Source organism: Campylobacter sp. 10_1_50 (genome assembly GCF_000238755.1).
In the GTDB taxonomy this organism is placed as follows: Bacteria; Campylobacterota; Campylobacteria; order Campylobacterales; family Campylobacteraceae; genus Campylobacter_A; species Campylobacter_A concisus_R.
The window spans coordinates 79,542-129,015 of record NZ_JH414888.1; the positions used below are offsets into that span (position 1 = coordinate 79,542).

Below are 49,474 nucleotides of genomic sequence, written 5' to 3' on the forward strand. Positions count from 1 at the left end.
ACTTGCTATACTTACCATCATCTATACAAGTCTTTTTGTAAAGTCTTGGTTTTTATAAGTGTTAAGTAGATCAAGTACATCTTTGCCATTACTTGAGATTGCATTTTTAAGAGCAAGTTGTAGATCTTTAAATGTGCTTTTTAGTTGATTTAGAGCTGGGTTATTAGTATCTGCTTCTAGGCTTGCTTCATAGTTGCCATCTTTTATCTCATTTACAAAGGTGTTGGCTTTTTGGATGAAAGCATTTTCATTTTCTTTAGCTGTTCTAATCTTTTCAATATTTTCATCTATCAAAGCTGCCATTTGAGAAATTTCATCTTTACCTTTAATATTTAAAAGATGCGCACTATTTGTCTTATTATTTAAAAAGTCAAAGAAATCTTTTAATGAATTTTTAGTTAAGTCAATGCCTCTTATTATATTTTTGCCAACAAATATGGACACTAATAGCATAAGCAAAATACAAACTACAATTACAAAAGAGCGTACAATAAGTTGAGTATTTGCCTCATCCTTAATATGCATTGCATCTTTTTGCATATTATCAAGCAATTTAAGCTCGAACTCCCTCATTGCATCTATTGAAATACTTATCTTAGAAAACCAACTCGCTGCATCATAAGACGTATTTTCAGTAGCAACTACATTTTTAATAATATTTATAGCATCTATAAAATCTGCCTTCTTTCTAGTAATAGCATCAAATTCTTCACTAAATTCTTTTGGATTGTATTCATCAAAATCTTGCATAAATTTGTTTATAACGCTATTTAGTGCAACTACTTTATTATAGTCCTCTTTACTTATGCTCTTTTTAGTAAAGATACCATTTAGTGTAGCACGCAAAATACCAAAAGACTCTTTTATCTCGCCAACAACAATAATACGTTTTAAATCATCCACTAAGTTAGACTCAAGCTTATTGCTATATCCATTTATAGCAATAACCTCTTTTCTTAAAATCTTCGTTATTTGCCCAATTGCGCTATTGCTATTTTTTTGATCTATATTAGAGCGAATGCTAGATAATTCTGGAATTATTTCATTCTTTTCATCTAACTTTTCAAGCATTGCATCTACATTTTTGCGTTGTTCTATAAGCTTTACATTATCTCCCCCAGATAACACACCTGAACTTAAACCACGTTCCTTTTGCATTTCATGGATAAAATCATTTTGTTTTATTATTACATTTACTATTTTCTCACTATATTCAGCTTCTGAACGTTTTTTCACAATACTACTTAACGTATATATACTTGTTATACTGAGTCCAATAAGACCAACAATAACTATGATCATAATTTTAAATTTAATACCTATATTACTCATTTTATATCCTTATTTATTATTTTTATAAATTTAATTTAAAATACAACTACAAACGAATAGCCTACAATATTTTAATTTTATGCGAAACTAAGTTATAAAACAAACCTCACTAACACAAACTAAGATAACGACCCTTATCACAAGTAATGTTCTTGTAATGGGTGATTTCATTGTATTTCCCTTAAATAAACTAATTGCATTGGGTCTTATTTAAACATACATAAACTTTAAAAATTTGAGTAAATGCTTATTTTTTAAGGTCGTATTTAGCGAGCATTTTGTCAAATTCGCCAGATTTTTGAAGCTCTTCGATCGCAACATCTATCTTTTTGATAAGATCAGTATGTTTGCCCTTGTCAAATGCCATCGCAAAGCCCTCTGTGCCGTCAGGAAGTCTCAAAAACTCCTCTAAGTCTGGATTTTGCTTTAAAAACTCAACACCTATTGGGCTATCAGTAAGCACAACATCGATCTTGCCAGCATTTAGTGACATTATAGCTGCCGCTACGTTTTCAGCTGGGATTGACTGAGTTGTGATCTTTTTAGCTGCCTCTTCTTGAAGTGTGCCAACTTGAGCTGAAATTTTCTTATCTTTAAGGTTGTCTTTATTTACATCTGAGCCTTTTTTGCGGATAAATAAATTCTCTGAAAAATAATATGGCTTAGTAAAATCAACAGACTTTCTTCTCTCGTCAGTCGCACTCATGCCGCTTATCGCGATATCGATCTTGCCTGTTTTTAAAGCTGGTATTAGCCCATCAAAACTCATATTTGCCACGTCAAATTTGATCCCAGTTTTTTTAGTGATCTCATTTAGAAGATCGATCTCAAAGCCAACGATTTGATTTTTATCATCAAGATACTCAAACGGAGGATAATCAGCGCTTGATCCTACCTTATAAACTACCTCTTTGCTAGCTTCTGGCGCATTTGCAGCGGTTTTTTTGCCACTATCATTGCCACAACCTATAAAAAACAGAGCTAAACCTAACGCTAGAAATTTTAATAAATTTTTCATTTTACTCCTTATTAGTGATTTAAAATTTTGCCTAAAAACTCTCGCAGACGCTCGTGCTGCGGATTTGTAAAGACATTTTTTGGCGTGTCATCGACTGCTATCTTGCCTTTGTCCATAAAGAAAATTCTATTTGCCACGTTTCTTGCAAAACCCATTTCGTGAGTTACAACAAGCATCGTTATGCCCTTTGCTGCGACATCTTTCATGATATCAAGCACCTCGCCGATCATCTCAGGATCTAGCGCGCTCGTTGGCTCGTCAAATAGTATCACCTCCGGCTCCATAGCTAGGCTTCTAGCGATGGCGATACGCTGCTTTTGACCGCCTGAGAGCTTGTGCGGATAGGCAAATTTCTTATCGCTTAGCCCAACGCTCTTTAGCAGCTCATCAGCCCTCCTCTCAGCACTCTCTTTATCTAATATCCCAGCTTTTATCGGAGCTAGGGTTAAATTTTGCAAGACGTTTTTGTTTGCAAAAAGGTTAAAGTGCTGAAACACCATGCTCACTTTTTGGCGAATTTTATTTATGTCTGATTTTTTATTGAGGATATCTTCGCCGTTTATCTTGATATGCCCACTATCTGGCTCTTCAAGGCGGTTTATGCAGCGCAAAAATGTACTTTTGCCGCCACCACTTGGACCAATTATCGCTATGACTTCGCCTTTTTTGATATCAACGCTAATGTCATTTAAAACACGCAAATCGCCATAGCTTTTGTTTAAATTTTTAATCTCAATCATGGCGATTTAGTCTCCTCTCAAGTAGTTTCACCAAAAGGGTGAAAAATTTAACACTCACGTAATATACAATGCCCGTAAAAATAACTGGCTCTGGGCTGTAAAAGACCGCTTGAAGGCTCTTGCTTTGCATCGTAATATCAACGACGCTTATGTAGCCAACGACTGAGGTCTCTTTAAAAAGCGATATAAACTCATTAGCAAGCGCTGGCAAGATATTTTTAGTAGCTTGTGGAAAGACTATCTCACGCATCGAAACGTAGTAGTTTAGCCCCATCGCCCTAGCTGCCTCCATCTGACCTTTATCGACGCTATTTATGCCACTTCTTACGATCTCAGCGACGTATGCTGAGCTATTTAGTCCAAGTGCGATCACAGCGACGTAGAAGTTGTCGCTCCAAGTGGCAAAAATCACCACTGAAAATATAAGAAGTTGAAGTATTACAGGCGTTCCACGCAAGATGTCGATATACTCATCTATGACGAAATTTAAAACCTTGATATCTAAAAATTTAATAAAAGCTAAAATAAATCCAAGTGTGATGCCTATAGTGATACCGCCTATCGTAAGACCAAGTGTTACTCCGTAACTTTTAATATATGCGATCTCTTGCGCCTCGCTAAGATCTCTTGGATAGAAAAAATATGTTCCAAGTGAGACAATTATTATAAAAAATAGAAATTTGGCTAAATTTTGAGCGTTCAACTTCATCCTTTCTTTAAAATGTAGCCTTAAATGATACGAAAAAAAATATATCATTTTGCTTAAAATTTTTTAAGGAATAAGCCCGCTCATTGAAATTTAAATGATTTTATAATAACATAAGCGTTTTATTTTATTTGAAAGGAATTTTATGAGCTTTGGGTCTTATTTAGCCATCGCCATCTATTTTGGTTTCTTGCTCTTTATCGGACGATATTTCTACGATAAAAACGCAAGTATGAACGAGTATCTACTGGATAACCGCCAAATGGGTCCAGTCGTCACCGCACTTAGCGCTGGCGCTTCTGATATGAGTGGTTGGATGCTACTTGGCGTGCCCGGGGCCTTATACGCAACTGGCGTTGCAAATGTCTGGATGATAGCTGGTCTTATCGTGGGAGCTTACTGCAACTACTTATTTCTAGCAAAAAGGCTTAGGGTCTATACCGAGGTTGCAAGCGACAGCATCACGATACCTGATTTTTTAGAAAACCGCTTTAAGGATAGGACGAAAATTTTAAGGATCATCTCAGGTCTTATCATATTGATATTTTTCACACTTTACGTAAGTAGTGGCATCATCGCTGGTGGCAAGACATTTGAGAGCTTTTTTGGCTTAAAATTTGCATACGGAGCGGTCTTTACGCTCATAATCGTAGTCTTTTATACATTTTTTGGTGGATTTAAGGCTGTTAGCATAACTGACGCATTTCAGGGTCTTTTGATGTTTTGTGTCCTAGTCTCGATCCCAGTCGTGGCATATCTAAATTTAGACCTGCCAAGCGATACAAATTTGATAAAAGAGATAAGCAGGCTTGATGCAAATCACCTAAACCCATTTAGAGACCAGACTTTCTGGGGCATTTTGGGCCTTCTAGCTTGGGGGTTTGGCTACTTTGGGCAGCCACATATAATCGTTAGATTTATGGCGATACGCGACTCAAAAGAGCTTGCAAAGGCAAGAAGGATCGGCATCGGCTGGATGACGATCGGCCTATTTGGTGCAATTATGAGCGGACTTATTGGCTTTGTCTATTTTAGCCAAAGAGGCGGACTAAGCGATCCTGAGACAGTATTTTTAAAGCTTGGCGAGCTACTTTTTCCGCCATTTTTTATAGGTATCATCATCTCAGCCGTGCTTTCAGCGATCATGAGTACCATCTCAAGCCAGCTCTTAGTCACTTCAAGCTCGGTCACAAAGGACTTCATCTTCGCCTTTTATAAAAAAGAAGTTAGCCAAAGCACGCAAACAGCGATCAGCCGCTATGCGGTCGTGGTCGTAGCGCTAATTGCCACAGTGCTTGCCTTTATCTCTACAGATAACGTTCTAAACGTCGTTGGCAACGCTTGGGCTGGATTTGGCGCGAGCTTTGGTCCGGTACTGCTTTTTAGCCTTTACTGGAAACGTATGAGCGCACTTGGAGCGCTTGCTGGCATGATAGCTGGCGGTGTGACCGTGATATTTTGGATAACATCAGGGCTAAATGCCTATGTTTATGAAATTTTACCAGGCATTTTAACCTCAAGCCTAGCCATCATCATGGTCAGTATCTGGGGCGACGCGATAAATAAAATGACTAGCGAGCCACACGAGCAAGTGATAAAAGATGAATTTGAAAAAATGAAGACAAGGCTTTAAATTTAAGCAAGGTGGCTAGCTTTAGCCACCATCAAATTTACTCTAATTTCAAATTTCTTAAAACTAACCCTTGGATTTATAGTTAGCTTATCATGTGAGATAAACTCTTTTTTTAGAAATTTCTCACGTCCAGTTCTTGCTATCATCAGCGCGTTATCAGAGCAAAACGCAAGTGGAGCTAGCAAAAGCTCGCACTCATTTTTTTGGCAAAGCGCTTCAAGCCTTTTGCGTAAATTTAAATTTGCGCTCGCTACGCTAAGGCACTTGAAATTTCCATAAAATCAAACTTGCTAAATTTATACCTTTAGTCCTTTTTTCAGTTTTCTTATCAAAAACCTAGCGGGATGAAGCTCAAAAAATAGCGATCTTTCTATGCAAAGTGGGCAAGCAAGCACAAGATCGGTTATCAAATTTGCTCCAAGTATCGCCGTACCAAGGCCACGTGAGCCGTGAGCAAAATTTAAAAAGAGATTTTTTTCGTAGCTTGCTTTTGGATTGTTGTCTTTATTTTTACTCCAAAATAGCCCTTTGTAGTTTTGCTTATAAAACTCCTCATCGTGTAAGGCGCCGATTATCGGAAACCTATCTCCGCTATAACTTCTATATCCCACACGTGAGCCGATAATGGTGGCTTTTGTGGCGTCAAAAAACTCACTCACTAACCTCAAACAATACAAATTTGACTAAGAAATTTTATAAAGGTATAGTTTGCTAAAATGAAATTTTTATGAAGATTTTTTAAGAGATTAAAATTTATAAATTTGAAAGAGCAAAAGGTGGCAAACCACCTTTATTTTACTCCCACTCGATAGTTGCAGGTGGCTTGCTTGAGATGTCGTAAACTACGCGGTTTATGCCGTTTACCTCATTTATGATACGGCGGCTTACGTTTTCAAGCAGGTCATAAGGAAGCCTTGAAAAGCTTGCAGTCATGCCATCACTTGCATCGACCACGCGCACACAAACAGCGTTTTCGTAGGTACGATTATCGCCCATAACGCCAACAGAATTTACATTTAAAAGTACGCAAAATGCCTGCCAAGTTTTGTTATACCAGCCACTACTTTTTAGCTCATCGCGCAAGATCACGTCAGCTTTACGAAGTAGCTCAAGGCTTGGTTTATTTACCTCGCCCATGATGCGGATAGCAAGGCCAGGTCCTGGGAAAGGGTGGCGGAAGACTAGCTCACGGCTTAGTCCAAGCTCAAGTCCTAGCTTTCTAACCTCGTCTTTAAAAATTTCTCTTAGCGGTTCTATCAGCTCAAATGTCATCCAATCAGGCAAGCCGCCAACGTTGTGGTGGCTCTTTATCGTCTTGCTTGAGCCAACGACTGAGCTTTCGATGATGTCAGTATAAAGAGTGCCTTGAGCTAGAAATTTCACATCGCCATGCTTTTTAGCCTCTTTTTCAAAAATTTCTATAAATGTCTCGCCTATGATCTTGCGTTTTTTCTCAGGATCAACGACGCCAGCTAAGCGACCAAGAAAGATCTCACTCGCATCTATACTAACTAGCTCAACACCAAGCTTTGTTCTAAATGTAGCTTCAACTTGCTCTTTTTCGTTTGTTCTAAGAAGTCCGTTATCGACAAAAACAAGGATCAAATTTTCAGGTACAGCAGCTGCCAAAAGCGCTGCAGTCACAGAGCTATCCACGCCGCCACTAACTGCGCAAAGCACCTTGTGAGTGCCAACTGTTTTTCTGATTTCTTCTATCTTGTTCTTAGCAAAGCTTCCCATGTTCCATGTGCTCTCGCAGCCACAGATATATTTAGCAAAATTCTTTAAAATTTGCGTGCCATACTCGCTGTGTTGCACCTCTGCGTGAAACTGGATCGCATAAAATTTACGCTTATCATCGCCAAAAGCGCAATAAGGCGAATTTTCGCTAATCGCAATCGCCTCAAAGCCCTTTGGCAAGTCTTTTACATAGTCGCTATGGCTCATCCATACGATTTGTTTTGAAGGTGTATCTTTAAAAAGATCGTGCTCTTTTACGACGCTAAGTTCAGCCTTGCCGTACTCTTTGTGATCAGCTGCCAAAACCTCAGCACCATGCGTGTGAGCAAGTAGCTGCATGCCGTAGCAAACGCCAAGTATAGGGATATTTAGCTCAAAGACGCCGTTATCGCAAAAGTAGGCATCTTTGGCATAAACGCTAGCTGGACCACCACTTAGAATGATACCTTTTGGATCTTTCGCCTTTATATCACTTAGTTTTGCATTAAATGGCAAAATTTCAGTATAAACTCCTTCTTCTCTTAGCCTTCTAGCTATTAGCTGAGTATACTGCGAACCAAAGTCCAAAACTATAATCGTATTGTTCATTTATAACCTTTTAAAAGTAGATGTGAAAAATTTCAAACTGCACATACCAAACAATGAGTGACACGATGTATCCTAAAACTACCATCCATGCATATTTCATATGCGCACCAAAGGTATAAATTCCTTTTAATTTACCCATTACTCCAACGCCAGCTGCTGAACCAAAGCTGATCATCGAACCGCCAATACCAGCTGTAAGTGTCACAAGTAGCCACTGACTCATAGCCTCGCCCGCATCAGCTCCCATAGCTGGATTTGCTTTTAGCACAGCTGACATAACAGGGACGTTATCAACGACTGCTGAGAGGAAGCCAACTCCGATATTTACAGGTGTTGAGCCAAATTTATCATAAAGTGACACAGCGTAATTTAAAAATCCAGCAAAGTGAAGAGCGCCAACTGCAGCTAAAATTCCAAAGAAGAAAAATAGCGTGTTGTTCTCGATCTTTGACATATAGTGAAAGACGTTCATAGGCTCTTCGTCTTTGTGAGCTTTTTTGAAATAGTAAGTGTAAAGGCTAAGCAGTGAGAAGCCAAACATCATGCCCCACATCGCTGGTAAGTGAAATAACTGGTGCATCATAACTGCACAAAAGATAGTAAATGCACCTATGAAGATAACCGCTTTACCGCCCTTTTTCATAACCACTTTTGGCTCATTTGCCACGTCAAAATGAGGCGCAGTATTTGGCACGATGCGTGAAAGTAAAAATGCTGTCACAAACCAGCCGATAAATGAAGCTGGGAAAAGTGCGAAAAAGTCTAAGAATGGTGACTTGCCAGCTGCCCAAACCATAAGTGTAGTGATATCGCCAAATGGGCTCCACGCTCCGCCTGCATTTGCTGCTACGACGATGTTTATCGCACCTGCGACTAGGAAATTTGTATTATTTCTATCTATCGTTAAAAGAACGGTTGATAGGATAAGCGCTGTTGTTAGGTTATCAGCCACTGGGCTAATGAAAAACGCCAAAATTCCAGTTAGCCAAAATAGCTTTCTGTAGGTGTAGCCTTTTGAAACTAGGTTGTATTTAAGCGCGTTAAATACATCTCTTTCAACAAGTGCTTCGATAAATGTCATAGCAACCATTAAGAAAAAGACGATCTGAGCTATCTCTAAGATCAGGTGATTTACCTCGTGCTCTAGCGAATGCACATCCATGCCATTTATAAGCATATAAACGCCGATTAGCAAAAACATAAAAGTGCCGATAAAGATGGCAGGTTTTGCCTTGTCGATGTGAAAATTCTCTTCTGCTGCTATGAAAAAGTATCCAACAACAAAAATGATAAGCGATAAAATTCCCGCCCATGTAGTAGTTAAGTCAATAGCCGCAGCTTCTCCGTCAGCACCAAAGGCTATAGCAAAAAACAAGCCTAGAAGTCCAAATAACCTCATATACTCTCCTTGTAAGATAAAAATTTGCGTATTTTACTTAAATGAGCCTAAAATTTAGGTTAGTTAAATTTATTAAGCTTGCATTACATTTTTATCTTACGCGAAATTTAAGATCAAATTTTATTGATCTTGTCAGTTTTTTTCTCTTTCACAGGCGCATCTCCATAAAATGGATCGTCCTTGTAGCCGCAACCACTAAGTGCAAAAAGAGCGAAAATTAAAATAAAAGATGATAAGATTGCCTTATGAAAAACGCCAAATTTATGATAGATGCTATCCACGAAAATCCTTTGTATAAAGAAAAATTAAGCATGGCAGACGAGTGCCAAGAGCTTCTTCGCCTCATGGGTAAAGCAAAGCGATTTTACATAGCTTTTTGCTATGTTAGAGAAGGCATTTTAACCTTCGTTCTCACTCATCCCTCAGGGCTTTTGGAGCTTAGACGTGATAGTAGTATAAATGATATAAAAGGGTTATTAAAAACCTTTTGCAAATTTAATAAAAATAGCATTTTTGCAAGCGTCATCGAGCCAAAACCTCTTAGCGAGATCAACTATATAAAAAACAAAAAAGAAGAAAATATAAGATTTATCGTGAGCAAATATCTAAAATTTTTCACGCCACAACCTACGCAAAGGTCAAATTTCATCGCGCCAGCAAGCAAGGGCGAGTTTAAAAATTTAGCCACAAATGAGCAAATTTATAAGAAATTTGAAGAGCTAAGAGAAATTTTGCTAAAGAAAAATGAGCAGGCAAGATGCTAATAGACGAGATAAGAACGCTTCCAAACGAGCCTGGCGTATATCAGTATTTTGACGCTCAAAACAGACTTTTATATGTCGGCAAGGCTAAAATTTTAAAAAACAGGGTCAAAAGCTACTTTAAATTTACTCCAAGCTTAGCACCAGCTGAAAAGCTAAGCCCAAGAATTTCAAAGATGATAAGCGAGGCGGTGCATCTTGAATACATCGTCACACCAAGCGAAGCAGACGCGCTCATACTTGAAAATTCATTCATCAAACAGCTTAAGCCAAAATACAACATCTTGCTTCGTGACGACAAGACCTATCCTTATATCTTTATAAATTTAAACGATGAATTTCCAAGATTTGAGATCACTAGAAAGGTAGTAAAAGGCTCAAACATTCGCTATTTTGGGCCATATTTTAGTGGAGCAGGAGAGCTTCTTGAAGCGCTTTATCTAAATTTCAACCTAGTTCAGAAAAAATCCTGCATCAAAGGCAAAAAAGCCTGCCTTTTTTACCAGCTAAAACGCTGCTACGCCCCATGTGAGGGCAAAATTTCAAAAGAAGACTACGCCAAAATAGTTGCTGACGCCACAGCCGCTTTGCAAAATCCAAATTTGTTAATCGCTCGCCTTGAAGAGCTCATGCTAAACTACGCTAAGGCCGAAGACTACGAGCAAGCAGCCGCGACTAGAGATAAGATACAAACGCTTAAAAATATGCAAACAAAGGTCGAGGTCGATCTAGCCAAGCTTGAGGACTTTGAGGCTTACTCAGTCTCTTGCGTGCATGATATGATCTGCGCGGTGAGATTTAGCGTGCAAAGTGGCAAGATAACAGGCGTAAAAACCGATATCACGCAAGCTAAAAACGCTCAAAAAGACGAGATAAACGAAGCTTATAAGCAAGCCATTTTAAAAAGCTTCATAGCTGGTCAGCCAATAATTAGCACCAAAATTTATGTACATGAGAGCTTTGAAGATAGTGAGCTGGTGGAGGAAATTTTAAACGAGAGATTTGGACGTAAATTTAGCATCACATGCCCAAAAATAGGCGATAAGCGTAAAATTTGTGAGATCGCTACCAAAAACGCTGAAGTTAGCATCGAAAAATATCTAAAAACGCACGATAACGAGCTGCTAAACGAGATAAAAGAGTACTTTGACCTAGCTCACACGCCTTACGTGGTCGAGGCTTACGACAACTCACACCTTTTTGGCGAGGCAAGTGTCGGAGCAATGGTGCGCTATGAGCATGGCGAGTGGGCAAAGCAAAACTACCGCCATATGCACCTAAGCTCTAAAAACGACTACGATCAGATGAAAGAGAGTCTGACAGCTAGAGCCCTTAGATTTGACAAGCTTAGCCCGCCTGATCTTTGGGTCATTGATGGTGGCGAGGCGCTTTTAAATTTAGCCTGCGAAATTTTAGCAAGTAGTGGGGCAAACGTCGATGTGATCGCTATCTCAAAAGAAAAAATAGACGCCAAAGCTCACCGTGCAAAGGGCGAGGCGAAAGATAAAATTTACACAAAAAATGGCAGCTTTAGCCTAAGTACGAGCGATAAAAAGCTGCAGTTTTTCCAAAAGATGCGCGATGAGAGTCATAGATTTGTCATCAGTTTTCACAGAAAAACAAGGCAGAAAAACGATATGCAAAGATCAGTGCTAAGACAAGCTGGCGTATCTGAGGGCAGTATCGCGAAATTAATCAGCTTTTACGGAAGTTTTGATAAAATCAGCGAAGCAAATTTAGACGAAGTAGCAAAAATAACAAACAAAAGCGTAGCAGCAAAGCTTTTAACGCTCAAAGAAGGAAATTTGAAGTGATAATATACGACAAAAACGGTCAAATTTTAGCGATGGGAGATATCTCTCTTGGTCTGCTTGAATTTAAAGATATAAGGGAGTTTTTAAGCGAGCATAAAGACATTGACGAGCTAGTTTTAGACTACAAAGAGTCTGGAGTTTTTATAGACTATCTAGCTAAAAGACCAAATTTAAGAGTAAATTTAAAGACCAAAAACGGCAAAATTTTAAATGCGACGCTTAAATTTTCAAAGATCTGCTCAGTAAAAAACGAAGAGTATTTTGAGCTTTTGATCCTTGATCAAACAGAAATTTACAGCCAAAACCAACAAGCTGCGATGAAAGCAAAGACCAAACTTCGCTTGCCAAATTTAAAGCTAGATGAAAAAGAGCTTTTAGACAAAGAAGAAGAGGTTTTAAACGAGAGCTGGTTTAGCGAGACGGCTAGCTTTTTAAATTTAAGCAAAAGCGAGTTTGCGACCTACCTTGGTATATTTTTAAGCAAGGCAAAAGATAAGATGATCTTTATCCAAAGTGCGGTGCAAGCGCGAGATACTAAATTTTTAGAAGAGAGCATAAAGATATTAAAAGAGCCAGCGCTAAATTTAAAGATCACTCCGCTTGTGGCAAATTTCGATGCGCTTCTTACTAGACCAAACAAAATGAAAAAGATCACTCTAATAAACAAAAGACTAAGCGAAATAAGCACGCTTTGCAATAAATTTTCAAAAAGGCTTGTCAATGAGGGTTAATAAATTTTTGGTTCTTTTGCCGATATTTTTGGCGGCTTTCGCTTGCTTTTATGGTGGCGTGCTCTTCTTTGATAAATTTAGGATCTCTTATAACATAAATAATGAGATAACAAGAGAAAATTTAATAAGAAGCGCCATAGATTATATCATCTCAGAAAGAAAAGCCTATGAGAGATATAGTCAAACTATGTTACCACAAGATGAAATAACACTAAGAAAGGCAAACACTGCTAAAAATTTGGCAGTAAAAAGCTTATCAAATAGCCTTTCTAACACACCAGATGACATAAGAATGAGAGATAGGCTAAATGAAGTTTTGAAAAATGCAAATGCAAGCTGGGAGAGCTTTAACCTCTCGTTTTATAGCTTTGTTGAGCTGGCAAATCCTACGATAACAAGTGGGCAAGTAGTATTTAAAGATTTAACCATAGATGCAGATATCAAGCGCTATATCATCTCTTTAATCAGAACCTATGAGCTACTTCAAAACGTAAATACTGTAAAAGATCACATCTTGGTCGTGCTTATGGGCAAAGAGAAAATCACCGAAAGTTCGTTAAAACAAACTATAAATGGCCTTAGATATAACGATATAAATGCAAATTTACTCCCAAATGGCGAGATAAAAGACAATATAACAAAAGAAATAGATAGGCTTGATAATATAGAGACCACGCAGGGATATGACGAGCTCCGCTTTAAGCTAAAGCTAAACAATGAGCTAACACGTGATGAAATTTTACAGATCAATAAATTTGAAAATAATAGAGCTGATCTTTTTCGTAAGATAGCAAATACCCTAACTAAAGAGCTAAAGAGGCTAAATGACAACTTTAGAATCAAGGCGCTTTCTCTAACGTTTTTGATGTTTTTACTATCGCTTTGGCTATTTTACGCTGGCTATAAAACATACATTTGGCTAAAAGATCTAGAAAATTTAAACCAAAAGATGAGACTTGTAAGAGACGAAATTTTAAAAGGAGGCGACAGAAATCCACAAAAATTAATAGAAAACTTCATCGCGCTATATAAAGAGCTACTTCAAAAATATGAGCAAGAAAGAAGCTTTGCAGCTATAAAAGATAGACTGCTTGTTAGGCTAAATAAGAAATTTTACCTCTCAAAAGAGCAAATTTTAAGCTCGGTCGCTACGCTAAAAAAAGATGAAAACATGGTAAAAAATGAGCTAGTTTTTGAAAATTTAGAAAAAAATAGCCAGATAATCGCGATAAATTACAGCAATATAAAAGGCTTGCTTGATAGCAGAAATGGCGAAGTTGGACTAAATTTAAAGCCATTTAACCCACAAATTTTGTTTTCAAATATCCTTGAAGCGCAGATACCTTTTACGCAAGAGAAAAAGCTAAATTTCTTAACCTATCTTGATGCAAACATTAGCGACGAGCTGGAGGGTGATAGCGAGAAGATAAGCGTCGTCTTTGGCTCTATCATGCAAGCTGTCGTGACAAAATGCGATAAATTTGCCAACTTGATAGTAGAGATAAAAAATGTCAGCGACGCCCTTAGTCAAAGCGGTCTTTTACTCATCGAAACAAAGATAAGGACAAATCAAATTTTCATAAATGAAGAGCAGATAAAAGCTTTAAACGCAGAAGATGAAAATGAGATAAATGATGAAGAGAGCGAGTTTTATCTAAGACTTGCTAGCTTTTATCTAAAGCTTTTTAACTCAAGCCTTGACATAAGCACACTTGGTGGAGCTGGTAATGAGTTTAAATTTATCCTTAGTCTAAAAAAGGTGCAAAAACTGCAAAATTTCAGCCTAAATCACGAGCTAAGGATCGCGTATCTGCCTGATATAAATGCAAAATACAATGAATTTTTCGCAGCTACTTTAGAAGATATGGGGCTTAGGTTTCAAAATATCATCTCAAATAATCAAGCACTAGCGAAAAACTACGATATCGTCTTTGCAAGGCAGAGTGCAAGTAAAAATATAAATATAAAAAATGTGGTCTTGCTAAAAGATCCTCTCACGCCACTTAGCGTTGCAAGGCTTGTCTATATGGAGAAAAATAGGGGCGAGAGCTTGGCTGAAGAGAAAGTGCTCTTTTTGCTTTGCGACAAAAACCCACTTAGTCTTGAGATGTTTTCGCGCGCTTTTAGCTTCTTAGACTGCGAAGTCATAGGCGTTAGCAGCCACAAAGAGCTTAAACAAGCACTTCTTTTAAATAGATTTAACGCAGTCTTTATCGATGCTTCATTTTTTGAAAATGGCGTGGCAAATTTCGTAAAAGAGATAAGATCGCTCCAAGAAGAGAAGCTAAATTTAGTCGCTGTGGTCTCAAATACCTCAAATATCCCTGAAAGAGAGCTGCTGCCAGCCTTTGATGAGAAGATCAGAAAGCCTTTTAGCAAAGATGAGCTAAATCAAATTTTGCCTAAATTTATAAAAAACTATAAGCCAAGTAAAGAGAATAGATACTTTAGCAAAAATGAAAATATAGTGATTTATAAGAGCACGAAGCTTGAAAATAAGATATTTGCTGGCGCTCTTGGCGAGTTTCAAAACACGCTTGAGGTCGCAAATAGCTTTAGCGAGTTTTTGATAAAGATAAAGACAAAACCTTGCTCGCTAGCGCTTGTGGATGAAGCAGCGGAGGGCTTTGATATAAAAGAGCTAATAGCCACGATATCTGAGCTTAGAGCTGGGCTAAAGCTAGATGCTAGAGTGCTTCTTTTTAGCAATAACTTAGAGCTTAAAAACCAAAAAGAGTATATAAAAATCCTATCTCCAAGTGTGAGCAAGATAGAGCTTACAAACTTCGTAAAATCAGAGCTTGGCGAGATAAATTCGACCCAAAATGAACTAAAGAGCAACTTTAAGTTTATAAAATTTAAGGTTTGAGCGTTTGGCTAGTTGGCAAATTTATGTGAGATCAAATTTAAATTTTATTTGGAAATTTAGCCACTTAGCTTTAAAGTAGCTTGCGTTTTAGCAAAACTATTTTAATCAAATTCTGGCTAAGGATTTGCAGGTTTTTGAATTTATTTAAGTTGCCAGTAGATCAAATTTGTTTTCAAAGTGGCTTAGGTAAAAATAGAAATTTAACTAGCCTGTAAATTTGGCATCAGGCTAGCTTTGGATCAAATTTACTCTTTTATCCTACCGATAGCTTCAGCAAATTTAAGCTCTTTGTTTTCAAAGAGGTTGTATTCGATCGCATCTTTTTCGCTAAGTATGACAATGGTTGAGCCAAGCTCGAAATTTCCAAGACGCTCGCCCTTTTTGATGTGTAAATTTTCATATTCATAAATTTGTGTAAAATTTGCCATCGCATTTGTTTGGATGCGATCATCAAAGCAAAATTTCATCTTACCAACGTTTAGCGCACCCACGAAAACTAGCCAAAGTTTTTTGCCATTTTTCATCTCACAAAGTAGCGCCACACGCTCGTTTTTGGTATAAAGGCTATCAACCTTGCTAAGCCATTTTACTGCCACACTGTAAAGCTTACCAGGGATATAGACCGCTTTTTTTATCGTAATATCGCAAGGTGCATGATAGTGATGATAGTCTTTTGGACTAAGATAGATGTTGGCAAAGTCAAACTCGCCCTCAAGCTCGCCCTGCCCCAAAAGCTCCTTTAGCCCATAGCTCATGCCTTTTATACTAAAAGCTTCTAGCTCTTTCGTGGTGCCAAAGCTAAGGCAGGTGCCATCAACAGGACTTATAAATATCTCATCTGCTACATCAAATTCTCTTGGCTTTAAGAGCTCTCTGGTAAAAAGTTCGTTTAAATTTTTATACTCATTTGATGGCTTAAACTCGCTCATGTCGATCTTAAATAGCTTTACGTAAAAGGAGTTGATGAGCTCTTGAAGCGGTTTGAAAAAGTTTAATTTTGCAACTTTACCAAAAATTTGAGAAAAGAGATTGTCCTTGTTCATTTTATTCCTTGCTTAAATTTAAAATAGCGATCTCACTTGGAGCAAAGATCCTAACTGGAGGCCCCCAAAATCCTGCGCCGCTACTAACATAAGCTTGCATTTTATCATTAATCTTATAAAGCCCATGTAAAAAACCTTGATCAAGCAAAACTAGGATACTAAAAGGAAAAATTTGTCCAGCGTGCGTGTGCCCGCAAAGCACTAGATCAACATCTTTTTGCATAGTTTTTATAAATTTTGGCTGATGAGAGAGTAAGATAGTCGGTATATCTGGGTCACATCCTACTAGTGCTTCGTCTAAATTTGGCTCTAAATTTTTAAACCTTATGCCAGCTAGATCATAGACCCCAGCTAAATTTATGCCAGCTATTTTTTCATTTTTATTGCCAAGTATCCTAATGCCAAGAGCGCGAATTTTTTCTAGTATCTCATCAACTCCGTGATAGTATTCGTGATTGCCAGGGACATAAAAGGTGCCGTAGGTGCTTTTAAGATTTTTTAATGGATCCAAAAAATCCCCTATAAGCTCAGCTCTCATATCAACCAAGTCGCCAACTATCACCACCAGGTCTGGTCTAGCTAAATTTATCTCTTTCACAAGCTCAGCCACGAAGTCCTTTTGCAAAAACTCACCAATATGCACATCGGTTATCATGGCTATTTTTAGATCACTTTGTAAATTTTTTATTTTTATACTAATCTGTCTGATCTTTGGCGGAGTAAGTGCGTTAAAAATTCCTTTCAAAAAGCAAGCAACTACAAAAATGACAAATGTCACATCAAAGCAAAATTTAATAAATTTTCGTCTTGTGGGATTAAAATGAGCTTTTGAACAAATGGATCTAACAATATCATAAAACAAACTAACACCAAATAAAAATAGTGAAAACCCAATGAGAGTTCCTGCTATCAGATATAGCTCTATATTTAAAAAGGAAAATCTTAGTTGAAGAACAAATACAAACTCAAACACACTAATAATATAGAAAAATATGCGAATTTTTTTAAGGTGTGGGGCAAAAAAAGATACCTTTTTGATAAAACGTTTGTATGAGTATAAATTTGTAAGAACACTAAAGATAAATGCCCCGATAATGATCCGAAAAAGTCCCAAAATATCTCCTTAAAAACAAAGATTATATTTTATATTTTTAAATTTACATTATAGATTTTATTAATTATTTAGAACAATTTGTAGTGCTAAGCCGTATGATTTTATAATTTAAATTTATAAAAATAATTGTTAAAAGGTATTTGCTTTAGGATAATAACTAAAAGATAAAATTTTGGAATTTAAAAATAAAAAGGTGGGAAAAACTCCCACCTTAAAAAGCATTACTCTACTTTACCAGATTCCATTCTTTTTTTGTAGATCTTGCGAAGTTTTCTTATATCATTTTTAACTTCGAATACACCATGCCAGTGTGAGTAGTCAGGGCCACCCATTAGAGCGCCTTGTCTCATACGACGACCTTCATGGTGCCACATATGATAATAGACATCTTGGAATTCATCTGACCAAGCATCTTCTAGTAGTAGGTTTTTAGCTTTCAACTCTTCAAGCATCTTAGTTGCTTCAGCGCTATAAACGTTATAAAGCTCTACTTGTTTATCACCCATAATGAAGAAGTTATCTGTGTGAGTTGTAGAGTGGCAAGCTTTACAAACTAGTTTCATCTCAGCACGTGCTTTTTCAGGATCGCCACTTGGGTGACCTGCTAGAGGTGTTCCTATGTTTAGTTTGCCAGTTTTTTCGTAAATAGCAGCAGCTTGTTCATCACCAGCTGTTCTTAGCTTACTGCTGATGCCCCATAGGTTCCATTTTAGTCTTCTTGAAACGTTGTGAGTTGTTGTTGTTTCACCAACACCACTCATGTGGCAAGCTGCACAAGTTGGAGCTCTAAAGTCTGGTACATCCCATGTATCAGGAGCAGCATCAAAGTTCCATTTGTGAGCTTCACTGTTATAGATATGTCCGTGCATTGAGTTGTTAAAGATCTCAATATCTGGGTGATCAGGTCCAAGGTGGCAAGATGCACAAGCAGCTGGTTTTCTAGCTTCAGCTACGCTAAATGTGTGCGCGCTGTGACATGATTTACAGTTACCTACGCCACCATCTGGATAAACATTGCCTATACCATAGTTTGGCCAAGTCTCTTTTGTAGGTTTGTGATCAGCGTCTAGTTTGATGACGGTTCCGTGGCACTGAGAACAACCAGTGGCATCTGGAGCCATTTTAAAGTCAGGATGATCTGCTCCCTCATAGTGATACATTAGTTTCACCATTGCAGGATTAGCATACATTTGCATAGCAGCTCTTGCGTGACCGCTCTTTACTAGTTCATCAACTTCGTTTTCGTGGCACTTAGCACAAGTTTTTGGGCTAACTAGCATTGAAACATGGTTGTTAGAATCTTTTGGATGCACCTTAACTGAAGCCATAGGATTATCTGCATTTACAGAGTGGCAATCCATACAACTTACGCCAACGTGAGCGTGGCGACTATTTTTCCAATCGGCAACTATGCCGGGTGTCTCTTTAGCATGGCACTCAACACAGCTTTTTGATAAATCTGACATTTTATGTGCAACTTTAATGTTTTTTACAACATTAAGGTTTAAAGCATCAGATTTATTTGCATCCATGTTTGCGGCAAAGCCAAAAGACATTAGACAGGCTAATAACATTAGCGACTTTTTAAACATCTCTCCTCCTTACTTGGTTTTATTGTTTTCTTGTTTTTTAATTGCTTCAAATTTATCGATTTGTAGCCCTAAATTCTTGTGACCAACATGCTCATGGCAGTCAACACATGATTTTTTATTAGGATTTCCAAGAACGAAATAATCTCTATGTGGCAAGAATGATTTACCAGCTTGAATAACATTTTTTAAATTTGAGTGACAAGTCAAACATCCACTATCATAGACAAAGTGAGATGCATGCTCGCGTTTTTTACGCCAGTCGATCTTGTCTGTATCTGTAAAAAATGTCTTATAACCATCATTTATCGATACTTTAAGCTTTGTAAGTACATAGGTATAGGCACTTGTATGATTTAGGTGACAGGCTGAACATTCAGCTTTTATGCCAAGCTTGTTATTGCCGCCGTGTACATCTTCATGATATGCAGCATTCATAGGATCCATCGTGTGACAAATGGTACAGATGTAGCCACTACCAGTCGCGTGAAGTGCATCAGCTATGCCCATAGAAGCGATAAGGCCGATTACGATGCCTATTATCACAGATGACCAAACAAAAAATTTCTTCTTAACTTCAGCCAAAATTTCCTCCTGAATTTATCAATATATCGTAGTAAATTTTTACGAAAATTTTAGGTGAATGTTATCCAAATAAATATAAATTTTTTCTTTAAGTAAATGAAAATATTTATTTGATATTAACTTTCAATAAGAATAAATTTCTTGTAGTCCACCTACATTTTTTTCCAAAATTTGGTTCTTCTCATCAAGTTTGACAAAACCATTTGTTTTAAATTTGTTTAAAATTCTCGAAAAAGTTTCTGGAGTCATATTGAGTATTGATGAAATTTTTGTATGCTTTAGTTCATTAAATAGATCTTCGTGATTTAAAATAAACCTAGCCACCTTCTCTTCGGAGCTGAGTATTAGTTCTTGGTGGAGTAAATTTGTAGTTATTCTTATCTTTTGAGCCATTGATTTTAGAAATTTCATGCAAATTTCTGGCTTTGTTAAAAATTGTGCTTCAAATTTTTCATAATTTATCTTTAAAACCTCGCCAGAGATAGTAAAAATGGCGCTCGCTGGATAAGGGATATTTTCAAAATTTACAACTTCAGCTACAAAATTCATAGGTGCAAGCTGATGGATAAAAATTTCTTTACCATTTGCCGTAGTTTTATAAAGCTTAACCGAGCCAGTTATCAAAAATGTAAGCCACTTTGGCTCCTCGCCCTCTATAAATAAAAACTCGCCTTTTTTGTATTTTTTAACAACGCTTATTGCTTCAAGTTTGGCTAGGTCATCGGCGCTAAGACCTTGAAAAAATGGGATTTGTTCTATCATATTTCACTCGCTTTTAAGATAAAAAAGCATTTTAGCATAAAAAATAGGACAAAATTTAACGGATTTCAAAGGGAGCTTTCTCCCTTTGATTTAAGAATTTATTTTTTAAGAAGATCTCTGATCTCAGTTAGAAGTGCTATATCAGCTGGAGTTTCAGGCTCTGCAGGAGCTGCCTCTTCTTCTTTTGGTAGTTTATTTTTAAGTGTATTTAAAGCTTTGATGACGCAAAAAATACAAAACGCAATGATTAAAAAATCAACCATTGTTTGTATAAATGAGCCATAGTTTATCGTAACAGCTGGCGCACCTTCTGCTGCTTCTTTTAATGTTAGCTTAAGATCAGTGAAATTTACACCGCCTGTTATAACACCAACCACTGGCATAATAATATCACCAACTAGCGATGAAACGATCTTTCCAAATGCTCCACCGATAACAACACCAACTGCCATATCTATGACATTTCCGCGCATCGCAAATTCTTTAAATTCGCTGATAAAACTCATTCTCTCTCCTATAAATAGTTAAATTTTCGTGCGGATTTTATAAAAAATATACTTTGCTTAGCCTAAAAATTTAAAATTACATAACTTTAAATTTATCAAGCTAGTGTTATAATCCAAACTTCAAATTTAACGTAAGGAATGAGCTTATGTATCGTTTTGCACCCTCTCCAACAGGAGATATGCACATAGGAAATTTACGTGCTGCTATTTTCAACTATATTTGTTCTTTGCAAGATAAAAGTGGCTTTATTTTACGCATAGAAGATACCGACAAAGAGAGAAATATCGAAGGAAAAGAGAAAGATATCTTAGAAATTTTAAGCAAATTTGGCATAAAACCAGAGCAAATTTACATCCAAAGTGAAAATTTAAAATTCCACAGACAGCTTGCATCAAAGCTTCTCATCGACAAAAAGGCCTTTGCTTGCTTTTGCACAGAAGAAGAGCTTGAGGCAAAAAAACAAAAAGCAAAAGAGCAAGACGTGGCATATAGATATGATGGCACCTGCGAGAGGCTAAGCGACGCTGAAGTTTTAAACTGTGAGAAGCCATTTGTCATCCGCATGAAAAAACCAACACGCACGATGAGCTTTACAGACGCGATCAAAGGCGAGCTAAGCTTCGAGCCAGACGCAGTTGATAGCTTTGTCATCATGAGAGCAGACAAAACTCCAACTTATAACTTCGCCTGCGCGGTTGATGATATGCTTGAGGGCGTGACCTTTGTCATACGCGGCGAGGATCACGTGAGCAACACACCAAAGCAAGATCTCATACGCGAGGGGCTTGGCTACACTGGCAAGATGAACTACGCGCATTTGCCTATCCTTTTAAATATAGAGGGTAAAAAAATGAGCAAACGCGAGAACGAATCAAGCGTAAAATGGCTCTTTGAGCAGGGATTTTTGCCTGAGGCGATCGCAAACTATCTGATACTTCTTGGTAATAAAACCCCAACTGAAATTTTTACCATCGAAGATGCAGTAAAGTGGTTTGATATAACTAAAATTTCACGCTCACCTGCTAGATTTGACGTGAAAAAACTTGAGCAGATAAATAGAGAGCACATCAAGCTTGCTTCAAAAGAGCGCATAAAAGAGATCTTTGGCGTGGATGAGAGCAAGGTTGAGCTAGTTAAATTTTACACTCAAGAGAGCTCACTAGTGCCTGAGATAAAGGCAAAAGTAGAGGCTATATATTCGCCAAAAATAGCTTCAGATGAGTACAAAAACGAATTTGAGATCATCAAAAAAGCAGCTCGTAATTTAAAACCGTGCGAGAGCTTTGATGAGTTTAAAAAAGAGCTTATGAGCGCTACAAATTTAAAAGGTAAAAACTTTTTCATGCCGCTACGTGCGCTGCTTACAAACGACCTTCATGGCCCTGAGCTAAGCGAGCTCTATCCGCTCATCAAAGATGATCTAGGCAAAATTTTAATCTAGGAGCACAAATGATACTTTCCACCCTATTTTCAGCGGTCGCAAACATTTTGCACCTTATCATCACGGTCTATACGTGGATCGTCATCGCAGCGGCTCTGATTAGCTGGGTCAAGCCTGATCCTAGCTCGCCAGTCGTGCAGCTACTTTATAGGATGACTGATCCTGTTTATAGCTTCATCAGACGCTACATCAAAACAGAATTTAACGGCATAGACTTTGCCCCACTCATCGTGCTTTTGGCACTTCAACTCATAGATCAATTTTTAATAAGGCTTTTATTTGTTTTTGCTGCGTCACTTTAGTATCCTCTCTTTAGCCTGCGTTGCTCTTTTAGCTAAAATTTACACCTACGAGGAGCTAAAAAACGAGCCAAAAAGCCTTGCAAAAGACTACTACATAAACCGCCTTATAAACGAAGGCAGCTACACAAAGGAGCAGATAGCAGAGCTTTCACGCGACGTTTTTAGAAAAAGTGGCTTAGTTCAAAAATCAATCAATAAAATTTTACCTCCCAAAGCAGCCCCTAGCAAGTGCCCTGGTATAAACGCAAGCAACATCACAAGTGCTAGCTTGGCTTGCCAAAATTTACTAACAACGATGAGCTTTTCTCTAAAACTTGATAACAAAACTCGTGAAATTTTAGCGGCAAATCTTGCAGCTACAAACCCAGAAAAAGCTAGAATTTTACGCACTTTAAACGAGCCAAACCCAGCTCTTAGCTTTGCAAATGCAAATGATGCAAAGAGCTTTTTAGAGCTTTTTAACGCTTCAAGTCCGCAAAGTAAAAGTGCTCTTTTTAGCGTAAATTTTGAAGCGAATTTTATGAACAAGCTCTACATGCAAAAGGGCTTTACAAATTTATTAAACGATGTCGTATTTAATAAAAAATATGAAGGCTTTAGAAGAAATTTACTTAGCATAGATCCTGCTGTCACTGAGAAGAGTGACGCATTTACGCTTGGACTAAACGCCATCTTGCTTGGTAAAAATGACGTTGCATTTAGTTTTTTCACAAGAGCTAAAAACACCTTTGATAGGGCTTGGCAAAGAGACAATGCCACATTTTGGCAGTATGAGCTAAGCGGCGATGAGAGCTTTTTAAAAGAGCTAAGTGCTAGCAAAGATGCAAATATCTACTCACTTTACGCAAGAGATTTGGTCGGCGGCGAGCCACTTGAGGTGATCGTGCCAAGACCTAGCAAGCAAAATATCGAAAATTTTGATGTAAGCGATCCATTTTTATGGAACAAAACCACGACCCTTGCAAAGGATATGAACGCTACGCAGGCGAGCGAATTTGCGATGAGATTTTACACAAACGAGAGTATCGGCGCATACGCATACTTCATGCAAAAGGCGCACGGCTGGGAGAAGCAGTACTTTTTGATGCCAAGCTCACCAGAGCTTGAAGGCATCAGCACTGAGCGAAAGTCGATGATCTACGCACTAGCAAGACAAGAGAGCCTCTTTATCCCAAGCGTCGTTTCTACCTCTTACGCCCTTGGTATGATGCAGTTTATGCCATTTCTTGCAAATGCAATCGGAAAAAAAGAGCTAAAAATCCCAAATTTTGACCAGGACGATCTTTTTAAAACTGATGTTGCCTTTAAATTTGCAAATCACCACCTAAATTACCTTGATAAATTTCTCTATCATCCGCTCTTTACGGCCTACGCGTATAACGGCGGTATCGGTTTTACCAAAAAGGTCATAACAAGAGATGATATGTTTAATGAGGGGAAATTTGAGCCATTTTTATCTATCGAGCTAGTCCCTGTGGCTGAGACTAGAAACTACGGCAAGAAGGTGCTTGCAAACTACGTGATCTATATGGCGCTTAATGGTTCCAGTATAAAGATTTCGCAACTTTTCGAAAATTTAACAAAACCGGCTTTGACTGATAAATTTCGAAACTAAGCGCGAGATCGTCGCTTTGCTTACTTGGTGCGGTCACTTCATAATAAACCGCCCAAGGCATAGAAAATCCAGCAAATTTAAGCATCTCGTCATTTTCATCAAGCAGTCTTGCATTTGTGGCATTTGAGTCACCATTTACCTTTATGTTGCTCAAATTTTGCGCATGCTCTTTTGGGTTTATGGCTACTAAAAAGTGCTCTTTACTCTCGTCTAAATTTGAGTTATATATAGGATTTAGATATGTTGCGATTATAAGCGTTCTATCGGTGCCATCGATGATCTCGCTCTTACTTGTGTAGGCTAAAAGCTCATTTTTTAGTGGCTCATGCACGATCACTTTTTGATCAGCACAACCAAATATCATCAAAATAAATATAAAAAATAGTGTAAATTTTCTCATAAAAAACTCTTAAAATATTAAATTTTCTCGCATTTTAGCATTTTATTTTTTAAATTTCACTCATAAATTTTAAAGCCAATATGAGCTATAATCGCAAGAAATTTTAACGAAAAAGGCTCTTATGAAAAGACTTGCCATTGCTTTTTCTGGCCCTTCAAATAGCGGAAAAACGACGCTTATCTTAAAAGTCGCAAAAAAATTTATAGATGATGGGCTAAAGGTCGTTGTAGTCAAGCACGACCCAGCCGACAAGGCCAAATTTGACGTTGAAGGCAAGGATAGCTTTAAATTTTCTCAGGCAGGAGCTGACGTAGTCGTGATGAGTCCGACTAGAACGACTTATTTTTCACAAAGCTCGCAAGGCATAGACGAGGTCATAAGGATGATCGGCGAGTTTGACATGCTCTTAGTCGAGGGACTAAAGACACTGCCACTGCCAAGACTAAGCGTCTTTAGAGGCGAGATCGATGAAGCTTATCTTAGCTTTTCAGACGCGATCGCCACTTATAAAGAGCAGATCCCCTACGAGATCACAAATCTAAATTTAGACGATATAGACACCATTTGTGCGTGGATAATCAAAAATGCAAAGGCTGTATAATGCAAGAACTAAACCAAATTTTTAACACCATTAAAGATATCGCAAAAGAGATAAGCGAGGTCATAAAATACGCCGATCTTGGCTACACAACTCACGAAAACGCAACTGGCGACACCCAGTTAAAGCTTGACGTCAAAAGCGATGAGATCATCACGGCTAAATTTAAGCAGCTTTCATGCGTAAAAGCGCTAATTAGCGAAGAGAAAGAGGACGAGCTTGAGATAAATAAAAATGCTAAATTTATCATCGCTTACGATCCACTCGATGGCTCGAGCCTAGTAGATGTAAATTTCGCCGTTGGTTCGATCTTTGGCATCTACGAAGACGAGGTAAAACCAGAAAATTTAATAGCCTCAGCTTACAGCATCTATGGGCCAAGGCTTGAGCTAGTAATTGCCGAGAAAAAGGGCGCTTTACCTAAATTTTATAGACTTAGCAAAGATGGCGAGTTTAAATTTGTAAAAGAGCTTGAGCTAAAAGAAAAAGGCAAGCTAAACGCCACAGGAGCTACGCAAAAAGGCTGGAGCCAAACGCATAGAAACTTCATAAATGAGCTATTTAACGAGGGCTACAGACTAAGGTATTCAGGTGCGATGGTAAGCGACTTGCATCAAATTTTACTAAAAGGCGGCGGTCTTTTTAGCTACCCAGCAACGAGCGATCATCCAAATGGCAAGCTAAGGGTTGTCTTTGAGGTGTTGCCATTTGCCTTTATATATGAAAACGCAAAGGGCGCAACCTCAAACGGCAAAAACCAAACACTTTTTGATATAAAAATAGAAAAAATTCACCAAACTACGCCATGTTTCTTTGGCTCACGTGATGAAATTTCTCTTTTGCATAAATTTTACGAGCAAAAATAATGCAAGAATCACAAGCAAACGAGCCACTTGACGCATTTGAACTAGCTCTAAAGCAAAAGGCAAAAGTTATGCAAGAGTGTCAAGAGCAAAAAGGTCGCAAAAGCTGTTTTAACTGCGAGGCATTTTTTGACTGCGAGACGAGAATAGAGTATGTAAATAGCTGCTACAACTCGATGTCAAAAGGCAACACCGGCAGTGACGGCGGATTTGATTTTTAAATTTAAAGGAAAAATATGAAAGAAAAAGCTTATATAACCACTCCGATTTATTACGTAAATGACGTGCCACACATCGGTCACGCCTACACGACTATCATCGCTGATACGCTAGCTAGATTTAACCGCTTGCAAGGCAAAGAGACCTACTTCATGACTGGCACAGACGAGCATGGTCAAAAGATCGAGCAAGCAGCTCGCGCTAGAGGCAAAACGCCAAAAGAATATGCTGATGAGATCAGTGCGAAATTTAGATCGCTTTGGGATGAATTTGAGATAAGTTACGACCATTTTATAAGGACAACCGACGAAGAGCACAAGCAAACCGTGCAAAATGTCTTTGAAAAGATGCAAGCAAACGGCGATATCTACAAGGGCGAGTACGAGGGCTTTTACTGCGTTAGCTGCGAGACATTTTTTAACCAAAGAGACCTACTTGAGGACAACCGCTGTCCAGACTGCGGCCGCGTGACATCTTTAGTTAAAGAAGAGAGCTACTTTTTCAAGCTTTCAAAATATGAAGACGCGCTTTTAAAATGGTACGAAAACGACGAGCTTTGCGTCATCCCAAAGGGTAAGAAAAACGAGGTTGTAAGCTTTGTAAAGGGCGGACTAAAAGACCTCTCTGTGACAAGAACGAGCTTTGACTGGGGCATAAAGCTACCAAAGAGCGCAAATGACGACAAACACGTTATGTACGTTTGGCTTGATGCGCTCATAAACTACCTAACAACGCTAGGATACTCAAGAGATAACGCTAGAATGGACTTTTGGCCGCATACGACGCACATTGTCGGTAAGGACATTTTGCGTTTTCACGCAGTTTATTGGCCGGCATTTTTGATGAGCCTTGGCTTGCCACTACCAAAACACGTCGCAGCGCACGGCTGGTGGACGATAGATGGCGAAAAGATGAGCAAAAGCAAGGGCAACGTCATAAACCCAAGAGAGGTAGCAAACGCTTATGGGCTTGAAAATTTCAGATACTTTTTGCTTAGAGAAGTGCCGTTTGGACAAGATGGCGACTACAGCCAAAAGGCCTTGATCGAGCGCATAAACTCAGAGCTTGGCAACGGACTTGGCAACCTGCTAAGCCGAATTGTGGGCATGAGTGCAAAGTATAGTGACTACAAGATCGACTCAAAAGATGTGATCAAATTTCATAAAGCCGAGCTTGATGAGGCGAAGGTCTATCTTGACGAGGCGATTAAAAATTTAGAAAATTTAGCCACAAACCGCTACTTAGAGGATCTTTGGAAGGTTGTAACTCTGGCAAATGCAGCCGTTGCGAAGTATGAGCCATGGTCACTTGTAAAAGCTGGCAAAAGTGACGAGGCAAACGCACTTGTGGCACTTTGCGCAAATTTACTTGCAAAAGTGGCGATACTGCTTAGCCCAGCTATGCCAAAAACTTGCGCCAAGATAGCTGACACGCTTGGCTTTAGCATAGATACGGCTTCTTACGATAGCCTTGTATTAAAAAATGAAATTTCAAATTTTGTGGCAAAAGCTACTGAGCCACTCTTCCCAAGGATAGAAAAAGAGCTAATGGGCGAGGCAAGCGAGGCAAAAGCTGAGCCAAAAGAGGAGAAAAAAGAAGAAGGTATCATTAGCATCGATGACTTTGCTAAGATCGTGATAAAAGTAGGCGAAGTGCTCGAGTGCGAGAGAGTTGAGGGCAGCGAGAAGCTGCTTAAATTTAAGATAGATCTTGGCGAGGAGCAGCCACGTCAAATTTTATCAGGCATCGCCAAATACTACGAGCCTAGCTCGCTTGTGGGCAAGCAAGTTTGCGTTTTAGCAAATTTAAAAGAGCGAACGATGATGAAAAAATATGTCTCACAAGGCATGATCCTAAGCGCATCAGACGGCTCGCTAACGCTTCTTGGCACGCAGGCCAAGGTCAAAAACGGCGCGATCGTTGGCTAAATGACGATAGAAAATTTAACCCACATAATAAATGGGCAAATTTTAAACAACCCAAGCATCTCAAGCGTGACCAGCTTCGCGTTTGAGGCTAAAAATATAAAACGAGGCTACGCTCTCATCGCCACACAAAGCGATCAGATCGCACCTGCGATAAAACAAGGTGCCTACGCTATCATTAGCGAAGAGGAGATCACGCCAAGCGACGATGAGATAGCCTTTATCAAGGTGGCAAGCCTGCAAACGGCTATCATCAAGCTCATGCGCTTTGAGGCGATCCACAAAAATATCAAATTTTGCGCGGTCAATCCCTTCATAAAAGCGCTTTTAGAGAAGTCGCACCTCGAAAAAAACGCCCACGTCATACCTGAAAATTTGACCGAGCTTTTTTACAAAATTTTCCATGCAAATTTGTTTGACACATTTTTTAGCGACGATACGAGGATACTTCAAAGGCTCTCGCTACTTTACGAGACAGCCTGGACTGACACAAACATAAGCGTGCTAAATCCAAGCTCGATCTTTTTTACAACGCTCATTTACGATGACAAATACTATCAAAATTTATCAATCCCTAGAGTTTTTGCTGGGATGTTTTGCGGACTTCTTGGCTATCTTAAGAAAAACAATATCGGCTTTAAAGTGACAGAGAGCAGGATTTCATCGCACTTTGACCCAGTCTTTATCGACAAAGACTTTAAGCCAGTTGGTTTTGGTAGCAGTTTTAGAGCGGTGATAGCTGAAGAAGACGAGGAGCTATTTTTGACTGAAAGCATATTTCTAAGGCGAAATTTCAGCGAGAGTGAGCTTAAATTTTGTCTGCCAAAAGATAGCACGCTAAAGGTTGAAAACGCCATTTTTTATGAAAATTTAGACGAGATAAAGAAGCTACAAAATTTCGTCTATGCCCTTGTGCTTTGCAAAAAAGAAGAACTACTTGATAGCCTTAGTCAAAGCAAAGAGCAAGGCGGGCTATTTTAAATTTAGAGCCAGAGCCTAAGCCCTGGCAGTTTTTTACTCACCTAAGAAGTATTTTAGATCAGCTTGCGCGTCGCCGCTAATTGGTCTAACGTTAAATTTATCCACTAAGAAATTTATGATCTCTTCATTGAAAAATTTAGGCAAGCTTGGTCCGACGTTGATGTTTTTGATACCAAGGCTAAATAGCGCTAGCAAGATGATGACCGCTTTTTGCTCCATCCACATTAGTACGATAGAAACTGGTAGGTCATTTACTGCGATGCCTGTTGCCTCGCTTAGTGCAAGGGCTATTTTAACCGCGCCGTTGCTGTCGTTGCACTGACCAAGGTCGATGTAACGTGGTAGCTCGGTGCCCGGGACGTTGCCAAAGTCAATGTCGTTAAATCTAAATTTACCGCAGCTTGAAGTAAGTATCACGCAGTCTTTTGGAAGGCTAGCAGCTAGCTCTCTATAGTACTCACGTCCCTTGCCAGGCGCGTCACAGCCAGCGATCACGAAAAATCTGCGGATCTTGCCTGTCTTTATCGCATCTAAAATTTGTGGGGCTAAAGTTAGGATAGTCTTGTAGTGGCCGCCAGTTACTAGGCTCTCGTCGCTATCAAAGCCGCTAACATCGCCGCAGGCTAGTGCGCACTCGATAAGTGGTGTGAAGTCGTCGTTTTCGATGTGCTTTACGCCGTTTGTGCCTGCGATCGAGTAGCCAAATAGCCTGTCAGCATATGTGCAGTTTGAGCGTAGTGGCACGATGCAGTTTGTTGTCATTAGTATTGCACCTTTAAATTCGTTAAATAGCTTAGTTTGGTCAAACCACGCCTTGCCGACGTTGCCTTTTAGGTGGCTATACTTGCGTAGTTCTGGGTATCCGTGAGCTGGAAGCATCTCTGAGTGAGTGTAGATGTTGATGCCTTTATCTTTTGTCGCCTCAAGTAGCGCTTTTAGAGCGTGTAAGTTGTGGCCACTTACCAAGATCGCCTTGCCCTCGACCTTGTTTTGGCTCACTCTAACTGGTGTTGGGATGCCAAATTTAGCCGTGTGAGCCTCGCTTAGTAGGTTCATCACCTCAACGCCAGCACCGCCTACTTCAAGAAGCTGCTTGATGTGCTCGTCGAAGTTGAAATTTGAATTTGTAAGCGTAAAATAAAGCGTATCAGCCATAACGCGATCGACATTACTAGTATCAGCGCCAAGCTCGTGCGCGTGGTGGCGGTATGCACTAAGGCCTTTTAAGCCAAAAACCATCGTATCTTGCAAAAGCGCTAGCGTGTCGCTCTTGCCACAGGTGCCCATAGGCTGACCCTTCGCACCGCATCCATCCTCAGCGCTCATCTCGCACTGATGGCAAAACATCTTCATATCTTTCATCTTTTCTCCTTGTGAATTTAAAAATTTAAGCGGATTTTATCCTAGGTGGCTAGCCATTTTGGTTGATAGCAGTCAAGAAAAGTTAAATTTAAATTTTAGTTATTAAATTTAAGATTTTATGATTATGGATATCAAAATATAAATTTGAAATTTGTCACAAAGAGTTAAAAAAATTACAAAAAAACGATTTACATTTGAAATTTATTTAAAAGGATGAAAATGAAAAATTTATTACTAGCGATATTTGCCGCCTTTATGCTTTGTGGCTGCGCTCCAAAGGGGATATTTGTGAGTTTGCCGGACGATCAAGCACCTTCAAGCATTAGCAAAAAGACAAAAATTTACATCGAAAGCGTCAAGGATGTGAGAGCCTTTGAAAACGACCCAAAACAAGCCAGTACCCCATCTTTATATAAGCACAATGTAAATGAAGTTAGCGCAAAAGAGAAGCAAAAATACATCGGCAGAACCAGAAGCAGCTATGGCAAGGGGCTATGGAACGTCATTTTAGAAAATAAGCAAAGGACAACTAGCATAGTAAGGGCGCGCATCGAGGATGCCTTTAGAAGCAACGGCTACCAGGTCATAAAAAATGAAAATGAAATAGATAAGGATACGATAAGTGTCAATGCAAAGATAGAAAAACTTTGGACTTACTTAACGCTTGGTGCGGTAAAAGTCGGTCTAAATGCCGATATAAGCACCACTTTAAGCGTAAATAACAAGGAGCTAAGCACGGTCGTAAAACGCAAAGAGGAGTATCTTTTAGTAAATCAAAATGACTATGCAAATATCATCAAAAGCTCTTTGAGCGAGTACAAAGAGAAGCTTGCAAAACAGATAAGTGAGCTAAATTTAGAGTAAATTTTAGGCTAGCTACTAAATTTATAGTGGCTAGCTTTTAAATTTCAAAGCAAATTTCACTTTTTATAAGGGATTTTATCAACGGCGTTTGCTTTTTTAAAGCCATTTAGCCTTAGCCTGCAACTATCACAAAGCCCGCACGCCTCATCCTCGCTCTCGTAGCAGCTCCATGTAAGCTCTATTGGTGAGCCAAGCTCAAGCGACTTTGAGACGATATCAGCCTTGCTTAAATTTACAAGCGGCGTGATGATCTCGCAAGAAAAATCAGCCGACGTGCCTAAATTTATCGCCTCATTTATGCTTTTTATAAAGCTCTCTTTGCAGTCAGGATACCCAGAACTATCCTCCTCGACCACGCCTATGTAGATCGCCTGCGCCCCCTCTTTTTCAGCAAGTGCTGTGGCGATTGAGATAAATACGCCATTTCTAAACGGCACGTAGGTGTTTGGCACGTCATTGCTAACGCCATCTTTTCTTATCTGCATGCTCTTATCTGTTAGCGAATTTCCGCCTATTTGAGCGATGAAGCTAACGTCTAAATTTATCTTTTTAACCACACCCAGTCGCTCACATATCTCGTCAAACGCGCGCTTTTCTCGCTTCATTGTTCTTTGACTATAGTCAAAATGAAGTGCGACCACATCATATCCAGCCCTCTTTGCCATCACAGCGCAAAGCGTGCTATCCATGCCGCCGCTCATTATACAAACTGCTTTTTTCATATTTTGCCCTTTAAATTTGCTAAAATTATACAAAAATTTACTAAGGACAAGCCAAAAATGATACTTTGCGAAGAGAGTTATCCAGAAATTTTAGATCAAATTTGCTCATATCTAACGCCTGGAGAAGTTGAGCTGCTTTTTATCAACAAAGATGAGATGAGAGAGCTAAACAGATCTGAGCGTGGCATAGATAAAACCACTGACGTCTTAAGCTTCCCCCTTGAGCTTGTCATACACGCCCCACTTGGCTCAATCGTCATAAATAAAGATATGGTAAAAGAAAAAGCAGCCGAACTAAATCACAGCGAAGAGGCCGAAACTGCGCTACTTTTCACACATGGCTTGCTACATATCTTGGGATATGATCACGAAAAAGATGATGGGCAGATGAGAGAAAAAGAGTGCGAAGTGATAGCTAAATTTGACCTGCCAAAGAGCCTAATAGTAAGAAGTGAGGACGTTAGGCTAATTGATCTAATAAACAAAAGGGGCTGATAAAGCCCATGATTTAAAGAGCTTCTTTTTTCGTCTCTAAATTTTCAACTTTTGGCGCAAAAGCCTTGTTTATCTTTCTTATCCAGATAACAAGCGAGATAAATAAGATGAAGTAAAGCACGTAGCTAGCGATAGGCCAGCTGGTACTTGTGCCGCTATCTTTTATCGAGATCACGTTTCTAAACTCATTTAGCATAGAAATTCTATATCCGTAGTACTTGATAGTGACGTTGTTGTCGCTATTTGCAAAGCCTTGAGCCTTGGCTTGGATGTCGGCTGAGTTAAATTTAAAATAAAATGGAAAGCCCCACGCCGTATCTTCGTTTCTATAAGCCATCACCTTTTGGTCATTTTGCGCATCTTTTGCGTAGATAAAATAGACATCTCTAACAGGCCCATCTGCTGGGTTTTTAGCGTCTATGATGCCATCTTTGTCCATGCGTTTTACGTCACCGCCAGTTATCTGCACGCTTGCGTAGTGCGGGAATGAATAATCAACCACAAGAGCCAAAAACAGGTGCAAAAGCACGACAAAACTAACGCAAATTCTTTTTATAAATTTGATCATTTCTATCCTTTAAATTTGCGCTATTTTATGAAAAGATAGCTTAAACAAAGGGGCAAAGCGCCCCCATAAATTTAAGCCTTTTTGTTAAGCATAAATTTTAAAAGCTGAGCAAAGAAGCAGATGCCACCTATTATCAAAATCGTATCTCCAAGCATCCTTAGCCATCTTAAATTTTGCAAGTGCGACTGCTGTAAAAGCTCAGCGCTTCTAGCATACCACATACCTTGATCTAGGCTTGCAAATGCCTGATAGATGCCTATTGGAAGCAGTGAAAGCACGATCATTAGCATAAGTCCTGCATTTAGCCCCCAAAAGCCAACTTTCATCAAATTTTCATCAAATTCTTGCCCTTTAAATAGATAAGTAGCCACAAGCCAAACAAAGCCAAGTGCCAAAAATCCATAAACGCCAAATAGCGCTGCATGTCCGTGAACTGGCGTTGTATTTAGTCCTTGGATGTAAAATAGCGAAATCGGAGGATTTATCAAAAATCCAAAGACGCCAGCGCCTAGCATATTCCAAAAGGCAACTGCGATGAAGCAGTAAAGTGGCCATTTAAGCGTTTTGGCCCAGCTTTGAGCAAACTGAAGTTTGTAGTGCTCATACGCCTCAGCGCCAAGAAGCACCAAAGGCACGACCTCAAGCGCTGAAAAGCTTGCACCAATAGCCATTATAGGCGTTGTAGTGCCTGCAAAGTAGAGGTGGTGAAATGTGCCTGGGATGCCGCCTATCATAAAGAGTGACGCGCTTGCAAGCGTTGAAAATGTCGCAAATCTTTTTGAGACAAGACCCAGCGAGACAAAGACGAAGGCGAGCGAAGCTGTCGCAAATACTTCAAAAAAGCCCTCAACCCAAAGATGCACTACCCACCAGCGCCAGTACTCCATCACTGGCAATGGGCTTCTTTGACCATAAAATAGCCCTGTTCCGTAAAATAATCCAACAGCAACCGCTGACATAGCAAAGATAGCTAGTAAATTTTTATCGCCTTTGTTTTTAAAGCCGCCTGCAAATCCACGAAGAAGTAGGAGCATCCAGATGACAAGACCGACAAACAAAATAATCTGCCAAACACGTCCAAGATCGATGTATTCATATCCTTGATGTCCAAGCCAGAAGCTTAAATTTATAGGCATGATGTTTGCGATAGCTAGATACTCACCCATAAAACTGCCAACTACAAGGATAAGTAGCGCATAAAAGAGCAGATCAACGCCAAGCTTTTGAAATTTTGGATCCTTGCCGCCATTTATGATCGGAGCTAAAAATAGTCCAGCCGCTAAAAATCCAGTCGCTATCCAAAATATGCTAGCTTGTATATGCCACGTTCTAGCAAGCGAATAAGGGATGTAGGCTGATAAATTTATGCCATAAAATTCTTGTCCTTCGACTGTGTAGTGAGCTGTAAAGCCGCCTATTAAAATTTGAAATACAAATAGCGCTAGCGTGACAAATAGATACTTTTTAAGTGCCTTTTGTGACGGAGTTAAATTTAGCTTTTTAAGCGGATCTTCGCTGATAGGCTCAAGCTTTTCATCGTCTTTTTTGCCATAAAATGAGCTAAACCAAACAAGCAAGCCAATGCCAGCTAGAAGTATCACGAGGCTTGCAATCGACCAAAAGACATTCTCACTTGTTGGCACGTTATCGATTAGTGGTTCGTGCGGCCAGTTGTTTGTATAAGTTGCCTCGCTACCAGGTCTGTTTGTCGCTGTCGCCCAGGCTGACCAGAAGAAGAAGTTGTTTAGATCGGCTCTGTCGCTAGCATTTGGAAGCGTATTTTCTTTCATCGCATAAGCTTCTCTTAAAGGCTTAAATTTAGGGTCATTACCAAAAAGCGCAGCATACTCGCTAGCTACTTGACTTACAGCCTTTAGCCTATCAGCGCTTAGCACAAATTTATCGTCCTTTACGCTATTTTCTCTATACTCTTTTTTGAGCAAAACCTTTAAATTTGCTTTTTGCTCGGCGTTTAGATCAGCGTATTTTAGATGATAAATTTCATCAGCTTTGATCTCTAAAAAGGCAACTAGCTCTTTGTGAAGCCAGTCCGCACTCCAATCAGGCGCTTGATATGCCCCGTGTCCCCAAACAGAGCCAACCTGCATACCGCCTATGCTTTGCCAAGCTTCTTGACCTTTATAGATACTCTCTTTATCGATCACGACCTTGCCATTTTCGTCAGTGAAATTTACAACTGGAGGCGAATTTCTATAAACCTCAACGCCATAGTAGCCTAAAATACTAAAGCAAACTACCAGCACAGCAACAAGTGCGAGCCAGTATCTTTTGTATTCACGCATTGATTCTCCTTTTTTAAAATTTAGGAGAAAGTTTATCTCATTTCAAAATAGTGACTAATGACATATATCAATAAAAGGAGAATATTTATCCTATTAGTTTTATAGAAATTTACAAAAATATGCAATTTTTTCACAATAAACATGCAAATTTTACATAACATTAATGTAAATAGCAGTAATATACCAACCAAACTATTTCACACGAAAAAAGGAAAAAATATGCAAATGAATTTCATGCACAAAGTGGCTAAAATAGGCCTTGTTGCTTCACTTTTTGCGGCTCTTAGCCTAAGCGCAGCTGACTCTGCAAGAAGTATCACCGATATGCAAGGCGTAAAAGTAAGCGTCCCAGGAAAAGTTGAGAAGATCGCAGCACTGTGGAATGCAAACAACGAGATCATCCTAGCACTTGGCGGTATGGATAAGGTTGTAGCCACAACTGATCTGATCAAAACCAACAAGTGGTTTGAGCACATCTATCCAAAACTTAAAAATTTACCAGCTGCACTAAACGGCAAAGACCTTCAGATCGAAGAGCTTGTTAAGCTTGCCCCTGATGTTATCATAGTTTCTAACAAAAACTACCAAGACGAGCTTATCAAAAACGGCTTTAGCGCGGTAAATTTGATCTTTAGAGACTATCCAGATATGGAGAAAAGCATCTACGCAACAGCTGAAGTTATAGGCACTGATGACGCTAGAAAAAAAGCTGAAAAACTTGCTAATAAAATCCACGATAACTCTGAGTTTGTAACAGCAAGAACAAAAAGCATCCCTGATGCTAAACGTCCAAAAGTACTTCACCTTCTTGGTGGTGCAAATTTGCTAAAAATTGATGGTACAAACACAATCCAAAACACTTGGATAAAGCTAGGTGGCGGTGTAAATGCTATCAATACTGAGGGTTCAATGATCGAAGTTAGCGCTGAAGAGATCATCAATGCAAATCCTGATATCATCATCGTTGGCGGCAATGACACAGACGCACAGATCAAAAAGATAAAAGAGCACCCTGCATTCTCTGGCTCAAACGCTGTTAAAAACGGCAAAGTTTACGGCAACCCAAAAGGTGTATTTAGCTGGGATAGATATGGCGCTGAAAACGTACTTCAAATTTTATGGGCAGCAAAGACTATCCAACCAGATCTATTTAAAGATGTCGATATGAAAGTAAAAACAAAAGAGTTTTATAAAGAGTTCTTAAATCACGATCTTACCGACACAGAGTATGGCTATATCTTAAAAGGCCTAAATCCAGACGGTAGCAGCAAGTAAGATATGAAAAACGCAAATTTTTCAATAGTTGTTATCTTTTTAGCTCTACTAACGCTTCTTTGCGCCTTTGTCGCACTTGGTGTTGGTAGATTTTACATACCATTTAACGACGTCTTTAGCGTGCTGGCTCACAGCTTTGGTTTTGGAGATGGCGCAGCTAGCAACATCACAAACGTAATAGAAAATTTACGCATCCCTCGCATCATCGCAGCCATCCTTGTTGGAGCTGCTCTTAGCGTGAGTGGTGCGGCCTATCAAGGCGTCTTTAAAAACCAGCTAGTTAGCCCTGATCTTCTAGGCGTTTCAGCGGGCGCTTGCGTGGGAGCAGCCACTGCTATCATCTTTGATCTATCGCTATTTTGGGTGCAGGCTTTTGCCTTTGGCTTTGGCCTAGCAGCCGTCGCTATCACGCTAGCCATACCAAAGATGATGGGGCGCACAAGCACGCTTATGCTGGTTCTTTCTGGTATCATCGTAAGTGGCCTTATGGGCTCAATAATCGGCTTTTTAAAGTATGTCGCCGACCCTGAGACAAAGCTACCTGACATTGTTTATTGGCAGCTTGGTAGCCTTGCAAAGCTTGATAGTGACAACTTAAAATACATAGCTCCAGTGATGATCATCTGCGCCATTTTGCTGATCGCCATGAGCTGGCGTATAAATTTGCTCTCTCTTGGCGACGAGAGTGCGGCAAGACTTGGCGTAAATGTCTCTTTTGAGCGCGCTGTCATCATCATCTGCGCTACGCTTCTTACAGCGTGCAGCGTCTGCATAAGCGGCATAGTCGCTTGGGTGGGACTTCTCATGCCTCACTTAGCGCGTATGCTAGTTGGCGCAAATAACATAAAAAGCATGCCTGCAAGCATATTTATGGGTGCGATATTTTTGCTTTTTGTAGATACTCTAGCGCGCAGCATAAGCGTGAGCGAAGTGCCTCTTGGCGTACTTACTGGCTTTATTGGCACGGTATTTTTCGTCTGGGTTTTATGGCGAAATAAAAAGGTTGCATGATGCTTGAAGTTAGAAATTTAAACTTTAGCTACCCAAATGGGGCTGGCAAACTAGAAAATGTAAATTTAAAGATAGGCGCAGGTGAGATTTTAACCATACTTGGTCGAAATGGAGCTGGCAAATCAACAACTCTTGGGCTAATAAGTGGCTCGCTAAAGCCAGTTTCAGGTGAGATATTTCTTGATGGCAAAAACGTAGATAGCCTAAGCAACAAAGAGCGCGCTAAGATCATGGCGTATGTGGCTCAAAGCGAGGTTACAGAGTATGACTACACTGGACTTGAGTTTATAACAATGGGTCGTGCGGCGCACCTTGGTATCTTTGCAAGACCTAGCAAAGAGGATGAGGAGATCGCTAGAATTTACACCAAAAAGCTTGAGATCGAGTATCTTGAGGATCGCTTTATCACGCAGATGAGTGGCGGTCAAAAGCAGATGTGTATGATCGCTCGTGCGATGGCTGCGCAGCCAAAGATGATCATATTTGACGAGCCAACGAGCGCGCTTGACTTTGGCAACCAGTATAAATTCCTACGCACCGTTAAATGGCTAAAAGAGCTTGGTTACTCGGTCGTACTAACCACTCACAACCCTGACTTTGCCGTGCTTCTTGGCGGATATGTGGCACTTGTAAAAGGTGATGGCGAGGTTGGATTTGGCACGGTTGATGAGATCATTAGAAGCGAGAATTTAAGCCAGCTTTACGGACTAAATTTAAACGTGAGCTACATCGACGAAGTAAAAAGAAACTGCTGCCTCACTTATCCACTATAAATTTATCTGCTCTTAATTTTTAAGGGCAGATCACTCATTTTATCTAAAAATTTCTACTTAAATTTACTAATCATAAATGCTAAAATGCAAAATAAATTTGAAAGGATAACAATGGCTTACCCACTACTAGGCACTAAGATCGTGATAGATGAAGAAAAGGTTTTAAGAGAGAAAAAGTATAAGTTAGATGTGATCTATGAATATTTAGACAAACTTGCCAAGCAGTGTGACTTGATCAAGGTCGATAAAAACACCTTTCACGCAAAGGGTGATGAAAATGACTTGGCAAATTTAGGTCTGTTTGTCTATAAACACGCCATTAAAAACGAGTGGATAACTAAAAATGTAAAAGAGTGGGTTTGGATTAGTCAAAAAGAAGGTGATAGCAATATAATCGGCGACGATATGGGAGTTTGGGAGTGAGCGATAAAAAGAGCAAATTTATCCCACACATCAAATTTCATGTAAATTTTAAAAAGAGCCTGCGAAAGATTAAATTTTGCTAGGCAAGATAAATTTAGGTATAGCGCAAAAATAAAAGTGCTCTAAAACCCTGAGCCATTTTGCCACAGAGAACCAGACTGGTTTGCTAGCAACCTTTTTAACAGCAATATTAAAAAGTCGCGATAAAGCTAAATCAACCACGTAACAGTTGCCATTTTCTATCAAATTTAAAGCTAGCCGTAAAAGCTTGCGCCCTCATCTTAAATTTGACGCAAATTTATATCCCTTCAGCCAAAAGCAATCATCCACCCTAAATTTAACAATTTAAACGTTATTTTTAAATTCCGCTACTCTGGCTTTTGCAGCCTGCGTGATATCATCCTCGTAGTCGTAGAAGTTAAAGGTCGCTCCGTGCTGAAAAAAGCCATTTAGTATATCGCCACTTTGGCGGTTTTTCAGATCGAGCTCGGCCACCTTAAAGCCGTCATTTGTCGCGCAAAATTCTTTTAGTCTAGCTGGCGCCTCTTTTAGCTTGGTAAATAAAAAGCAGTATCCATCGCCGCCATTTCGCCCCACTCTACCGCGCAGCTGATGAAGCGTGGCAAGCCCCAACCTCTCAGCGCCCACGATTACGATAGTATTTAGCCTTGGTAGCGAGATACCCACCTCAACAACGGTTGTTGAGAGCAAAATTTCGCCCTCTTCTCTAAAGCGCCTTAAAATTTCCTCTTTTTCTTTATCCTTGCCGTGCGTTACGAAGACATTTTTGAAATTCTTTAGCCAAAAGCCCTGCGCCTCGCTTAGACTTTGGTAGTTTGAGCTCTCGCTGCTCTCGACTAGCGGATAGATGATGGCTACTTGAAAGCCGCCCGCAAGCTGCTTTTTGATGTGAGTTAGCAAAAAGCCAAACTCGCTAGCGCCTAAAATTTGGCTCGTTATATTTTTCTTAAACGGCATCTGCTTTAAAAAGCTAAAGTTTACGATCTCAGACTGGATTAAACTTAGCGTCCTAGGTATCGGAGTAGCTGAAAACTGCACGAAATTTGCTCGCTCGTCCTCGTTTGAAGCCAGCTCCTCTATCTTTTTGCGCTGGTTTGAGCCAAAGCGGTGCTGCTCATCGACCATGACAAGCGGCGAGTTTGGCAGCTCGTGAAAGAGTAGCGCATGCGTGCCAACGATCAAATTTACCCCGCTAAAGTCTATCTTTTTCTCCCCGCTTCGCACCAGCATCACGTTCATAAAAGGCGGCAGCAGCCTCTTTGCTTCGTTATAAATTTGCTCGCTTAAGATGCTTGTTGGCGCCATCAAAATGGCACTTTGCGGATAGACGCTAAGCGCTGCTGCTAGGATCACAAGCGTCTTGCCACTTCCCACGTCGCCCATTATGACGCGCCTTTTTGCCTGCACGGCGCTAAGGTCGTCTCTGATGTCATTTATGGCGTTTATCTGGTCGTTTATCGGCGTAAATGGCAAGCTCTTAAGCCAAGAGCTTATGTCAAAAAGCTTGATTTTTGGGCTTTTAAAGTAGGTTTTTTTGGCACTTAGCTTTTTTATGTAGTTAAAAATTTCTACAAATTTTAAGATTTCTAAGCCCTTGCCCTCGTTTTTTAGGCGGTATAAAATTTGCACGCTTTGCTCGTCTAGCCTTTGTAGATCGGCTAGAAATTTAGCCTCTTTTTCGTTTAAGCCCTCGGCCATTAAATTTTGCAAATTTAGATATTTTAAGATGAGTTTTTTTAGCTCCTCATCTTTTAGCTCGGTCTTAAATTTAGGCACGATCTGGCCTATTTTTGTGGTGATTTTAGGATTTACGATCTGCCATGAGCCAAAGGCGTAGGAGCAAAGCCCATATATAGCCATCTCTTTGCCCGTCTTAAAAGCGCCGTAGTGCCAAGACTTTGCGTTAAAAATGACGATCTTTACGCTACTTTGCCACTGCTCGCAAAAGGCAAGTGCCGTTAGCATGCCAGGGCGCGAGGCGAGTGAGGTGATCTTTACATTTATGCAGACCTGCCCTTCTCTTGGGCTCTTAGCGATCGTCGTATCCTCAAAACCCTTTGGTAGCACAAGAGCAAGGTCGAGCAGGCTAATCACGCCTATTTTTAGAAGTTTTGCTCTGTCGCTTGCTTCAAATTTCATTTTTTAAGACGCAAAAACTTAGCTGATTGATCTCTGCGTGGGCTTTTATGAAGCTATTTAGCTCGTTTAGCGAAAGGGCTGAAATTTTATCCAGATCCTTTAAAAATGCCCCAAGCTCGCCATGCTCGTAAAACTCGCCCTGCGCGATGTCAAGGCGCTTAAATAGCGTCTCTAGTCTAAGTGGCAAAGAGCCAAGTAAAAATTTCTTCGCCTGCTCAAGCTCGGCCTTGCTAACGCCTTTTTTACTAAATTTTAAAATTTCCTCTTTTATAACGGCGATCGCCTCATCTTTTTTCTCATTTTTTGTCTGCATGTAGCCGTAAAGCTGGCTGTAAGAGAGATTTAGCAAATTTCTAGCGTAGGCGCTATATGCAAGCCCTCTTTTCACGCGGATCTCCTCCATGAGCCTCGAGCCAAAGCCACCCTCGCCTAGGATAAATGTCGCCACCGCAGCCTTGTATTTTTCTTCAGGTTTTACATTAAATGGTGAGCCAAAATAGATGTAGGCCTGCTCGCTTTGCCTGATGATCTCGCTGCTTTCGCACTTGCCACTTGGGTTAAAGCGCTCTAGTTTTCGCACCTTGCCAGGCTTTAGGATCTCTAAAACGCTAGCTAGCTCTTTTGTCTGCTTCTCATCGATGTCGCCACCAAGCACGCAAAGCAAATTTGAAAGGTCTAAATGCTCGCTTAAAAACTTTCTCACATCTTCAAGCGTGATCGCTTTTACGCTCTTTTTAGTACCGATACTAGGCTCTGAAAGCACGCTTTTTGGGTATAAAAGCTCAAAGAGCCCCTGCCTTGCCACGTAGTCAAAGTCATTTTCATTTGCTGCGATCTCGCCAAGTGTGACGGTTTTGCACCTATTTAGAATTTCTTCAGTTAAATTTGGAGCACTTATAAGCTCTTTTAGCTTGCCGCACGCAAAGGCAAAGTGCTCTTTTAGGCAGTTTAGATCGATGCAAAATGTCTCAAAGCCGCAGCTTGCATTTAGGCTAATCGCCCTTACTTCAAGCTCTTTAGCGAATTTAGCCGAGCCTAGCTTCATATCGCCCTCGTTTAGCAAATTTGCACTTAGCCTTGCAAGGCCTGCTAGCTTGCCATTTTGCGAGTTACCAGCTGCCTTGAAAACTAGTTTTAGGCTCACTACTGGCATCGCTTTTGAGCTTTCAAAAACGACTGGGATTTTTACATTTTTTACATTGATATCTAAAATTTTCATCTAAAATTTCTCCAAAATATCGTAGTTTGTGTTGCGCTTAGCTGGAATTTCTCCGACATCTTTTATAAGCTCGATCATCTGATCTTGATTCATCCTAAAGCTAGCACCTGCGGCCTTTACGACGTTTTCTTCCATCATTGTGCTACCAAGGTCGTTTGCGCCAAAAAGAAGTGCGAGCTGACCTACATAGCTACCCTGCGTTACCCAGCTGCTTTGGATATTTTTAAAGTTATCCAAAAAGAGCCTTGAAACCGCAAGAAGCCTTAGATAGACGTTTGAGCTTTGCTTTTTGATCTCAGGGAATTCTTGCATGAGCTTTGTATTTAGCCCCTGAAAGCTCCAAAGTATAAACGCCCTAAATCCAGCCGTTTCATCTTGTAAATTTCTGATATGCTCCCAGTGCTCCACTATCTCACGAGTGCTCTCAACCGTGCCAAACATCATCGTAGCAGTCGTCTTCATGCCAAGCTCGTGCGCCTCTTTGTGTATGCGAAGCCAGTCTGCGGTGTCGCACTTTTTAGGGGCAATAATGTCACGCACTCTGTCACTTAAAATCTCAGCTCCAGCCCCTGGCATCGAGTATAAGCCCTTTTCATTTAGGCGTCTTAAGACATCTTTTGTAGAAATTTTTGAAACTCTTGCGATGTAGTCGATCTCAACGGCAGAAAAGCCATGTATCGTGATGCTTGGATAGTGCTTGCTGATGTAGCTTACTAGCTCCTCGTACCACTCGATCTTTAGCTTTGGATGAACGCCACCTTGAAATAAAATTTGCGTGCCACCAATGGCGATAAGCTCCTCGATCTTCTTGCCGATCTCCTCGAAACTTAGCACATAAGCGTCCTCTTCTTTTGCGTGGCGGTAAAATGCGCAAAATTTACAATCCACCCAGCAGACATTTGTATAGTTGATATTGCGATCTACGATGAAGGTCGTTATATTATCTGGATGAAGCTCTTTTTTTCTAGCTAGCGCCATCTTGCCAAGCTCGTAAAGCGGTGCATTTTCTATAAGGTCGATGGCTTCATTTACACTAAGTCTTTTCAAATTTAACCTTTTATTTTGCTTATTTTTGGGCAAGAGTTTAGCCAAAAATGCTTTTAAATATGATAAATCAGGCGTTATGAAAAATTAATTTTTAAAGGCTAAAATGTGAGAAATTCTTTAAAGGAGCAAGTTATGAAAAAGGTTATATTTGCCGTTATCTGCGGGCTATTTTTAGTTGGTTGTGTTAAAAATGAACCAAAGCCAGCCAAGCCTCAAGGAGAAAGTTGTGGATGTGCTCATCATCAAAAAATGATGCAAGAAAATATGCCAAGCTGCCCACATTATGGCATGCAAGGTGCTATGCATGAGCAAATGCCGGCAGGCTGCCCAGCTCACGCAAAATAGATAAAGTGCCAAATGGCACTTTATTTTAATATAACCTTATCGCCTTTAGTGCCTAAAACCTGCACTTTCTCGCCGTTTTTTAGCGCTCCGTCATACTTCCAAAGAGTGCCTTTAAAATAGACCATATTTTCTCTGATCTCGCCAACTCCTGGCTCATCTAAAAACTCCTCGTTATAGCTCTCTTTTTTAGCCATAAATTTACTCTTTAACGGCGCCTTTAAGAGCGCAAGCAAGATAAATGCAAGCACTAAGACGGCTAAAATTTGAAAGCTCCACTCAAAACTAAAGCCAAAATTTACCGCCCCAACGATGATAAAAGCGACGCCAAAAAAGAGCAGATAAAATGAAAATAGCATAAGCTCAGCCACGCACAAGAGCGCGCCGATGGCTATCATTATAAATGGACTTATCACGCCTTATCCTTAGCTAAGAAATTCTTTAAAACGCTAAGCGAGCCAATTAGCTCAGTCGCCTCATAAGGGACTAAAATTTTATCTTTTGAGCTATTTTTAGCTAGCTCGCTAAATGCCCCGACCCTATCACGTGCTAGCAGAAATTCAGCCGCATTTGCGTTTTTGCTCATGCTATCATTTATCATATCCATAGCCTCTTTTTGAGCCGTTGCGATGGCGATTTGCTCGTATTTTTTCGCATCAGCCATACGCTCGATCGCCTCTGCTTGAAGCACTTTTTCTTGTTTTAGCGCCTCTGCGTTGCGGATTAGTGCCTCTTTTTCAGCCAAGGCTTTTAGCTCGATCGCACGCTTTTCACGCTCTGCCTTCATCTGCATATTCATCGCCTCTTCGATGCCAAGTGGGACAGAAATTTCAGAAATTTCCACACGCATGATCTTTACGCCCCAGTTGCCAGCTGCGTCGCCAAGGGCTACTTGAAGTGCGGCATTTAGGCGGTCACGTGAGCTTAGCGTATCATCAAGGTTCATAGCGCCTATCTCGCCACGAAGCGTTGTCATGGCTAAATTTGCAATGGCGCGCTTGTAGTTATCTACGTTATAAACCGCCATTTTTGCGTCAAATACCTTTAAAAAGACGATACCATCGACGCTAATATTGACATTATCTTTTGTGATGACTTGCTGTTTTGTGATATCAACAAGCTGCTCTTTTATAGTTATGATCGCCCTTATCTGATCGACAAATGGGATGATAATGTGAAATCCACCGTCAAGCACCTTGTGAAATTTACCAAGTCGCTCGATCAGCAGGTTGTCTGCTTGCGAAACGATCTTGATGCCAGCTTTTAAAAACAAAAATGCAAAAATGACCAAAACAACGACTAAAACGCCAAATGTCTCAACTTGCATCTTCTCTCCTTTAATTTATAATTTGTTATTTTCTTAAGTATTATAATACATTTTTAAATTTTATTTTCAAAAAGGATCAGCATGAAAAATTTTATCTTTGCACTAAGTGCGGCTCTACTTTTAGCAGGTTGCGCTACGTCAAACCAAAGCACGAGCGTCCCACAAGGCAAATGTGAAGTAAAAGGTAGCTGCATGGCTCCAGTAAGCAGCATCGAAGGCACTTACAAGGCATTTTTACCTTGCGCTAGCTGCATGGGCATAGACTCAACCCTCACACTAAAAAAGGACGGCACATTTGAAAGTGTGATGAACTACAAGTCAAAAGACAACTACAAAGCCGTTAGCAAGGGCAAATACTCTATAAAAAATGGCGTTATCACAACAGTTGATGAGTATAAAGAGAAGAGCTTTTATAAGATCGAGGGAGAGAGCCTAAAGATGCTTGACATGGATCAAAAAGAGGTCACTGGCGAGCTAAAAGACAAATACATCTTTAAACGCGTAAAATAAATTTTAAAGGCAAAATGATATAATTTTGCAATTTTTAAGGAGTTGCAAATGAAATATCTTTTTGCCATACTTATCTCATTTTTCATCATTGGCTGCGCGAAAAATGAAAATTTAAAGCCACAAAATCAAGAGCAAACACAAAAATCAAAAGAAGAAAAACCCCTAGTTAGAGACGAAAAACCCAAAAAACCAGAAAAACTAATACTTTCAAACTCTATCTACACGAGCTACTATACCACCTTGCCATGTTCAAACTGCGAGGGCATAAAGACCATCCTAACTCTAAATAAAGACAAAACCTACACAAAAACTATGCTTACGATGGATAAGGCTGCTACTTTGGTAGAAAAAGGTGGCACATTTGATGTCGATGAGAGCGCTATCGTGCTAAAAGATGAAAGTGGCACACTTAGCTACTTTGTGCCAAACAAAAACTCACTTCTTCAGCTTGATGATAAGAAAAATAAGCGAGTTGGCGTGCTAGCTCAAATTTATAATTACGAGCCGGTAAATAAGGCATATAAAGATAGTTTTTTTGCTAGATTTTCTAAATTTAAAGACAAAAATGGCTTTTTAGAGCTTGTGCTTGTGCCTAGTAAAAATGGCGCAAAGATAAGCTTTTACTCATCGCTAAAAGACGGCTCGCCACTTTGTAAATTTAACTCAGAGCTGCTTTATGACAAGGGCATTTTTTACCTTTTAGACGAAAAAGGTGTGGCTTTAAGCGTGCATAAAACTGCTAACGACATCTTCATAATCGCAAACGATAAAATTTGCAAAAATGCTCACATAAGCGGACACTACAAAAGAGAAAAAGGCAGATCTAGCCTCTTTGGCAAGGGCTTTTTTGCTAAACTTACAAACGAGTCAGCAAATGCTGATGTGATGAAATTTTATGGCGCAAAAAACATAAAAAGAGATAATACTAAAAAAGAAAATAGCTACATCGTCACAAATAAAAACGAGAGAATTTTTGAATACACCTTGCTAAATGGCATCATCACAAGCATTGAAATTTACTCAAATGAGTTTAAAACTCCTGAAAATATCAGCCTAAAATCAAATTTCAAAGATATAAAAAACGCCCTTGTCATCTCTAAATTTCAAAGCGACGCAAACAATATCTATCTAAAAATAGACAGCCACGACATGCTAATAAAGCTTAAAAATCCACTCGCAAAAGAGATAACAAGCTTAAGCCAGATCCCAGACGAGGCGCAGATAGAACAGATAACTCTCATGTGGAACCAGTAGCTTGAAAGAGTATCTTAAGCTTTTAAAGGACGAGAGAAATTTCCGCCTTTTAAGCACCATCCAGCTCATGTGCTACTTTGGTGTGTGGTTCTCACACACTGGCATCTTTACGCTACTTATCTCGCTTGACGCTCCTGTTTGGGCGCTTACACTAAGTGCGGCGATGGCATTTATCCCGGGTGTTGTCATCGCTCCGTTTAGTGGCATTTTGGTTGATAAATTTAGCCCAAAACCGATGCTCGTTATCATGATGGCGGTTGAGACCATAAGCGTTTTTATGCTACTTTTTATAAATTCGCTTGATTATTTATGGTTGCTTTTGCTTATCATTTTTATCAGAAACGGTGTTGGCGGGATGTATTTTCAAGTAGAGATGAGCGTGCTGCCAAAAATTTTAAGCAAAGAGAGCCTAAAGCTTGCAAACGAGATCCACTCGATCATCTGGGCGGTCTCATACACCGCTGGCATAGGGCTTGCTGGCGTTTATATACACTTTTTTGGTATCAAAAGCGCCTTTTTGCTTGACGGAGCTCTTTATCTTTGCAGTTTTGGCTTTTTATATCTTTTAAAGCTAGACGAGTTAAAGCCAGAATTTATAGAAAAACCTCTAAAAATGCTAAAAAACGGCCTTAAATATCTAAAAGAAAATAGGCTCATAGTCCATCTTATATTTTTGCATGCCTTTGTTGGCATTACCGCTTATGACGCGCTTATCGCGCTTTTGGCTGACTATAGATACGCAAATTTGCTCTCAACCTCGCTAGTTATTGGCCTGCTAAACGCCTCAAGATCGATCTCGCTTATGTTTGCACCAGCCATGCTTAGTAAATTTATGAATAAAAAAACGCTCATCTACATCTACATCGGTCAAGGGCTTGGCATCATCATCTGGGCATTGTCGCTTCAAAATTTCTACCTAGCGCTCGTTGGCATCGTCTTTGCAGGCTTTTGCACCTCAAGCCTTTGGAGCTACACCTACACGCTACTTCAGCAAAACTGCCAAAAGGGATTTTACGGCCGCGTGATCGCCTATAACGATATGGTTTTTCTTGGATTTAGCGCGCTTATCTCATTTGCGATTGGCTTTTTATACGAGCTTGGACTAAGCGTGGAGATGATCGCAACCTTTATGGGAAGCCTCTTTTTCGTTGGAGCCTTTTACTACCACGTAGTTTCAAAAAGGTATGAGATAAGGTAATAATATTTATTTTTAATTAAATTTTTTAAAACTAATATTCAATTATTTTATAATTAACCGATATAAAATTCAAATCATTATGTAAAGGAATTCGTGTGAAGTCAATCACCAATAAAATAGCGCTAATGTTAATAGTTGCTCTATGTATTTCGTTTGTGGCTATGTCAGCCACTAGTTACTACACCGCTCAGAACAAGACTATTGAGTTAGTTAGTCAAAATCAAGATCAAATTTTAAAAGATGCAAAATCAGTAGCACAAAGTTTTATTGCTGATTATAGCGATGCTTCAAAGAGGCTTACTAAAAATTTGACAAATTTAAATAGCGATAATGAATTTATATCTAAACTAAAAGTAGAAAAAGAAAACTCCAATGATATCGTTGGCGATATCTATTATGGCATAGAAAGCGAGCCTAAACTATATGTAAGCACCGGTGAAATACTAACTAAGGAAAAAGATGATTATGACGCTAGGACAAGAGACTGGTATAAGGAAGCTAAAGATAGTGGCAAAACAGTCTTTTCAGAACCTTATGTAGATGCAACAACAAATAGGTTAGTCATCACATTCTCCACTGCACTTTATAAAAATGGTAAAGTAGTTGGTGTAAGCGGTATAGATGTCGATAGTCAAAGCATTGCTGAAAAACTGCTTGACATGGGAAAGACTGAGTTTGGTTATATATATTTTATGAACAAAGATGGCGTAGTTTTAGTTCATGATACATTAGATCTACTTGGCAAAGCTGTAAAATCCACAAAACTTTTAGCTCAAAAATATGCAAATAAAGATTTTGATGAGAATGGTCTCATATCCTATACAAACGAAAAAGGCGAAAATGTAACTGCTAAAATTTTACCTATAAATGACGACGGCTGGCTCGCAGTTGCTGCGATAAATGCCGATACTTTCACGAGCCAGACTATGCCTCTCCTAAAGATCCAACTAATCCTAGCAGTGCTATTTATAGTTATCCTCTCAGCATTTGTCTATTTCTTACTTAAAAAGTCTCTTAACCCTATAAAAATCATCCAGTCTAAGCTTGATGATGTGTTTAAATTTGTAACTTACGAAGCAAAAGCACCAAGCAAGCTAGAGGTAAGATCAAATGATGAATTTGGTGAGATGAGTAAAGCGATAAATGAAAACATCGATAAAGTAGTAGCTGGCATCAAAAAAGATAGCACTATGATAGATGAGCTAAATAAGGTAGCAAATTTAATGATCAAAGGAAACCTTGGAGCAAAGATAGGCTCAACTCCAAACAACCCATCGCTAAATGAACTAAAAGAGCTAACTAAATTAAATTCTTTACATCTATCTCAGCAAATTTAAAGGGCATAA

46 protein-coding genes and 2 pseudogenes are annotated in these 49,474 nt (G+C 39.5%); 24 read left to right on the forward strand and 24 right to left on the reverse strand.

The window, feature by feature from the left end; genetic code table 11:
- Positions 1-21: 21 nt before the first annotated feature.
- The 4 genes from HMPREF1019_RS04700 to HMPREF1019_RS04715 form a co-directional block, all read right to left on the reverse strand.
- Entirely contained in the window at positions 22-1,332 is a 1,311-nt protein-coding gene (locus HMPREF1019_RS04700; protein ID WP_009294564.1) for a nitrate- and nitrite sensing domain-containing protein, read from the reverse strand.
- A 247-nt stretch (positions 1,333-1,579) separates the two neighbouring features.
- On the reverse strand, positions 1,580-2,350 hold the full coding sequence (locus HMPREF1019_RS04705) for a basic amino acid ABC transporter substrate-binding protein (protein ID WP_009294565.1): 771 nt from the start codon (positions 2,348-2,350) through the stop codon (positions 1,580-1,582).
- Positions 2,351-2,361: 11 nt separating this feature from the next.
- Positions 2,362-3,090, reverse strand: a complete 729-nt coding sequence (locus HMPREF1019_RS04710; protein ID WP_009294566.1) for an amino acid ABC transporter ATP-binding protein — start codon at positions 3,088-3,090, stop codon at positions 2,362-2,364.
- The gene (locus tag HMPREF1019_RS04715) at positions 3,083-3,793 is read right to left on the reverse strand and encodes an amino acid ABC transporter permease (protein WP_009294567.1); all 711 of its coding nucleotides are present in this window, start codon (positions 3,791-3,793) and stop codon (positions 3,083-3,085) included. The genes HMPREF1019_RS04710 and HMPREF1019_RS04715 overlap by 8 nt, the downstream gene beginning before the upstream one ends.
- 148 nt (positions 3,794-3,941) lie before the next feature.
- On the opposite strand from HMPREF1019_RS04715, the gene putP reads away from it, so the two are divergent.
- Positions 3,942-5,429: a sodium/proline symporter PutP gene (putP, locus tag HMPREF1019_RS04720; protein ID WP_009294568.1), complete on the forward strand. Its 1,488-nt coding sequence runs from the start codon at positions 3,942-3,944 to the stop codon at positions 5,427-5,429.
- A 2-nt stretch (positions 5,430-5,431) separates the two neighbouring features.
- Here putP and HMPREF1019_RS04725 read toward each other — a convergent pair.
- From HMPREF1019_RS04725 to nhaD, 4 genes and pseudogenes are all read right to left on the reverse strand, one after another.
- Positions 5,432-5,680: pseudogene (locus HMPREF1019_RS04725) on the reverse strand (hypothetical protein); the annotation flags it as partial.
- 45 nt (positions 5,681-5,725) lie between these two features.
- Positions 5,726-6,088, reverse strand: a pseudogene (locus HMPREF1019_RS04730) (bifunctional tRNA (5-methylaminomethyl-2-thiouridine)(34)-methyltransferase MnmD/FAD-dependent 5-carboxymethylaminomethyl-2-thiouridine(34) oxidoreductase MnmC); the annotation flags it as partial.
- Positions 6,089-6,224: 136 nt separating this feature from the next.
- The gene (gene guaA / locus HMPREF1019_RS04735; RefSeq protein WP_009294571.1) at positions 6,225-7,757 is read right to left on the reverse strand and encodes a glutamine-hydrolyzing GMP synthase; all 1,533 of its coding nucleotides are present in this window, start codon (positions 7,755-7,757) and stop codon (positions 6,225-6,227) included.
- Positions 7,758-7,767: 10 nt separating this feature from the next.
- Positions 7,768-9,156, reverse strand: coding sequence for a sodium:proton antiporter NhaD (nhaD, locus tag HMPREF1019_RS04740; protein ID WP_009294572.1), 1,389 nt, complete (start codon positions 9,154-9,156; stop codon positions 7,768-7,770).
- A 245-nt stretch (positions 9,157-9,401) separates the two neighbouring features.
- On the opposite strand from nhaD, the gene HMPREF1019_RS04745 reads away from it, so the two are divergent.
- The 4 genes from HMPREF1019_RS04745 to HMPREF1019_RS04760 are packed head-to-tail and all read left to right on the forward strand — an operon-like array spanning position 9,402 to position 15,331.
- Complete coding sequence (locus HMPREF1019_RS04745; protein ID WP_009294573.1) at positions 9,402-9,920, forward strand: hypothetical protein; 519 nt, start codon at positions 9,402-9,404, stop codon at positions 9,918-9,920.
- Complete coding sequence (gene uvrC, locus HMPREF1019_RS04750; RefSeq protein ID WP_009294574.1) at positions 9,914-11,731, forward strand: excinuclease ABC subunit UvrC; 1,818 nt, start codon at positions 9,914-9,916, stop codon at positions 11,729-11,731. The genes HMPREF1019_RS04745 and uvrC overlap by 7 nt, the downstream gene beginning before the upstream one ends.
- On the forward strand, positions 11,728-12,462 hold the full coding sequence (locus tag HMPREF1019_RS04755; protein WP_009294575.1) for a hypothetical protein: 735 nt from the start codon (positions 11,728-11,730) through the stop codon (positions 12,460-12,462). Before uvrC ends, HMPREF1019_RS04755 begins: the two co-directional genes overlap by 4 nt.
- Positions 12,452-15,331 carry a hypothetical protein gene (locus HMPREF1019_RS04760; RefSeq protein ID WP_009294576.1) on the forward strand — a complete coding sequence of 960 codons (2,880 nt, stop codon included), beginning with the start codon at positions 12,452-12,454 and terminating at the stop codon, positions 15,329-15,331. The genes HMPREF1019_RS04755 and HMPREF1019_RS04760 overlap by 11 nt, the downstream gene beginning before the upstream one ends.
- Before the next feature lie 245 nt (positions 15,332-15,576).
- On the opposite strand, the gene HMPREF1019_RS04765 is transcribed toward HMPREF1019_RS04760, so the two are convergent.
- From HMPREF1019_RS04765 to mscL, 6 genes are all read right to left on the reverse strand, one after another.
- A complete protein-coding gene (locus tag HMPREF1019_RS04765; RefSeq protein ID WP_009294577.1) occupies positions 15,577-16,374 on the reverse strand; it encodes a phosphatidylserine decarboxylase in 798 nt (265 codons plus the stop codon).
- Position 16,375: 1 nt separating this feature from the next.
- A complete protein-coding gene (locus HMPREF1019_RS04770; protein ID WP_009294578.1) occupies positions 16,376-17,488 on the reverse strand; it encodes a metallophosphoesterase in 1,113 nt (370 codons plus the stop codon).
- Between the two features lie 221 nt (positions 17,489-17,709).
- Positions 17,710-19,080 (reverse strand): multiheme c-type cytochrome, encoded by a 1,371-nt coding sequence (locus HMPREF1019_RS04775; RefSeq protein WP_009294579.1) that lies wholly within the window; start codon positions 19,078-19,080, stop codon positions 17,710-17,712.
- A gap of 9 nt (positions 19,081-19,089) precedes the next feature.
- Positions 19,090-19,662, reverse strand: coding sequence for a cytochrome c3 family protein (locus HMPREF1019_RS04780; protein ID WP_009294580.1), 573 nt, complete (start codon positions 19,660-19,662; stop codon positions 19,090-19,092).
- 123 nt (positions 19,663-19,785) lie between these two features.
- Complete coding sequence (locus HMPREF1019_RS04785) at positions 19,786-20,424, reverse strand: Crp/Fnr family transcriptional regulator (protein ID WP_009294581.1); 639 nt, start codon at positions 20,422-20,424, stop codon at positions 19,786-19,788.
- 98 nt (positions 20,425-20,522) lie between these two features.
- Positions 20,523-20,930 (reverse strand): large-conductance mechanosensitive channel protein MscL, encoded by a 408-nt coding sequence (gene mscL, locus HMPREF1019_RS04790; RefSeq protein WP_009294582.1) that lies wholly within the window; start codon positions 20,928-20,930, stop codon positions 20,523-20,525.
- Positions 20,931-21,076: 146 nt separating this feature from the next.
- On the opposite strand from mscL, the gene gltX reads away from it, so the two are divergent.
- The 3 genes from gltX to HMPREF1019_RS04805 are packed head-to-tail and all read left to right on the forward strand — an operon-like array spanning position 21,077 to position 24,289.
- Positions 21,077-22,372 carry a glutamate--tRNA ligase gene (gene gltX / locus HMPREF1019_RS04795; RefSeq protein WP_009294583.1) on the forward strand — a complete coding sequence of 432 codons (1,296 nt, stop codon included), beginning with the start codon at positions 21,077-21,079 and terminating at the stop codon, positions 22,370-22,372.
- Between the two features lie 8 nt (positions 22,373-22,380).
- The gene (locus HMPREF1019_RS04800; RefSeq protein ID WP_009294584.1) at positions 22,381-22,674 is read left to right on the forward strand and encodes a YggT family protein; all 294 of its coding nucleotides are present in this window, start codon (positions 22,381-22,383) and stop codon (positions 22,672-22,674) included.
- Entirely contained in the window at positions 22,652-24,289 is a 1,638-nt protein-coding gene (locus HMPREF1019_RS04805; RefSeq protein ID WP_009294585.1) for a lytic transglycosylase domain-containing protein, read from the forward strand. Before HMPREF1019_RS04800 ends, HMPREF1019_RS04805 begins: the two co-directional genes overlap by 23 nt.
- Here the strand turns inward: HMPREF1019_RS04805 and HMPREF1019_RS04810 are convergent.
- Positions 24,210-24,689, reverse strand: a complete 480-nt coding sequence (locus HMPREF1019_RS04810) for a hypothetical protein (RefSeq protein WP_009294586.1) — start codon at positions 24,687-24,689, stop codon at positions 24,210-24,212. The two genes, HMPREF1019_RS04805 and HMPREF1019_RS04810, sit on opposite strands and share 80 nt — an antisense overlap.
- 121 nt (positions 24,690-24,810) lie before the next feature.
- Between HMPREF1019_RS04810 and mobB the strand changes: the two genes are divergently transcribed.
- Genes mobB through HMPREF1019_RS04835 form a run of 5 tightly spaced genes read left to right on the forward strand, consistent with a single transcriptional unit; the run spans position 24,811 to position 29,275 of the window.
- Positions 24,811-25,290, forward strand: a complete 480-nt coding sequence (mobB, locus tag HMPREF1019_RS04815; RefSeq protein ID WP_009294587.1) for a molybdopterin-guanine dinucleotide biosynthesis protein B — start codon at positions 24,811-24,813, stop codon at positions 25,288-25,290.
- Entirely contained in the window at positions 25,290-26,153 is an 864-nt protein-coding gene (locus HMPREF1019_RS04820; RefSeq protein WP_009294588.1) for a class 1 fructose-bisphosphatase, read from the forward strand. The genes mobB and HMPREF1019_RS04820 overlap by 1 nt, the downstream gene beginning before the upstream one ends.
- Positions 26,153-26,371 carry a hypothetical protein gene (locus HMPREF1019_RS04825; RefSeq protein WP_009294589.1) on the forward strand — a complete coding sequence of 73 codons (219 nt, stop codon included), beginning with the start codon at positions 26,153-26,155 and terminating at the stop codon, positions 26,369-26,371. The genes HMPREF1019_RS04820 and HMPREF1019_RS04825 overlap by 1 nt, the downstream gene beginning before the upstream one ends.
- A 15-nt stretch (positions 26,372-26,386) precedes the next feature.
- Positions 26,387-28,297 carry a methionine--tRNA ligase gene (gene metG / locus HMPREF1019_RS04830; RefSeq protein WP_009294590.1) on the forward strand — a complete coding sequence of 637 codons (1,911 nt, stop codon included), beginning with the start codon at positions 26,387-26,389 and terminating at the stop codon, positions 28,295-28,297.
- Complete coding sequence (locus HMPREF1019_RS04835) at positions 28,298-29,275, forward strand: hypothetical protein (RefSeq protein WP_009294591.1); 978 nt, start codon at positions 28,298-28,300, stop codon at positions 29,273-29,275. It abuts the gene before it with no gap.
- 33 nt (positions 29,276-29,308) lie between these two features.
- Here the strand turns inward: HMPREF1019_RS04835 and hcp are convergent, their stop codons facing one another.
- Complete coding sequence (gene hcp / locus HMPREF1019_RS04840; protein WP_002940097.1) at positions 29,309-30,637, reverse strand: hydroxylamine reductase; 1,329 nt, start codon at positions 30,635-30,637, stop codon at positions 29,309-29,311.
- A 219-nt stretch (positions 30,638-30,856) separates the two neighbouring features.
- On the opposite strand from hcp, the gene HMPREF1019_RS04845 reads away from it, so the two are divergent.
- Positions 30,857-31,501, forward strand: coding sequence for a hypothetical protein (locus tag HMPREF1019_RS04845; protein ID WP_009294592.1), 645 nt, complete (start codon positions 30,857-30,859; stop codon positions 31,499-31,501).
- Between the two features lie 56 nt (positions 31,502-31,557).
- Here HMPREF1019_RS04845 and queC read toward each other — a convergent pair whose 3' ends face one another.
- Entirely contained in the window at positions 31,558-32,256 is a 699-nt protein-coding gene (gene queC / locus HMPREF1019_RS04850; RefSeq protein WP_148400995.1) for a 7-cyano-7-deazaguanine synthase QueC, read from the reverse strand.
- A 24-nt stretch (positions 32,257-32,280) separates the two neighbouring features.
- Here queC and ybeY point away from each other — a divergent pair, with 24 nt between their 5' ends.
- Complete coding sequence (gene ybeY / locus HMPREF1019_RS04855) at positions 32,281-32,718, forward strand: rRNA maturation RNase YbeY (RefSeq protein ID WP_009294594.1); 438 nt, start codon at positions 32,281-32,283, stop codon at positions 32,716-32,718.
- A 13-nt stretch (positions 32,719-32,731) separates the two neighbouring features.
- Here the strand turns inward: ybeY and HMPREF1019_RS04860 are convergent, their stop codons facing one another.
- Together HMPREF1019_RS04860 and HMPREF1019_RS04865 are read right to left on the reverse strand one after the other, a co-directional pair.
- On the reverse strand, positions 32,732-33,286 hold the full coding sequence (locus HMPREF1019_RS04860) for a DUF1523 family protein (RefSeq protein WP_009294595.1): 555 nt from the start codon (positions 33,284-33,286) through the stop codon (positions 32,732-32,734).
- Between the two features lie 71 nt (positions 33,287-33,357).
- A complete protein-coding gene (locus tag HMPREF1019_RS04865; protein WP_009294596.1) occupies positions 33,358-35,589 on the reverse strand; it encodes a nitric-oxide reductase large subunit in 2,232 nt (743 codons plus the stop codon).
- A 219-nt stretch (positions 35,590-35,808) separates the two neighbouring features.
- On the opposite strand from HMPREF1019_RS04865, the gene HMPREF1019_RS04870 reads away from it, so the two are divergent.
- The 4 genes from HMPREF1019_RS04870 to HMPREF1019_RS04885 all read left to right on the forward strand — a co-directional run bounded on the left by HMPREF1019_RS04870 (position 35,809) and on the right by HMPREF1019_RS04885 (position 39,071).
- Complete coding sequence (locus HMPREF1019_RS04870; RefSeq protein ID WP_009294597.1) at positions 35,809-36,864, forward strand: ABC transporter substrate-binding protein; 1,056 nt, start codon at positions 35,809-35,811, stop codon at positions 36,862-36,864.
- Between the two features lie 3 nt (positions 36,865-36,867).
- Positions 36,868-37,875: a FecCD family ABC transporter permease gene (locus tag HMPREF1019_RS04875; RefSeq protein ID WP_009294598.1), complete on the forward strand. Its 1,008-nt coding sequence runs from the start codon at positions 36,868-36,870 to the stop codon at positions 37,873-37,875.
- Positions 37,875-38,648, forward strand: coding sequence for an ABC transporter ATP-binding protein (locus tag HMPREF1019_RS04880; RefSeq protein WP_009294599.1), 774 nt, complete (start codon positions 37,875-37,877; stop codon positions 38,646-38,648). The genes HMPREF1019_RS04875 and HMPREF1019_RS04880 overlap by 1 nt, the downstream gene beginning before the upstream one ends.
- A 111-nt stretch (positions 38,649-38,759) precedes the next feature.
- Entirely contained in the window at positions 38,760-39,071 is a 312-nt protein-coding gene (locus tag HMPREF1019_RS04885; RefSeq protein WP_009294600.1) for a hypothetical protein, read from the forward strand.
- Between the two features lie 345 nt (positions 39,072-39,416).
- On the opposite strand, the gene recG is transcribed toward HMPREF1019_RS04885, so the two are convergent.
- Genes recG through HMPREF1019_RS04900 form a run of 3 tightly spaced genes read right to left on the reverse strand, consistent with a single transcriptional unit; the run spans position 39,417 to position 43,497 of the window.
- On the reverse strand, positions 39,417-41,231 hold the full coding sequence (gene recG / locus HMPREF1019_RS04890) for an ATP-dependent DNA helicase RecG (RefSeq protein WP_009294601.1): 1,815 nt from the start codon (positions 41,229-41,231) through the stop codon (positions 39,417-39,419).
- A complete protein-coding gene (locus tag HMPREF1019_RS04895) occupies positions 41,221-42,450 on the reverse strand; it encodes a M16 family metallopeptidase (RefSeq protein ID WP_009294602.1) in 1,230 nt (409 codons plus the stop codon). Before HMPREF1019_RS04895 ends, recG begins: the two co-directional genes overlap by 11 nt.
- Positions 42,451-43,497: a dehypoxanthine futalosine cyclase gene (locus HMPREF1019_RS04900; RefSeq protein WP_009294603.1), complete on the reverse strand. Its 1,047-nt coding sequence runs from the start codon at positions 43,495-43,497 to the stop codon at positions 42,451-42,453.
- Positions 43,498-43,629: 132 nt separating this feature from the next.
- Here HMPREF1019_RS04900 and HMPREF1019_RS04905 point away from each other — a divergent pair, with 132 nt between their 5' ends.
- Positions 43,630-43,842, forward strand: a complete 213-nt coding sequence (locus tag HMPREF1019_RS04905; protein ID WP_009294604.1) for a hypothetical protein — start codon at positions 43,630-43,632, stop codon at positions 43,840-43,842.
- Between the two features lie 20 nt (positions 43,843-43,862).
- On the opposite strand, the gene HMPREF1019_RS04910 is transcribed toward HMPREF1019_RS04905, so the two are convergent.
- Both HMPREF1019_RS04910 and HMPREF1019_RS04915 read right to left on the reverse strand, forming a co-directional pair.
- Entirely contained in the window at positions 43,863-44,255 is a 393-nt protein-coding gene (locus HMPREF1019_RS04910) for an NfeD family protein (RefSeq protein ID WP_009294605.1), read from the reverse strand.
- Positions 44,252-45,166, reverse strand: a complete 915-nt coding sequence (locus tag HMPREF1019_RS04915) for an SPFH domain-containing protein (protein WP_009294606.1) — start codon at positions 45,164-45,166, stop codon at positions 44,252-44,254. The genes HMPREF1019_RS04910 and HMPREF1019_RS04915 overlap by 4 nt, the downstream gene beginning before the upstream one ends.
- Before the next feature lie 81 nt (positions 45,167-45,247).
- Here HMPREF1019_RS04915 and HMPREF1019_RS04920 point away from each other — a divergent pair, with 81 nt between their 5' ends.
- The 4 genes from HMPREF1019_RS04920 (at position 45,248) to HMPREF1019_RS04935 (ending at position 49,465) form a co-directional block, all read left to right on the forward strand.
- On the forward strand, positions 45,248-45,676 hold the full coding sequence (locus HMPREF1019_RS04920; RefSeq protein ID WP_009294607.1) for a copper resistance protein NlpE: 429 nt from the start codon (positions 45,248-45,250) through the stop codon (positions 45,674-45,676).
- Between the two features lie 48 nt (positions 45,677-45,724).
- Positions 45,725-46,930 carry a copper resistance protein NlpE gene (locus HMPREF1019_RS04925; RefSeq protein WP_009294608.1) on the forward strand — a complete coding sequence of 402 codons (1,206 nt, stop codon included), beginning with the start codon at positions 45,725-45,727 and terminating at the stop codon, positions 46,928-46,930.
- Position 46,931: 1 nt separating this feature from the next.
- Positions 46,932-48,128 (forward strand): MFS transporter, encoded by a 1,197-nt coding sequence (locus HMPREF1019_RS04930; protein WP_009294609.1) that lies wholly within the window; start codon positions 46,932-46,934, stop codon positions 48,126-48,128.
- 95 nt (positions 48,129-48,223) lie between these two features.
- On the forward strand, positions 48,224-49,465 hold the full coding sequence (locus HMPREF1019_RS04935; RefSeq protein WP_009294610.1) for a PDC sensor domain-containing protein: 1,242 nt from the start codon (positions 48,224-48,226) through the stop codon (positions 49,463-49,465).
- The last annotated feature ends 9 nt before the right edge of the window (positions 49,466-49,474 follow it).

What these genes read in the sequence shown, in the direction of transcription:
- HMPREF1019_RS04895 (WP_009294602.1), bottom strand. Translation starts at nt 42,450, where the DNA reads ATGAAAATTTTAGATATCAATGTAAAAAATGTAAAAATCCCAGTCGTT.
- HMPREF1019_RS04860 (WP_009294595.1), bottom strand. Translation starts at nt 33,286, where the DNA reads ATGATCAAATTTATAAAAAGAATTTGCGTTAGTTTTGTCGTGCTTTTG.
- HMPREF1019_RS04700 (WP_009294564.1), bottom strand. Translation starts at nt 1,332, where the DNA reads ATGAGTAATATAGGTATTAAATTTAAAATTATGATCATAGTTATTGTT.
- nhaD (WP_009294572.1), bottom strand. Translation starts at nt 9,156, where the DNA reads ATGAGGTTATTTGGACTTCTAGGCTTGTTTTTTGCTATAGCCTTTGGT.
- putP (WP_009294568.1), top strand. Translation starts at nt 3,942, where the DNA reads ATGAGCTTTGGGTCTTATTTAGCCATCGCCATCTATTTTGGTTTCTTG.
- HMPREF1019_RS04785 (WP_009294581.1), bottom strand. Translation starts at nt 20,424, where the DNA reads ATGATAGAACAAATCCCATTTTTTCAAGGTCTTAGCGCCGATGACCTA.
- hcp (WP_002940097.1), bottom strand. Translation starts at nt 30,637, where the DNA reads ATGAAAGATATGAAGATGTTTTGCCATCAGTGCGAGATGAGCGCTGAG.
- HMPREF1019_RS04775 (WP_009294579.1), bottom strand. Translation starts at nt 19,080, where the DNA reads ATGTTTAAAAAGTCGCTAATGTTATTAGCCTGTCTAATGTCTTTTGGC.
- HMPREF1019_RS04760 (WP_009294576.1), top strand. Translation starts at nt 12,452, where the DNA reads ATGAGGGTTAATAAATTTTTGGTTCTTTTGCCGATATTTTTGGCGGCT.
- HMPREF1019_RS04765 (WP_009294577.1), bottom strand. Translation starts at nt 16,374, where the DNA reads ATGAACAAGGACAATCTCTTTTCTCAAATTTTTGGTAAAGTTGCAAAA.
- gltX (WP_009294583.1), top strand. Translation starts at nt 21,077, where the DNA reads ATGTATCGTTTTGCACCCTCTCCAACAGGAGATATGCACATAGGAAAT.
- HMPREF1019_RS04800 (WP_009294584.1), top strand. Translation starts at nt 22,381, where the DNA reads ATGATACTTTCCACCCTATTTTCAGCGGTCGCAAACATTTTGCACCTT.
- HMPREF1019_RS04710 (WP_009294566.1), bottom strand. Translation starts at nt 3,090, where the DNA reads ATGATTGAGATTAAAAATTTAAACAAAAGCTATGGCGATTTGCGTGTT.
- HMPREF1019_RS04870 (WP_009294597.1), top strand. Translation starts at nt 35,809, where the DNA reads ATGCAAATGAATTTCATGCACAAAGTGGCTAAAATAGGCCTTGTTGCT.
- mscL (WP_009294582.1), bottom strand. Translation starts at nt 20,930, where the DNA reads ATGAGTTTTATCAGCGAATTTAAAGAATTTGCGATGCGCGGAAATGTC.
- ybeY (WP_009294594.1), top strand. Translation starts at nt 32,281, where the DNA reads ATGATACTTTGCGAAGAGAGTTATCCAGAAATTTTAGATCAAATTTGC.
- HMPREF1019_RS04745 (WP_009294573.1), top strand. Translation starts at nt 9,402, where the DNA reads ATGAAAAACGCCAAATTTATGATAGATGCTATCCACGAAAATCCTTTG.
- HMPREF1019_RS04880 (WP_009294599.1), top strand. Translation starts at nt 37,875, where the DNA reads ATGCTTGAAGTTAGAAATTTAAACTTTAGCTACCCAAATGGGGCTGGC.
- HMPREF1019_RS04825 (WP_009294589.1), top strand. Translation starts at nt 26,153, where the DNA reads ATGCAAGAATCACAAGCAAACGAGCCACTTGACGCATTTGAACTAGCT.
- HMPREF1019_RS04810 (WP_009294586.1), bottom strand. Translation starts at nt 24,689, where the DNA reads ATGAGAAAATTTACACTATTTTTTATATTTATTTTGATGATATTTGGT.
- uvrC (WP_009294574.1), top strand. Translation starts at nt 9,914, where the DNA reads ATGCTAATAGACGAGATAAGAACGCTTCCAAACGAGCCTGGCGTATAT.
- metG (WP_009294590.1), top strand. Translation starts at nt 26,387, where the DNA reads ATGAAAGAAAAAGCTTATATAACCACTCCGATTTATTACGTAAATGAC.
- HMPREF1019_RS04925 (WP_009294608.1), top strand. Translation starts at nt 45,725, where the DNA reads ATGAAATATCTTTTTGCCATACTTATCTCATTTTTCATCATTGGCTGC.
- HMPREF1019_RS04885 (WP_009294600.1), top strand. Translation starts at nt 38,760, where the DNA reads ATGGCTTACCCACTACTAGGCACTAAGATCGTGATAGATGAAGAAAAG.
- HMPREF1019_RS04820 (WP_009294588.1), top strand. Translation starts at nt 25,290, where the DNA reads ATGCAAGAACTAAACCAAATTTTTAACACCATTAAAGATATCGCAAAA.
- HMPREF1019_RS04875 (WP_009294598.1), top strand. Translation starts at nt 36,868, where the DNA reads ATGAAAAACGCAAATTTTTCAATAGTTGTTATCTTTTTAGCTCTACTA.
- HMPREF1019_RS04835 (WP_009294591.1), top strand. Translation starts at nt 28,298, where the DNA reads ATGACGATAGAAAATTTAACCCACATAATAAATGGGCAAATTTTAAAC.
- HMPREF1019_RS04915 (WP_009294606.1), bottom strand. Translation starts at nt 45,166, where the DNA reads ATGCAAGTTGAGACATTTGGCGTTTTAGTCGTTGTTTTGGTCATTTTT.
- guaA (WP_009294571.1), bottom strand. Translation starts at nt 7,757, where the DNA reads ATGAACAATACGATTATAGTTTTGGACTTTGGTTCGCAGTATACTCAG.
- HMPREF1019_RS04865 (WP_009294596.1), bottom strand. Translation starts at nt 35,589, where the DNA reads ATGCGTGAATACAAAAGATACTGGCTCGCACTTGTTGCTGTGCTGGTA.
- HMPREF1019_RS04845 (WP_009294592.1), top strand. Translation starts at nt 30,857, where the DNA reads ATGAAAAATTTATTACTAGCGATATTTGCCGCCTTTATGCTTTGTGGC.
- recG (WP_009294601.1), bottom strand. Translation starts at nt 41,231, where the DNA reads ATGAAATTTGAAGCAAGCGACAGAGCAAAACTTCTAAAAATAGGCGTG.
- HMPREF1019_RS04705 (WP_009294565.1), bottom strand. Translation starts at nt 2,350, where the DNA reads ATGAAAAATTTATTAAAATTTCTAGCGTTAGGTTTAGCTCTGTTTTTT.
- HMPREF1019_RS04920 (WP_009294607.1), top strand. Translation starts at nt 45,248, where the DNA reads ATGAAAAATTTTATCTTTGCACTAAGTGCGGCTCTACTTTTAGCAGGT.
- mobB (WP_009294587.1), top strand. Translation starts at nt 24,811, where the DNA reads ATGAAAAGACTTGCCATTGCTTTTTCTGGCCCTTCAAATAGCGGAAAA.
- HMPREF1019_RS04905 (WP_009294604.1), top strand. Translation starts at nt 43,630, where the DNA reads ATGAAAAAGGTTATATTTGCCGTTATCTGCGGGCTATTTTTAGTTGGT.